This window comes from Streptomyces sp. NA02950, assembly GCF_013364155.1.
In the GTDB taxonomy this organism is placed as follows: domain Bacteria; phylum Actinomycetota; class Actinomycetes; order Streptomycetales; family Streptomycetaceae; genus Streptomyces.
This window is the reverse complement of sequence record NZ_CP054916.1, coordinates 6,840,974-6,898,644: the sequence shown is the minus strand read 5'-3', so window position 1 is coordinate 6,898,644 and position 57,671 is coordinate 6,840,974. Positions and strand designations below refer to the sequence as shown.

Genomic DNA, 57,671 nt, shown 5'->3' with positions numbered 1-57,671 from the left:
CTGTACTTCCCCTTGGACTTGCGGCCGCGGATGATCGCTTCCACCACGTTCTGACCGACGTTCCGCACGGCGGTGAGACCGAAGAGGATCACATCGTCGCCCTGGGCGGTGAAGTTGGCCTCGGACTCGTTGACGTTCGGCGTGAGGACCTTGATGCCCATGCGGCGGCACTCGTTGAGGTAGACCGCCGACTTGTCCTTGTCGTCACGCACCGAGGTGAGCAGTGCCGCCATGTACTCGGCGGGGTAGTTCGCCTTGAGATAGGCGGTCCAGTAGGTGACCAGGCCGTACGCGGAGGAGTGTGCCTTGTTGAACGCGTATCCGGCGAACGGGACCAGCACGTCCCACACGGCCTGGATGGCCTCGTCGGAGTAGCCCTTCTCCCGGGCGCCCTTCTGGAAGTTGACGAACTCCTTCTCCAGCACCTCGGGCTTCTTCTTGCCCATCGCCCGGCGCAGCAGGTCGGCCTGGCCCAGCGAATAGCCGGCGAGCACCTGGGCGGCCTTCTGCACCTGCTCCTGGTAGACGATGAGGCCGTAGGTGATCCCGAGGACCTCCTTGAGCGGCTCCTCCAGCTCGGGGTGGATCGGGGTGATCTCCTGCTGGCCGTTCTTCCGCAGCGCGTAGTTGATGTGCGAGTTCATGCCCATCGGGCCCGGCCGGTAGAGGGCCGAGACGGCGGAGATGTCCTCGAAGTTGTCGGGCTTCATCATGCGCAGCAGGGAGCGCATGGGGCCGCCGTCGAACTGGAAGACGCCGAGGGTGTCACCGCGGCAGAGCAGTTCGAAGGTCTTGGGGTCGTCCAGGGTCAGATCGAGCAGCTTGAGATCGACGCCCTTGTTGGCCCGCACCATCTTCACGGCGTCGTCCATGATGGTGAGGTTCCGCAGGCCGAGGAAGTCCATCTTCAGCAGGCCGAGCGACTCACAGGTGGGGTAGTCCCACTGGGTCACGACCTGGCCGTCGTTCTTGGGCGAGAAGACCGGGACATGGTCGGTCACCGTCTCGCTCGACATGATCACGCCCGCGGCGTGCACACCCATCTGGCGCACCAGGCCCTCGATACCGCGCGCGGTGTCGATGACCTTCTTCACATCCGGCTCGTTCTCGTACATCCCGCGCACCTCGCCCGCCTCGCTGTAGCGGGGGTGCTTCTCGTCGGTGATGCCGGACAGCGGGATGCCCTTGCCGAGGACGTCGGCGGGCATGGCCTTGGTGATCCGGTCGCCCATCGCGTACGGATAGCCGAGCACCCGGGCCGAGTCCTTGATGGCGTTCTTGGCCTTGATCGTGCCGTAGGTGCCGATCTGGGCGACCTTGTCATGGCCGTACTTCTCGGTGACGTACCGGATGACCTCACCGCGCCTGCGCTCGTCGAAGTCGATGTCGACATCGGGCATGGAGACGCGCTCGGGGTTGAGGAACCGCTCGAAGATCAGGCCGTGCTCGACCGGGTCGAGGTCGGTGATGCCCATCGCGTACGAGACGATCGAACCGGCCGCGGAGCCCCGGCCGGGGCCGACCGCGATGCCGTTGTTCTTCGCCCACATGATGAAGTCGGCGACCACGAGGAAGTAGCCGGGGAACCCCATCTGGATGATGACGTCCATCTCGTACTCGGCCAGCTTCTGGCGGTCCTCGGGGACGCCGCCGGGGAAGCGGCGGGCCATCCCCTTCTTGACCTCCTCCTGGAACCAGGTGACCTCGGTGTACCCCTCGGGGACGTCGAACCGCGGCATCAGGTCGCGCTTGTCGAACCAGCCGCTGTTGTCGATCTGCTCGGCCACCAGGAGGGTGTTGCGGCAGCCCTCCTGCCAGGCGTCCGAGGAGTCGATGGCGTACATCTCGTCGGTGGACTTCAGGTAGTAGCCGGTGCCGTCGAACCGGAAGCGGTCGGGGTCGGAGAGGTTCTTACCGGTCTGGACGCACAGCAGCGCGTCGTGCGCCTCGGACTCGCGCGCGTAGGTGTAGTGCGAGTCATTGGTGACCAGTGGCGGGATGCCCAGCTTCTTGCCGACCTCGAGCAGCCCGTCCCGGACCCGGCGCTCGATCTCGATGCCGTGGTCCATCAGCTCCAGGAAATAGCGGTCCTTGCCGAAGATGTCCTGGTACTCGGAGGCGGCCTTGACGGCCTCGTCGAACTGGCCGAGCCGCAGCCTGGTCTGGAGCTCGCCCGAGGGGCAGCCGGTGGAGGCGATCAGCCCCTCCGACCACTGGGCGATGGTCTCCTTGTCCATCCGGGGCCATTTGACGAAATAGCCCTCCATATAGGCGTCCGAGGAGAGCCGGAAGAGATTGTGCAGACCGGTCTTGTTCGCCGCCCAGATGGTCTTGTGGGTGTAACCGCCGGAACCGGAGACGTCATCGCGCTTCTGGTGCGGCTGGCCCCACTGCACCCTCCGCTTGTAGCGGCGCGACTCCGGCGCCACATACGCCTCGATGCCGATGATCGGCGTGACCCCGGCGCCCGTCGCCTGCTGGTAGAAGTCGTACGCCCCGTGGAGGTTGCCGTGGTCGGTCATGGCGATGTGCGTCATGCCCATCTCATTGCACGCGTTGAACATGTCCTTCAGCCGCGCGGCACCGTCCAGCAGCGAGTACTGGGTGTGGACGTGCAGGTGCGTGAAGGGCGGCTTGGTCACGGTGGAAGACCTCCGGAGAACGGTCGATGACGGCAGGGCGAGCCAGCTCCGAAGGTTACCCCTCCGCACTGACAGCGGGCGGGCACTCGCGAGTAGCCTCAGGCGTTGGTCCGGACAAGGCCGTCCCCTCCGCCGGGCGCGCTCCGCGCGCCCCGGGCGGGACGGAAATTACCCTGTCGGTTCCTGTTCGGTTCCACTCAGCCCGGCCCGACCCCAGATGCCCCAGGAGGCGTTCCGCATGTCGACCCAGCAGACCCAGGCGGAGCAGCGCGGCGAGCACATCCTCGCCGTCTTCGACACCGCCTTCGGCGAGCTGCTCGCCGCCGACCCGGCCGCCTTCCGCGTGAAGTTCCGGAAGATGGCCGCCTCGGCGTTCGCGTTCTACCGCGGCACGGCGTGTCTGTTCTACTCGGACGTGGAGCGGGAGCGCGCGGGCGGTCCGTATCTGGACGAGCGCACCAGCCGGGTGTGGATCCACGGCGATCTCCACGCGGAGAACTTCGGCACCTATATGGATGCCAACGGACGGCTGATCTTCAATGTGAACGACTTCGACGAGGCGTATGTCGGCCCCTTCACCTGGGACCTCAAGCGCTTCGCCGCCTCGGTCGCGCTGATCGGCTACACCAAGGCGCTCAGCGACGAGATGATCACCGAGCTGGTGCGGACGTACGCCGCCGCGTACCGCGAGCGCGTGCACGCCCTGGCCACCGGCGCCAAGGACGACGAGGTGCCGCCGTTCACGCTGGAGACCGCCGAGGGCCCGCTGCTGGACGCGCTGCGTGACGCCCGCTCGCTGACCCGCTTCGGGCTGCTGGAATCGATGACCGGGATCCGCGACTTCGAGCGCCGCTTCTCGGCGGGCGGCGGCTCCATCGAGCTGGACGCGGCCACCCGCTACAAGGTCCTGGCCGCCTTCGACGGCTATCTGGAGACGCTGCCGGAGTCCAGCCTGACCCGCCCCGACTCCTACCGCGTCAAGGACGTCGTGGGCCGCCGGGGCATCGGCATCGGCAGCGCCGGGCTCCCGTCGTACAACATCCTCCTGGAGGGCAACAGCGACGCCCTGGAGAACGATGTGGTGATCTACATGAAGCAGGGACAGACCCCGGCGGTCTCCCGGCACATCACCGATGAGCAGGTGCGCTCGTACTTCCAGCACGAGGGCCACCGCACGGTCATCTCCCAGCGTGCCCTCCAGGCCCACGCCGACCCGTGGCTGGGCTGGACCGAGCTGGACGGCGCCGGACAGCTGGTCGCCGAGATCTCCCCGTACGCGGTGGACCTCGACTGGTCCGACATCGACGACCCGACCGAGATCGCGGCGGTCGTCGCCGACCTGGGGCGGGCCACGGCCACCATGCACGCGGCCGCCGACGACCAGAGCGGCCACTCGCTGGTGCCGTTCTCCACCGAGCGCGCCATCGACGCGGTGATCGCCGCCGACGAGGACGGCTTCGCGGAGCTGCTGGTGGACTTCGCGCATTCCTACGGGGCGCGGGCGCGGGCCGACCACCAGATCTTCGTGGACCTGTTCCGCAACGGCCGTATCCCCGGGCTCTGACGGCCGGTCCCCCGACGGGCCGGGCTCCGGCGGCCGCATCCCCGGGGCTCCGGGCGGCTGTTGAGTACCCGTCGTACGGCTGTCGGGCGGGGGCCGCTGCCCCCGCCCGGCGGCTCGCCCTCTATGGTTACTGGGCATGTGGCCTGGACAACAGCCGCCGGGGGGCGAGCCGAACCCGCGGCACAACGCTCAGCAGCAGCCCATCCCGCGGCCGGGGACCCCTCCGCCGGGGACTCCCCCGCAGCCCGGGCCGCCGTCCGCCCAGCCTCCGGGATTTCCGCCCGGCCCTCCCCCGCCGCCTCCGGGCGGCGGAGGCTGGGGCACTCCCCCGCCGCCGCGGGACCGGCAGCGCCGGGCCGCGCTGACCGCGATCATCGGGGTGTCGGCGGCCGCCGCGGTGCTCGCCGCCGTGCTGGTGATCACCGACGACGAACCGGGGGACAGCGCCAAGAACGCCGCGGACCAGGCCCAGCCCTCCCAGCCGGGCGCGGGCGCCCCGACGGGCGGCGCGGACGGCACCGGCGGCAGCGGCGACTCCGGCGATGACGACGCCGACACCGGCGGCTCGGACGGCTCCGGCTCGGACGGCTCCGGCTCTGGCGCCCTGGTCAAGCCCGCGAACACCTCCGGAGCCAACGGCACCACGGTGCTCATCGGCAAGAAGGGCGCCGGGCACACCCTCGATGTCTACACGGATCTGCGCTGCCCGCCCTGTGCCCGGTTCGAGCAGGGCGCCGGGCCCACCCTCCGCAAGGACATCAAGAACGGCACGTACCAGGCGTCGTTCCACTTCGGTACGTTCCTGGACAAGAACCTGAAGGGCAGCGGCTCCAAGAACGCACTCAGCGCACTCGGTGCGGCACTCAACGTGAGCACCGACGCCTTCCTCGACTACAAGGCCGCCCTGCTGTCCGAGGAGCACCACCCCGAGGAGTCCACGGACTCCTTCGCCAGTGACGCCTTCCTGCTGGAGGTGGCCGGTGACGTGCCCGCCCTGAAGGACAGCGCCGCCTTCCGCGGCGCCGTCGGCAAGGGCACCTACGACCGCTGGGCGCAGGAGATGAGCTCCGCCTTCGACCGGTCCGGGGTGAGCCAGACCCCCGCCCTGAAGCTCGACGGCACCGAGCTGACCGGCAGCGGCGGATCGGTCCCGCTCACCGCGACGGAATTCACCGAAGCGGTGAACGACCAGCTCAACGACTGACCGGAAGCCCGGTACCGGCTCTTGATGTCGTCCCTACGGCCGAGCATGGCAAAATCTGAGGTCATGGACGGCACCGGACCGCAGCTGAGGACCGTGCGCGCGGCGCTCTTCACAGCGCTGTGCGTCACGCTGTCCTCGGCGTCCCATGTGCTGCTGTCGCATACACCGCTGCCGCTGACCAGCGTCGTCCTGCTGTCGGTCGCCGTCTTCACCATCGCCTACGCCCTCGCGGGCCGGGAGCGCGGCTTCTGGAGCATCGCCGCCCTGCTCGTCCCGCTGGAGCTGGCCGCCGACACCGTCTTCACCACCGGCCAGGACACCTGCTACGGGCCGTCCGGCGGGCCGGTGGCGGGGTCCCTGCGCTCCATGGGCGTCACCGTGCTCTGCGGCGGCGGTGACGTCGGCACCCCGCTGGCCGGGGTGACCCATCCGGGCGGTGGCACCCCCCTGGCGGCCGCGGTCGGCTCCGCCACGCCCTGGCTGCTGCTGACCGCGCATATCGCGGTGGGGCTGATCGCCTCGGCCTGGCTGCGCCGCGGCGAGGCCGCCGTCGGGCGGCTGCTGCTCTCGGTGGCGGGGTTCGCCTTCCGGCCGCTGCTGCTGGCCGCCGCGGCGGTCACCTCGGCCCCGCGGCCTCTCCGCCCGGCCCCGCGCGTGGTGCGCCCGGCCCGCCCGGCACCCGCGCTCCCTCTCCTGGTGCACTCCGTCGTGCGTCGTGGACCGCCCCGCTCGGCTCTGGTCTGAGCACAGCGATCCACACACCCGTACGCAGTACTGACGCATTCACGACGGAGATCGATCACATATGAGCAACCGCAATAGCCAGCAGAACAAGCAGGCCGCCCGCGAGCGACTGCGCGCCGAGCGCGAGCGCCAGGCGAAGAAGGACCGGATGCGCCGCCAGCTGTTCGTGGGCGGCGCGGTCGTCACGGTCCTGGCGATAGCCGGCGGCATAGGTTATGCCGTCTCCAACATCAACAGCGACAACGCCAGCCAGAAGTGGTCGGCCGCCGCTGAGAAGACCAAGCTGGTGACGCCCGCGAACTCCTCCGGCCCCAACGGCACCACGGTGATCATCGGCAAGAAGAGCGCCAAGAACACCCTGCATGTCTACGAGGACATGCGCTGCCCGGTCTGCTCCCAGTTCGAGCAGCTCACCGGCAAGACCGTCCAGAAGGACATCGAGGACGGCACCTACAAGGCGCAGTTCACGATGGCCGCCTTCCTGGACGACGCCAAGGGCATCGTCGGCACCGGCTCCAAGAACGCCCTGAGCGCGCTGGGCGCGGCTCTCAACGAAAGCCCGGACGCCTTCATGGCGTACAAGTCCGCGCTCTACTCGGCGAAGAACCACCCCGACGAGACCGTCGACGCCTTCTCCGACGACAAGAAGCTGCTCGCCGTCGCGCAGCAGGTCAAGGAGCTCAAGGGCAACAAGGAATTCGAGCGGGCCGTGAAGAAGGGCACCTACGACCACTGGGCCGTCGTGATGTCCAAGACCTACGACGCCGCGGCCAAGAAGGGCATCTCCGGCACCCCGGCCTTCCAGATGAACGGCAAGAAGCTGGAGGTCAAGGACAACCCGCCGATGACTCCCGAGCAGTTCACCCCACTCGTCAAGCAGAACCTGAAGAAGTAGCCCCCGCCCGGCGGGCCTTCACGGGGCCGGTGCGCGCCGACCGCGGCCGCGCACCGGCCCCGCGGTGTCCGTGGGCTGACTACAGGGAGATACGTCGGCGAACTTCCCGCCAGGGTCTGTCCCCAGAGATTACTTACCAGTAATCTCCTCCGCCGTGACCCCCCATGACAACCACCACATATCGCGCCGCGGCGCCGTCACGGCCGTAGCCGCGACCGCCGCCCTGCTGCCCCTCGCCACCGGCTTTCCGGCACACGCCGCGGACGGTCCGGCGTTCCTCCACGGCATCGCCTCCGGTGACCCGCTGCCCGACGGAGTCCTGCTGTGGACCCGGATCACCCCCACTCCGGACGCGGTGCCCGGCTCCGGGCGCGGCCCCGCCGTCGACGTCCGCTGGGAGGTGGCCGCGGACAAGGACTTCCGCTCGGTCGTGGCCCACGGCACCGTCCGCGCGTCGGCCGCCACCGACCACACCGTCAAGGCCGACGTCCGCGGACTCAAGCCCGCCACCGACTACTTCTACCGGTTCAGCGCGGACGGCGGCGCCACCTCACCGGTGGGCCGCACCCGCACCACCCCCGCCCAGGACGCGGCCACCGACGGGGTGCGGTTCGGCGTGGTCTCCTGCGCCAACTGGGAGGCGGGCTACTTCTCGCCGTACCGTCATCTGGCCGGCCGCACCGACCTGGACGCCATCCTCCACCTCGGCGACTACATCTACGAGTACCAGAGCGGCGAGTACCCGGAAGCGAAGTACGTCGTCCGGCCGCACCGGCCCACCCACGAGATCGTCACGCTCGCCGACTACCGCGTCCGGCACGCCACGTACAAGACCGACGCCGACGCGCAGGCGCTGCACGCCGTGCTGCCGGTGATCGCCATCTGGGACGACCACGAGTTCGCCGACAACGCCTGGTCGGGCGGGGCGGAGAACCACACCCCGGGCAGCGAGGGCGCCTGGGCGGCCCGGATGTCCGCCGCCAAGCAGGCGTACTTCGAGTGGATGCCGGTGCGCCCCTCCATCCAGGGCACCACCTACCGACGGCTGCGCTACGGCACCCTGGCCGACCTCCACCTCCTGGACCTGCGCTCGTTCCGCGACCAGCAGGTGTCCACCGGCAGCGGCGAGGCGGACGATCCGGACCGTACGCTCACCGGGCGCGCCCAGCTCGACTGGCTCAAGTCCGGTCTGTCCGGGTCCAGCGCCACCTGGCGGCTGGTCGGCAACTCGGTGATGATCTCGCCGGTGGCCTTCGGCTCCGTCCCGGCCGATCTGCTGGGCCCGCTCGCCGAGCTGCTCGGGCTGCCCAAGGGCGGACTGGCCATCAACACCGACCAGTGGGACGGCTACACGGACGACCGGCGCGAGCTGCTGGCCCATCTGACCGACAACTCCATCAACAACACCGTCTTCCTGACCGGTGACATCCACACGGCGTGGGCCAACGACGTACCGGTGAGGGCCGCCACCTATCCGCTGTCCCGGTCCGCCGCCACCGAGTTCGTGGTCACTTCGGTGACCTCCGACAACATCGACGACATCCTGCATGTGGCACCGCACACGCTGTCCCTGGTGGCGGCCGCGGCCATCAAGGCGGCCAACCGCCATGTGAAGTGGGTGGACATGGACTCCCACGGCTACGGTGTGCTCGACATCACCGCCGAGGCGGCCCAGATGGACTACTACACCGTCTCCGACCGGACCGATCCGCACGCCACGTCGGCCTGGGCCCGGTCGTACCGTACGCGCTCGGGCACCCAGAAGGTCGAGCGCGTCGACAAGCCGGTGGTCTGACCCCGCCCCTGAAGGCTCAGAGTTCGTCGAGGAAGCCGAGAGCCACCCGCCAGGTGGCCTCGGCCGCCTCCTTGTCGTAGTCCGGCAGCTCGGGGTCGGTGTACAGATGCCCGGCCCCGGCGTAGCGGAAGACCTCCACCTCTGCGCCCGCCCGCCGCATCCGCAGGTACCAGGCGCTGAGCCAGTCGTGCGGCTCGAACGCGTCGGGGTCGGCGACATGCAGCTGTACCGGCAGCTCATCGGTGGCCGCGTCGTCGGCGATGTCCGAGGTGCCGTGGAGCAGAAGCAGCCCGCGCGCCCTCTCATCGGCCAGGGCCAGGTTCTGCGCGATGGACGCGCCGAGCGAGAAGCCCGCGTAGACCAGCCGGCGGTCGGAATGGGGCGCCGCGGCGGCGATGGCCCGCTTCAGCAGCTCCTCCCGGCCGATCTCGTCCTTGATGGCCATGCCCTCCTCGACGGTGTCCGCCGTCCGTCCCCGGTACAGGTCGGGCACGATCACCTCGTGCCCGGCCCCGCGCAGCCGGTCGGCCGCCGCGCGCACCGCGGGGCGCAGCCCGTACGCGGAATGGAACAGAACGACCGTCGACGCATCCGCCACCGTTTCACTTCTCCCTCTTGACGTTCGCGTTCCTCCTTGAGGTTCGCGTTCCTCCTATCGTGCCAGCTACGGTCTGGAGGACGCGGATCTGGGAAGACGGGACAGCCAGGACTCCCGAAGGAAGGATGAGGTAGGTGTCCATGGAGGACGTACTGCGTCCGCTCGTCGTCATCGGCGGCTCGCTGGCCATCACGCTGTGCATCGGCTGGGCCGTCGACTGGTTGCTGCGGAGGGCCGATGCCCGGCACCCGGAGACCCCGCTGTGGGGTCTGCTGCGCCGCTGCCGGCTCCCCTTGCAGGTGACCGTGTGCACGGCGCTGCTCAGCAGTTCGTACGACAGGACACAGACGAAGATCGTCAAGGAACACGGCCCGGCCATCGGCCAGCTCCTGGCGCTGGTGCTGATCGCGGCCACCGCCTGGCTGGTGGTGCGGGTCGCGTCGGCCGTGGTGGAGTCCAGTTACTCGCGCTACGCCGCCAGCGCCCATGACGCGGCCCGGGTGCGCCGGGTGCGCACCCAGGTGACGCTGATCCAGCGGGTGGTGACCGCGGTCGTCGGGGTGGTGGCGGTCTCCGCGATGCTGCTGACCTTCCCGGCGATGCGCGCGTTCGGCACCTCGATGCTGGCCTCCGCCGGGCTCGTCGGCATCGTCGCCGGTATCGCGGCCCAGTCGACCCTGGGCAATCTCTTCGCCGGGTTCCAGATCGCCTTCGGCGACATGGTGCGGATAGGCGACACGGTGGTGGTCGACGGCGAATGGGGCACGGTCGAGGAGATCACGCTGACCTTCCTGTCCGTACGGACCTGGGACGAGCGACGGATCACCATGCCGGTCTCGTACTTCACCTCCAAGCCGTTCGAGAACTGGTCGCGCGGCGGCACCCAGAAGACGGCCACGGTCCTGTTCCACCTGGACCACAGCGCGCCCATCGAGGAGATGCGCGACCGAATGCGGGAGATCGTGCAGGGCTCCACCGCCTGGGACGGCAGGGACTGGAACCTCCTGGTCACCGACACCACACCGAGCACCATCGTGGTGCGGGCGCTGGTCACCGCCCGGGACCCGGACGACGCCTGGACGGTCCGCTGCGAGGTGCGCGAGCAGATGATCGCGTTCCTGCGGGAGTCCCATCCGTACGCCCTGCCGCGGATCGCCACCGCCGCCGCGCCGATCACCGCCCCCACCCCGCAGCCCCGGCCCCGCCCGGAGCGCGAGGACCACTTCACCCGCTTCGACGGGGATCTGCGCAAGGACGGCTCGGGCCGCGGCCGGCGCTGAGCCGACCGTGCGGCGGCCGCCTTACAGCTCCCGCCGCATCGCGCGGTGCGGGATGCCGCTGCCCTCGTCGAACTCGGGGCCGAACGCCGCGTACCCCAGCCGCTCGTAGAAGCCGAGCGCATGGGTCTGGGCCTCCAGATAGACCGCGGTGAGCCCGCGGCGGAGCGCCTCGGCCTCGACGGCCCGCACCAGCTCGGCGCCCAGACCCGTGCCGCGGGCCGCCGCCGTCACGGCCAGCCGGCCGAGGGCGGCGGTGGTGGCGCCGTCCACCCCGGCGTGGGCGTACTTCTTGTCGGCGGCGGCGCCGTGCAGAAAGCGGACGGTGCCGACCGGGCGTCCCTCGGGGGCGGTGGCCAGGAGGTGGACGGCGTCGCCGTCGTACGCGTCCATCTCCTCCGCCTCGGGGATCCGCTGTTCACCCACGAAGACCTCGCGGCGGACCGCGAAGCAGCCCGAGAGATCGCCGTCGGTGACGACGCGGATGGCGGGGGCGCTCATGCGCTCTCCGCCCGCACGATGTCCAGGGCCCGCTGGAGGTCGTCGGGGTAGGCGCTCTCGAACTCGGTCCAGCCGCCGTCGGCCGGGTGCTCGAAGCCCAGCCGCACCGCGTGCAGCCACTGCCGGGTCAGCTTCAGCCGCTTGGCGAGCGTCGGGTCCGCGCCGTAGGTGAGGTCGCCGACACAGGGGTGGCGGTGAGCGGCCATGTGCACCCGGATCTGGTGGGTACGGCCGGTCTCCAGCTTGATGTCCAGAAGGCTGGCGGCGCGGAACGCCTCGATCAGGTCGTAGTGGGTGACGCTCGGCTTGCCGTCGCTGGTCACCGCCCACTTGTAGTCGTGCTGCGGATGGCGCCCGATCGGCGCGTCGATGGTGCCGCTCAGCGGGTCCGGGTGTCCCTGCACCAGCGCGTGATAGCGCTTGTCGACGGTGCGCTCCCGGAACTGCTGCTTGAGCAGGGTGTAGGCGCGCTCGGACTTGGCGACGGCCATCAGCCCGGAGGTGCCCACGTCCAGCCGGTGGACGATGCCCTGCCGCTCGGCGGCGCCGGAGGTGGAGATCCGGAACCCGGCGGCGGCCAGGCCGCCGATCACGGTGGGACCGGACCAGCCGGGGCTGGGGTGGGCGGCGACACCGACCGGCTTGACGATCACCACGATGTCGTCGTCGTCATGGACGATCTCCATGCCCTCGACGGGCTCGGCGACGATGTGCACCGGCGGCGCGGCCTGCGGCAGCTCGACCTCGAGCCAGGCACCGCCGGAGACCCGGTCGGACTTACCCGCCACGCTGCCGTCGACCTGCACCTTCCCTGCGGCGGCCAGTTCCGCCGCCTTGGTCCGCGAAAAGCCGAACATCCGGGCGATCGCGGCGTCGACGCGCTCGCCCTCCAGGCCATCGGGTACGGGCAGGGTGCGGATCTCGGGAATCGTACTCACCCGTCGAGTATGCCGGACCGGACGGACCGGTTCGTACGGCAGTCGCATACCGGCGGGCGCATACCGGCGGTCCCACACCGGCCGCACCGGCCCCCGCTCAGTCCTTGTGGACCGTGCCGTCCGGGTCCAGCCCGCGGAAGGACAGGATCACGATGAGGAAGCCGCCGCACACGATGGCCGAGTCCGCGAGGTTGAAGACCGCGAAGTGGGCCGGGGCGATGAAGTCCACCACCGCGCCCTGGAGGTGTCCCGGCGAACGGAAGATGCGGTCGGTGAGATTGCCGAAGGCCCCGCCGAGCAGCATCCCGAGCGCGATCGCCCACGGCAGGCTGTAGAGCTTGCGGGCCAGCCGTGCGATCACCACGATCACCGCGGCCGCGATCACCGTGAAGACGATGGTCATCGCCTCGCCGAAGCCGAAGGCCGCGCCCCGGTTCCGGATCACCTCGAGCCGCAGCAGGGTGCCGATCAGCTCCACCGGCGCACGGTGCTCCAGCTTGGCGACCACCGCCAGCTTGCTGACCAGATCGAGCAGGTACGCGAAGGCGGCGACGGCGAGGAGCACCCCGATCCGCCGCTTGCCCCTGGCTCCGGCGTCCGCCGTACCGGCGCTGGTCCCGGCGCCCTCCTCGGCCTTCCCCGCGTCTGGCGTACCGATGGCCTGCTCCGCCTCTGTCACGTGAGTCCCTCAACCTCGTCCGGGCCAGTCTCCCCCTGGCTGAGGACGAGGGTACGGCACACACGTGCGGGCGGTCAGCGGCGCTCCTGGCGCTGCTTGCACTCCACGCACAGCGTGGCCCGGGGAAACGCCTGCATCCGAGCCTTCCCGATGGCGTTGCCGCAGTTCTCGCAGAGCCCGTACGTCCCGGTGTCCAGCCGCTCGAGGGCGCGCTCGGTCTGGTGCAGCATCTCGCGGGCGTTCCCGGCGAGGGCCATCTCGTGCTCACGGGTGATGTTCTTGGTGCCGGTGTCGGCCTGGTCGTCGCCCGCGCCATCCCCGGAGTCGCGCATCAGTCCGGTGATCGCCTCCTCCGAGGCGAGGATCTCGGTGCGCAGCCGGCCCGCCTCGGTCAGCAGCCCGGTGCGCGCCTCGGTCACCTCCTCCGCCGACCAGGGGTCCTCGCCGGGGCGTACCGCGAGCTCGCTGGGGTCGGCCGGGGCGCCCGCGGCACGGGCCTTGGGCACGGGGGGCGCGGTCGTCGTCGCCTTTTTCGCGCTCGGCGCACCGCCCGGGGACTTCTTCGCAACCACTTTCCTGGCTCCCGTCTTCTTCGCGGGCACCGCCTTCTTGGCCGGTGCGGCCTTCTTGGCTGTGGCCTTCTTCGTCGGTGCGCTCTTCTTGGCAGCCTTCGCGGTCGCCTCGGCCGTGGACTTCGTCGCCGCCGCGGTCTTCTTCGCGGCCTTCTTGCCCGACGCGCTCTTCTTGGCGGGCGCGGCCTGCGTCTTGGCGGGCGCGGCCTGCGTCGCCTTCGCCGTGCTCTTCTGCACGGCGGTCTTCCTAGCCACCATGGCCGCGGCCCCTTCACATATTGTGATCTTGCTCGCGAATCGTTCCGGAACGATAAATCGACTCCGGGCACGCGGCAACGGGGCACGCCGCCCGATTCGCCCGGCTTGCCCGTGCGACAAACCGGTCTCCACCGTTGTGCCCCACTCCGCGCCCGGTGAATCCGGCCGCCGACCGGTACCGGAGAGTGACCCCGCCGCTCCCCCGGACTCCAGCACCCGGCGTATCGGCATTCGGGTCATCCCCGGGCGCCCGGTACCTCACTCGGCGCAGCGGGGCGGCGACGGGGAGCCGGGGCGGGCCCACGAGAGGGCGGCGTGGAAATCGGTCGGCCGCGGTCCGTCCGGCCCCGTACACTGGGCGCAGCGAAAGGCGTGGATGGGGACGAGTAGCGTCGTACGCGGCCATGAGCGACCCGGGGACGGTGAGAGCCCGGGGGCGAGCGCGATGCGAAGGATCACCCCGGAGCCGCCGGAAGAACCCCCGCCCAGGGCCAGTAGAACCGGCATCGCGACCCCAATGAGGGGGCTGGGAGCGCAGTGCTCCCGGCCAAGGAGGGTGGTACCGCGGGAGCACACGGCTCTCGTCCCTCCGGACGGAACGACGAGCGTGTGTCCGCCGGAGGATTCCCGATGACGCTGTACCGCCAGGTGCCCGCCCAGGTCGACCTGCCCGCCCTCGAGCACGCCGTGCTCGACTTCTGGCGGGAGAACAAGATCTTCGCCCGCACCCTCGCGCAGTCCGAGGGCCGGCCGGAGTGGGTCTTCTACGAGGGCCCGCCCACCGCCAACGGCATGCCGGGCGCCCACCACATCGAGGCCCGCGTCTTCAAGGACGTCTTCCCGCGCTTCCGCACCATGCGCGGCTACCACGTCGGCCGCAAGGCGGGCTGGGACTGCCACGGTCTGCCGGTGGAGCTCGCGGTCGAGAAGGAGATGGGCTTCAACGGCAAGAAGGACATCGAGGCGTTCGGCATCGCCGAGTTCAACGCCAAGTGCCGGGAGTCGGTGACCCGGCACACCGACGCCTTCGCCGAGCTGACCCAGCGCATGGGCTACTGGGTCGACCTGGACGACGCGTACCGCACGATGGACCCGGAGTACGTCGAGTCGGTGTGGTGGTCGCTCAAGGAGATCTTCTCCAAGGGGCTGCTGGTCCAGGACCACCGCGTCGCCCCCTGGTGCCCGCGCTGCGGCACCGGTCTGTCCGACCACGAGCTGGCGCAGGGCTACGAGACGATCGTGGACCCCTCGGTCTACGTCCGCTTCCCGCTGACCTCCGGCCCCCTGGCGGGCGAGGCGGCACTGCTCGCCTGGACGACCACGCCCTTCTCCCTGGTGGCCAACTTCGCGGTGGCCGCCCACCCCGAGGTGACCTATGTGGTCGCCACGGACGGCGAGGAGAACCTGGTCGTCGCCGAGGCGATGGTCGAGAAGGCGCTCGGCGAGGGGTGGCGGACCACGGGCCAGACCTTCACCGGCGCGGAGATGGAGCGCTGGACGTATCAGCGCCCCTTCGAGCTGGTGGAGATCCCCGGCGCGCACTTCGTCGTCAACGCCGACTACGTCACCACGGAGGACGGCACCGGCCTGGTCCACCAGGCCCCCTATGGTGAGGACGACTTCAGGACCTGCCGCGCCTACGGGCTGCCGGTGGTGAACCCGGTCCGCGCGGACGGCACCTTCGAGGAGGAGCTGGACCTGGTCGGCGGCCAGTTCTTCAAGAAGGCCGACGAGTCGCTGGTGGCCGACCTGGAGGCGCGCGGCCTGCTGTTCAAGCACCTGGCGTACGAGCACAGCTATCCGCACTGCTGGCGCTGCCACACCCCGCTGATCTACTACCCCCAGCCGTCCTGGTACATCCGCACCACCGCGGTCAAGGACGCGCTGCTGCGGGAGAACGAGCGGACCAACTGGTACCCCGACTCGGTCAAGCACGGTCGCTTCGGGGATTGGCTCAACAACAACATCGACTGGGCGCTGTCGCGCAACCGCTATTGGGGCACCCCGCTGCCCATCTGGCGCTGCGCCGAGGACCACCTCACCTGTGTGGGCTCGCTCGCCGAGCTCTCCGAGCTGACCGGCAGCGACCAGTCCGGACTGGACCCGCACCGTCCGTACATCGACGAGATCACCTTCACCTGCACCGCGGAGGGCTGCTCGCTCACCGCCGAGCGCGTCCCCGAGGTGATCGACGCCTGGTACGACTCGGGGTCGATGCCCTTCGCGCAGTGGGGCTACCCGTACCGCAACAAGGAGCTGTTCGAGAAGCGCTACCCGGCGCAGTTCATCTCCGAGGCCATCGACCAGACCCGCGGCTGGTTCTACACGCTGATGGCGGTCGGCACCCTGGTCTTCGACAGGTCCTCGTACGAGAACGTGGTCTGCCTCGGTCACATCCTGGCCGAGGACGGCCGGAAGATGTCCAAGCACCTGGGCAACATCCTCCAGCCGATCCCGCTCATGGACCAGCACGGCGCCGACGCGGTCCGCTGGTTCATGGCCGCGGGCGGCTCGCCCTGGGCCGCCCGCCGGGTGGGCCACGGCACCATCCAGGAGGTCGTCCGCAAGACGCTGCTGACCTACTGGAACACGGTCGCCTTCCAGGCCCTGTACGCCCGCACCTCCGGCTGGGCGCCCGGTGCGGACGACCCGGCCCCGGCCGACCGCCCGCTGCTCGACCGCTGGCTGCTGGGCGAGCTGGGCACCTTGACCGAGCAGGTCACCCAGGCCTTGGAGGCCTACGACACCCAGCGCGCCGGAAAGCTGCTGTCGTCCTTCGTGGACGACCTGTCGAACTGGTACGTGCGCCGCTCGCGCCGCCGCTTCTGGCAGGGCGACGCCGCCGCGCTGCGCACCCTCCACGAGGTCATCGAGACGGTCACCCGGCTGATGGCTCCGCTGGTGCCCTTCATCACCGAGCGGGTCTGGCAGGACCTGGTGGTACCGGTGGATCCGGAGGCCCCGGCCTCCGTCCATCTGGCGAGCTGGCCGGAGGCCGACCAGGCCATGATCGACCCGGCGCTCTCGGCCCGGATGGCGCTGGTCCGGCGGCTGGTCGAGCTCGGTCGGGCGACCCGGGCCGAATCCGGGGTGAAGACCCGCCAGCCGCTGTCCCGCGCGCTGGTCGCGGCGTCCGGCTTCGAGCGACTCTCCATCGAACTGCGAGCCCAGATCGAGGAGGAGCTGAACGTCTCCTCGCTCGCCTCGCTGAGCGAGGTCGGTGGCTCGCTGGTGGACACCACGGCGAAGGCCAACTTCCGTGCGCTGGGAAAGCGCTTCGGCAAGGGCACCCAGCCGGTCGCCAAGGCCATCGCCGAGGCGGACGCGGCGGCGCTGTCGGCGGCCCTGCGCGAGGGCACGGCCTCGGTGGTGGTGGACGGTGAGACCGTCGCGCTCTCCCCGGACGAGGTGATCATCACCGAAACGCCGCGCGAGGGCTGGTCGGTGGCCTCCGACGCGGGCGCCACCGTCGCCCTCGACCTGGAGATCACTCCGGAGCTGCGCCGCGCCGGACTCGCCCGCGACGCCATCCGGCTGATCCAGGAGGCCCGCAAGAACAGCGGTCTGGACGTGGCCGACCGGATCGCGCTGCGCTGGGAGTCGGTGGACGAGGAGCTTCGCCGGGCGCTCACCGACCACGCGGGTCTGATCGCGGACGAGGTCCTCGCCACGGACTTCGCCTCGGGCGAGGGCGACTCCGGTTACGGTGAGCCCTTCACCGACGAGCCGCTCGGGCTGACGTTCCGCCTTCGCAAGGCGTAACCGCTCCGCGGGCCTCACATCGCCGGACGGGCCGTTCCACCCCGTCCGGCTCTGTCGGCCCGGCGATTGATACGGCCGAGGGCGGAGCCACGGTCCCCGGCCGAGGCCGCCCTGGGCGAGCGCAACCCATAATGGAGCAACCCGTACGGCGAGCAACCGGGTCCGCGAGAGCGGCGCCGGCTTAGGCGCACAAAGCAGTCCGGGCCCCGGGAGAAAGCTCCCGGAGCCCGGCCCTGTGATTGCCGAACGCTCCCCGCGGTGGCGAAACCGCGTCAGATGGAACGCGTCAGTTGTCGTCCTCGTCGATCAGGAAACCCCGCATCGGGCTGGGCGCCTGCTGCATCGGCTGCGGACTCTGCGGCCGCACCGGTGCCATCGGCTGGGTCATCGCGGGCGACATCTGCTGCTGGCCGCCGTAGGAGGGAGCACCGCCGTTCTGCCCGTGACCGCCGCCCATGGACTGGTTGCCGCCCATGGTGTGGCCGCCCATCGTGCCGGCACCGGCCGAGGCCATGGAGCCGCTCATCGAGGGGGACGGCGGCAGCGAGGCGGTCGCCGGGGTGCGCGGCGGGGCCAGCGAGTCGTCGGCCTGGTTCTCCAGCTGGCGCAGCTGGCTCTCCAGGTACGACTTCAGCCGCGTGCGGTACTCGCGCTCGAAGCCGCGCAGGTCCTCGACCTTGCGCTCCAGCGTGGCGCGAGCGGACTCCAGGGAGCCCATCGCGACACGGTGCTTCTCCTGCGCGTCCCGCTCCAGGGCGTCGGCCTTGGCGCGGGCGTCCCGCTCCAGGCCCTCGGCGCGGCTACGGGCCTCACCGACGATCTTGTTGGCCTCGGAACGGGCCTCCGCGATCGCCTGGTCGGCGGTCTGCTGCGCGAGCGAGAGCACGCGCGCGGCGCTGTCGCCGCCCGGGCCCTGGCCCGGCTGCGGCAGCTGGGGGCCGCCGGGACCACCGGGGCCGCCCATCGGGCCACCCATGGGACCGCCGGGGCCCATGGGACCGTTCTGACCCATCGGGCCGTTCTGGCCCATCGGGCCGGGTCCGCCCTGCTGCATCGGCCCGGGGCCGTTCTGGCCCATCGGGCCGGCCGGCAGCTGCGGGGCGCCGCCCGGAAGTTGGGGCGGGCCACCCATCTGCTGCTGGCCGGGCGGCACCGGCTGCGGTCCGGATATGGCGGCGGGGACAGGGGCGCCGGGCCTCTCCTGCTGTTCTGGAGGCTTGCGCATGCCTTGTTGCTGCTGGCTCTGCGCGGCGGCGCGGGTGGCTGCCGCCAGCTTGGCCCGCAGGTCCTCGTTCTCCCGCAACAGCCGGGTCAGTTCGGCTTCGACCTCATCGAGGAAGGCATCGACCTCGTCCTCGTCATAGCCTTCTCGGAGGCGGACGGTCGTGAACTGCTTGTTCCGCACGTCCTCGGGGGTCAACGGCATCTCTACTTCACCTCAACGTAGTCGTCGGCAATCGGCAAGACCGTATCGTTCACACGCTGCTCGCAAAATTGCTCACGACGGTGATCAGGATCCAGACGATGATCATCAGCACGAAGAAGGACAGGTCGAGCGCCACACCCCCGAGACGCAGCGGTGGAATAAACCGCCGCAAGAGCTTGAGTGGCGGATCGGTCACAGTGTAGGTGGCCTCGAGGATGACCACCATCGCCCGACCGGGTTGCCACGAGCGTGCGAACTGGAAGACGTAGTCCATCACCAGCCGGAAGATCAGCACGATCAGGAAGCAGTACAGCGCGATGTAGACCACCTGTAGTGCGATGCCCATCCCGCGCGTCCCTCTCCCCTGGCTCGTACTCGGCCTCGCGGCCTCGGATGACTCGATGTTGCCGTGTTGCGTCTCAGCTCTGGTTGAAGAACCCGCCCTCTGCGATACGGGCCTTGTCCTCCGCCGTGACATCGACGTTAGCAGGCGACAACAGGAACACCTTCTGCGTCACTCGTTCAATGCTCCCATGGAGACCGAACACGAGTCCGGCGGCAAAGTCGACAAGTCGCTTTGCGTCCGTGTCGTCCATCTCCGTCAGATTCATGATCACCGGAGTGCCCTCGCGGAAGTGTTCCCCGATGGTACGGGCCTCGTTGTAGGTCCGCGGGTGCAGTGTGGTGATGCGGTAGGGCTCCCGCTCGGACACGACCTTGGGCATGATCACCGGTGCGTTCTTCTCCAAGTTCTGACGTTCAGGTGTGATGGATGCCACGGGGGCGATTCGCGCGGGTCGTCCGGTTTCCACCGCGAGCGGAGCAGGTTCACGCTGTGCGGGGGGATGGACGACTCGCACAGATTCGCCCCTTTCCGGGCGAGGTTCGGCCTCCACCACCTGGTGCCGCCGACGGTCCCGCTCGGGCTCCGGCTCGGGCTCGAAATCGTCATCGGGGTCGAACCCCCGGCCGTCGTACCCATCGTCCTCCACGAGGCCGAGGTAGACCGCCATCTTGCGCATCGCGCCGGCCATTCTCTGCGTCCTCCGCTCTGTGGTGGATCGGCTCCGCCACCGGATGCCATGGATCCACGTGGCCTGCCCGCCTTTTGACGGGAATGACCATATTTTCTGCTGTGGTCCGACTTCTTCGCGACGTTACCGGAGCGTGGGGCGGACTCCGAGTACCGCGGTGCCGACGCGCACATGTGTCGCCCCCGCCGCCACCGCTTCCTCCAGGTCCGAGCTCATGCCCGCGGAGACCATGTTCGCAGCCGGATGGGCCGCGCGCAGGCGGGATGAGATTTCCATCAGCCGGTCGAACGCCGCCCGCGGCCGCCCCTCGTAGGGCCCGGCCAGCGGCGCGACGGTCATCAGACCGTCCAGTCGCAGTCCCTCGGCCGCGATCACGGACTCGGCCAGCGACTCCACTCCGTCCGGTCCGACCCCTCCCCGCGCTCCCCGCTCACCGGAGTCCGCGTCGAGGGCGACCTGAATCAGGACACCCATCTCCCGGGCGGCGCGCACCGCCGCACCGGAGAGAGCGTCAACCAATCGCTTGCGATCGACAGATTGCACCACATCGGCATAACTGGAAACGGAACGTACCTTGTTGGTCTGCAATTGCCCGACAAAGTGCCAGATCAAGGGCAGATCTGCACATTCGGCCGCTTTGGGCGCCGCCTCCTGGTCGCGGTTCTCGGCGACATGCCGTACGCCCAGTTCCGCCAGCAAACGGACATCGCTCGCCGGATAGGTCTTGGTGACCACGATCAGGGTCACCTCTTCACGCTTACGACCGGCGGCGGCGCAGGCCGCGGAGATACGTTCCTCCACCTGGGCCAGGTTCGCCGCCAATTCCGTTTTGCGATCCGTCACAGCTCAGCCGTCCAACCACACATAGCTCGCGAGCCTCCCGGTGGTGTGCTCGCGCCGGTAGGAGAAGTGGTCCACCGATTCCAGCGTGCAGATGTGAGATTGTCCATCCATCTCGACACCGGCGCGGGCGAGTTGGGCCCGGACCCCAGCGGCCACATCGACCGCCGGGGTGCCCCGGCCGGTCTCGGCCCACGCCTCGGGAACCGTCTCCGCGACCTCGGCGCGCATCGCCGCGGGCACCTCGTAGCAGCGTCCGCAGACCGAGGGGCCGGTACGGGCGATGATCCGGGCGGGGTCGGCGCCCCGCGCCGTCATCGCCTCGACCACCGCCGGGACCACCCCGGCGACCAGCCCCGGCCGCCCGGCGTGGGCGGCCCCGGCCACTCCCGCCACCGGGTCGGCCAGCAGCACCGGGGTGCAGTCGGCGGTGAGGACGGCGAGGGCGAGCCCCCGACGCATCGTCACCACCGCGTCCACCGCGGGGATCTCGTCGTCGCCGGTCCACGGCCCGTCGACCAGGGCGACGTCCCGGCCGTGCACCTGGTTCATCCAGACCACCGCGGCCGGGTCCAGGCCCAGCGCCTTGGCGGCCAGCTCGCGGTTGGTCCGTACGGTCTCGGGGTCGTCGCCGACCGCGCCGCCGAGGTTGAGCTCGTTATACGGAGCGGCGCTCACCCCGCCCCACCGGTCGGTGAAGGCGAAGTGGGCGCCGCTCGCGTCGTGCTGTTGCGCTATCACTGCGGGATCGCTTCAGGGTCGATGGGGAGCCATCTCACCGGGCTCACTTCAGGAAGTCCGGAACGTCCAGCTCCTCGGCCTGGCTCTCCGGGTAGGGACGGGCCGGGGGGACCTGGGGGGTGGAGACCGGAGGGGCCGGGACCTCGGCGACGGGGGCGGGGTCCGCCGGGGCGGGCTCCTCCTCGCGCGGGGTGACGCTGCCGAGTCCGCCGAAGGACGGTCGGCCGGGCTCCTGGGTGGACGGGCGGCCCGACGAGCCGCTCGCCCCCTCCTCGCGGCCACCGCCGTTGTACGACCCGAGCACCTTGTCGCGGTTCTTCGCGGGCGGCTGGCCGCCGTCGAAACCGGCGGCGATCACGGTGACCCGGACCTCGTCGCCCAGCGCGTCGTCGATCACGGCGCCGAAGATGATGTTGGCCTCGGGGTGGGCGGCCTCGCTCACCAGCTGGGCGGCCTCGTTGATCTCGAACAGTCCGAGGTCGGAGCCGCCGGAGATGGAGAGCAGCACGCCCCGGGCGCCGTCGATGGACGCCTCCAGCAGCGGCGAGGAGATGGCCATCTCGGCCGCGGCCACCGCGCGGTCGTCGCCGCGGGCCGAGCCGATACCCATGAGCGCCGAGCCCGCCTCGGACATCACGGACTTGACGTCGGCGAAGTCGAGGTTGATCAGGCCCGGGGTGGTGATCAGGTCGGTGATGCCCTGGACGCCCGACAGCAGCACCTGGTCCGCGGACTTGAACGCGTCCAGCACGCTCACCTGACGGTCCGAAATGGACAGCAGGCGGTCGTTCGGGATCACGATCAGGGTGTCGACCTCGTCGCGCAGCCCGGCGATGCCGTCCTCGGCCTGGTTGGCGCGGCGGCGGCCCTCGAAGGTGAAGGGACGGGTGACCACACCGATCGTCAGCGCGCCCAGCGACCGGGCGATGTTGGCGACCACGGGGGCGCCGCCGGTGCCGGTGCCACCGCCCTCGCCCGCCGTCACGAAGACCATGTCGGCCCCCTTGAGGACCTCCTCGATCTCCTCGCGATGGTCTTCGGCGGCCTTGCGGCCGACCTCGGGGTTGGCGCCCGCGCCGAGTCCGCGGGTGAGCTCGCGGCCGACGTCCAGCTTGACGTCCGCGTCGCTCATCAGGAGGGCCTGCGCATCGGTGTTGATCGCGATGAACTCGACGCCCTTGAGCCCGACCTCGATCATCCGGTTGATGGCATTCACGCCACCGCCGCCGATGCCGACGACCTTGATGACTGCGAGGTAGTTCTGCGGTGCTGCCACGTCGAAGGCCTCTCGCCTCGAGTTACGTGTCGCCACCCCGCCGTTGCCGCGGTGCGCCGACTGATGCCGAATGGGACGGTTCCGATTGCCGACCCCAACCCTAACGCTGAAGTTTAGGGTTACCAGTACCTCTGTTTCCCGGACTCTTCGGAACAGGACACTAAGTCGACAAGTGGCGCGCGTTCAATGAACACGCCGAACCTCCCGCTTTTCTTTTCACCCTATGTGATCACCCAGTGGGCTAGCCAACCAGGGTGCTGGCCAGGGTCTATCAGGTCAACTGCGAGACACCGCGGGGGCACTCGGCGCACTGACGTCGAAGTGGTCCGCGTCCGGACGCGCTTTCATGAGCGCGGTGAGGGTCCGTGCCTTCGCCGCCCCGCGCTCTTCGCTGCCCCAGGCGACCGTACGCCCTCGGGTGAGGACCACCGTGATCGAGTCGTACGAGCGGACCCGCAGGGAACGGGTGTCCCGGCGGACCGCCGCGGGGAGTTGGGTGACCACCCGGACCGCCTCCCGGCGCAGCCTGGCGGCGCCGAAATGGCGTGAACTCGGCGACCGGTCCGGCTCCATTTCCAGCAGCGGAACACCCTTCGGACGCTTGACCGAGGTAGCGAACCGTACGCCGTGGGCGTCCACTTCGCGGAACTTCCCGCCCTCTTCGACAATCGCTTCGGCCTTGCGTTCCGTCACATCCAGACTGACGGTGTGCGGCCATGACCGGGATACACGCACTTTCGCTATCCGCGGCAGCCGGTCCCGCAGCCGCTCTTCGATCGCGGCGGTGTCCAAAGTCACCAGCGGGGTGTCCAGCGGTACGTCCGCGGCCGCACGGATCTCACCGGAGGTGAGCACATGGGTGCCGGTGACCGTCACCCGCTCGGCGCGCAGCCAGCTCGAGCCGTACAACACCCAGACGGTCCCGGCGCCCAGCAGGACCAGGGTCACCGCGATCACCAGCAGGGTGCGGCGGCGGGGCAGCCGCACCCTGCGGCGCGCGGTGAAGACGCTCGGGGGCGGGCCGGACGGTGACGTCCGTCGTGAACCGCTCCTGGCGGTCGTCGGTCCGGCCACGCTCCCTGCCTTCTCACGCCTGGCGGCGTGCCGCGATTGCCTCGTACACCATGCCGACCAGCAGCTCGTCGGCGTCCCTGCGGCCGAATTCGGCGGCGCGCCGGGACATGTCGTACAGCCGGTGCGGGTCGCCGAGCACCGGGAGCACGTGGTTCTGCACCCACTCCGGGGTCAGCTCGGCGTCGTCGACCAGCAGTCCGCCGCCCGCCTTGACCACCGGCTGGGCGTTGAGCCGCTGCTCGCCGTTGCCGATGGGCAGGGGCACATAGGCGGCCGGGAGCCCGACGGCGGACAGCTCGGCGACGGTCATCGCGCCCGCGCGGCAGAGCATCATGTCGGCCGCGGCGTACGCGAGGTCCATCCGGTCCACGTACGGTACCGGGATATAGGGCGGCATTCCGGGCATGTTGTCCACATGCGGCATTTCGTTTTTCGGGCCGACCGCGTGCAGCACCTGGATCCCGGCGCGCTGGAGGAACGGGGCGACCGTCTGTACCACCTCGTTGAGCCTGCGGGCGCCCTGTGAACCGCCGGAGACCAGCAGCGTCGGCAGGTTGGGGTCGAGCCCGAAGGCCGCGCGCGCCTCGGGCCGGACCGCGGCCCGGTCCAGGGTGGCGATCGAGCGGCGCAGCGGGATGCCGACGTAGTGGGCGTTGCGGAGCTTGCTGTCCGGGGTGGAGACCGCGACGTACTTGGCGTAGCGGGAGCCGATCTTGTTGGCGAGGCCGGGCCGCGCGTTGGCCTCGTGGACCACGATCGGCACCCCGAGGCGCTTGGCGGCCAGATAGCCGGGCAGCGCCACATAGCCGCCGAAGCCGACCACGCAGTCGGCCTTGGTGCGCTCCAGGATCTGCTCGGCGGCCTTGATGGTGCCGCGCAGCCGCCCGGGGACGGTGATCAGCTCGGGCGTGGGCTTGCGCGGCAGCGGTACGGCCGGGATCAGCCCGAGTTCATAGCCGCGCTCGGGCACGAGCCGGGTCTCCAGACCCCGCTCCGTGCCGAGCGCCGTGATCCCCACGGTCGGATCCTGCCTGCGCAGGGCGTCCGCGAGGGCGAGCGCGGGCTCGATGTGGCCGGCGGTCCCCCCACCGGCGAGTACGACATGCACCGAAATTCACCGCTCTCCGGACGGCCGCTTCTTGACGGGCCGTCTCATCGTCTTCCGTCTCACCCGAGCCAGCTTCTTCCGCAAAGCAGGCTGCCGCATGGCCAGCGCCGCTCTCGCGGCGGGCTCGGCCCGTGCGAAGGCGATCAGCAGACCGACGGCGAACATGGTCGGCAGCAGGGCGGACCCTCCGTAGGAGAACAGCGGGAGCGGAACCCCGGCGATCGGCAGCAGACCGAGCACCGCGCCGATATTGATCACGGCCTGGGCCGTGATCCAGGTGGTCACGCCTCCCGCGGCGTACCTCACGAAGGGGTCCTCCGTGCGTCCGGCCACGCGGATACCCGCATAGCCTAGAGCCGCGAAGAGGACGAGGACCGACAGCGTCCCCGCCAGGCCGAGTTCCTCCCCGGTAATGGCGAAGATGAAGTCGGTATGCGGTTCAGGTAGTTCGCCCCATTTCTCCATGGATGCACCGAGTCCGGAACCGAACCAGCCGCCGTTGGCGAGGGCGTAGATCCCGTGCACCGCCTGCCAGCACTGATCATGGTCTCCGGGTTCGGTGGCGCCGATACAGGCGAGCCGGGACATCCGGTTGGCGCTGGTCCTGATGAGCAGCACCCCGACCACCCCGGCGAACGTCAGCACGCCCACGAACAGCCGGGTGGGGGCACCGGCCAGCCAGAGCAGGCCGAACAGGATCGCGGTGAGAATGATCGCGGTGCCCATGTCACCGCCCAGCATGATCAGGCCGAGCAGCATCCCCGCGGCGGGCACCAGCGGCACCAGCAGGTGCTTCCACTGGGCCAGCAACCGCTTGTCCTGTTTGCGGGCCAGCAGATCGGCTCCCCAGAGCACCAGCGCCAGCTTGGCGAACTCACTGGGCTGGAGGAGGAACGGACCTCCGAAGGAGATCCAGTTCCGGTTGCCGTTGACCGAGATGCCCATCCCGGGCACCTGGACCAGGCACATCAGAAAGACCGAGACCGCCAGCAGCGGATAGGCGAAGGCGCGGTGCAGCTTGATCGGCGTCCGCACCGCCAGCAACATCAGCGAGCCGCCCAGGGCCGCCGCGAAGAGCTGTTTGCGGAAGAAGTACGACGGGGCCAGACCGGACTGCAATGCCTTGATCTGCGAGGCCGAGTAGACCATCACCAGACCCAGCACCGTGATCAGCAGTGCGCCGCCGAGGACCAGGTAGTAGGCGGTGAGCGGGCGGTCCCAGGCCCGCCGGGTGCGCTGCTGCGCGCGGCGCAGCGACGCCAGCACCGAGGTGCGGGTGGGGCGGCGGGGCAGCCTGGGGCCGCCGCCGCGCGGGCGCACGAGGACCGCCGCCCGCCCTCCGGCGCGCACGGCCGCCCGTACGCGCGGCGCCGCGCCGGCGCGGGACACGGTGCGGCCCCCGCGCGGTGCGCTCGGCCGGGACCGCGGGGCGGCGGGCTGGTCAGGCGTCATCTCGTATCCCCTCCGGATTCCCCGCGCGAGCGGCCCACACGCGGGGACCGGCGGACTACCGGTCGTCCGGGACCCGGCCGGAGGCCAGGTCGTGGACCGCCGCGGCGAAGGCGTCGCCCCGCTTGTTGTAGTTGACGAACATGTCCATCGAGGCGCAGGCCGGTGCCATCAGGACGGTATCGCCCGGCCGGGCGAGCCGGGCCGCTTCGCGCACAGCCGCCGCCATCGCCCCAGTGTCGGTCCGCTCGAGGTCCACGACCGGGACATCCGCTGCGTGTCGCGCGAGCGCTTCGCGGATCAGCGCACGGTCGGCGCCGAGCAGCACCACCCCGCGCAGCCGCTTGGCGGCCGTCACCACCAGCTCGTCGAAGGTGGCGCCCTTGGCGAGGCCGCCCGCGATCCACACGATGTTCTCGTAGGCACCCAACGACGCCTCGGCGGCATGGGTGTTGGTGGCCTTGGAGTCGTCGACGTAGGCGACCCCGCCGACGTCCGCGACATGCTCCACCCGGTGCGGGTCCGGGCGGAAGGTTCGCAGGCCCTCCCGGACGGCTGTGGGCGGCACCCCGTAGGCGCGGGCCAGGGCCGCGGCGGCCAGCGCGTTGGCGATGTTGTGGGGCGCCGGCGGGTTCACGTCGGAGACCTCGGCGAGCTCCTGCGCCTGCTTCTGCCGGTTCGCCACGAAGGCCCGGTCGACGAGGATGTTCTCGACGACGCCGAGCTGGGAGGGGCCGGGGGTGCCGAGGGTGAAGCCGATCGCCCGGCAGCCCTCCTCGACATCGGCCGCGCGCACCAGGTCCTCGGTGGCCGGGTCGGCCACGTTGTAGACGCACGCCACCTGGTTGCCCTCGTAGATCCGGCCCTTGTCGGCCGCGTACGCCGCCATGGAGCCGTGCCAGTCGAGGTGGTCGGGGGCGAGGTTGAGCACCGCCCCGGAGTGGGCGCGCAGCGAGGGCGCCCAGTGCAGCTGGTAGCTGGAGAGCTCGACCGCCAGCACGTCGTACGGCTCGTCGCCCAGCACGATGTCCAGCAGCGAGACACCGATGTTGCCGACGGCCGCGGTGCGCAGCCCGGCGGCCTCCAGGATGCACGCCAGCATCCGCACCGTAGTGGTCTTGCCGTTGGTGCCGGTGACCGCGAGCCAGGGCGGCGCGTCCGCCCGGCGCAGCCGCCACGCCAGCTCCACATCGCCCCAGACCGGGACCCCGGCCTCCGCGGCGGCCAGGAACAGCGGGCTGGTGGGCTTCCAGCCGGGCGTGGTGACGATCAGCTCGGTGCCCTCGGGGAGGCCCGCGGCGGAGCCGCCGTCGGATGCCGTGCCATAGCCGAGCCGGACGGTGATGCCCAGCGGCTCCAGCTCGGCGGCCTGGGCGCGCTGCGGCTCGCCGTCGCTGCCGTTGACCACGGTGACGGTGGCCCCGAGGCCCCGCAGCGCACGCGCCGCGGGGACCCCCGAGACGCCGAGCCCGGCGACCGTGACCCGCCGCCCGGCGAGGTCGGTCACATCGGGGCCGGTGGCGGGGGACGTCACTGGGCCCGCCAGCCCGCGTAGAAGATGCCGAGTCCGACGATCACGCACATGCCCTGGATGATCCAGAATCGGACCACCACAAGGACTTCGCTCCACCCCTTGAGTTCGAAGTGGTGCTGGAGCGGGGCCATCCGGAAAACCCGCTTCCCGGTCATCCGGAAGGAGCCGACCTGGATGACCACGGACATGGTGATCAGGACGAACAGACCGCCGAGGAGGGCCAGCAGCAGTTCCGTACGGGAGCAGATGGCCAGGCCCGCCAGCGCGCCGCCGAGGGCGAGCGAGCCGGTGTCGCCCATGAAGATCTTGGCGGGTGAGGTGTTCCACCACAGGAAACCGAAGCAGGCGCCCATCAGCGCGGAGGCCACGACCGCGAGATCGAGGGGGTCACGGACCTCGAAACAGGACGCGGGGTTGGTGAGGGTCTGCGCATTGGCGCAGGACTCCTGGTACTGCCAGACGCCGATGAAGGTGTAGGCGCCGAAAACCATCACCGAGGCGCCGGTGGCCAGACCGTCCAGACCGTCGGTGAGGTTCACACCGTTCGACATCGCAAGGATCATGAACAGCGCCCAGATCGCGAAGATCACCGGGCCGAAGGACCAGCCGAAGTCCTGGACGAAGGAGAGCCGGTCGGAGGCCGGGGTCTGCTGGCGCGCGTCCGCGAAGTTCAGCGAGAGGATCGCGAAGGCGATACCGACGATCAGCTGTCCGGCCATCTTCGCCTTGGCCCGCAGGCCCAGGCTCCGCTGCTTGACGATCTTGATGTAGTCGTCCAGGAAGCCGACCAGGCCCATGCCCGCGAACAGGAAGAGCACCAGCACACCGGAGAAGGTCGGCTGACTGCCGGTGATCACCTTGGTCACGGCGTACGCGATCAGCGTGGCCAGGATGAAGGCGATACCACCCATGGTCGGGGTACCGCGCTTGGAGCCGTGTGTCCGGGGGCCGTCGTCCCGGATGTACTGGCCGTAGCCCTTGCGGGCCAGCAGCTTGATCAGCACCGGTGTGCCGATCAGGGTCAGGAAGAGCCCGATGGCTCCCGCGAAGAGGATCTGCCTCATGCCCATCGGCCGGCGACCTCACCCTCACCCTCGAGCAACGCCTGCGCGAGCTTCTCCAGGCCGACCGACCTGGACGCCTTCACCAACACGACGTCCCCCGGTCGCAGCTCGCTGCGCAGCAGATCGACCGCTGCCCGCACGTCGGACACGTGCACCGACTCCTCACCCCACGAACCCTCGTTCTTGGCGCCCATGTCCAGCCAGGCGGCCTCCTGGCCGCCGACCGCCACGAGCTTGCTGACGTTGAGCCGGACGGCCAGCCGCCCGACCGCGTCGTGCTCGGCGAGCGACTCCTCGCCCAGCTCGGCCATCCGGCCCAGCACCGCCCACGTACGACGCCCCGGTGTAGCGGCGCCCATGGCGACCAGCGCCCGCAGCGCGGCTCTCATGGACTCGGGGTTCGCGTTGTAGGCGTCGTTGACGACCGTCACGCCGTCCGAGCGCTCGGTGACCTCCATCCGCCAGCGGGAGAGCTGCCCCGCCTCGGAGAGCGCCACGGCGATCTCGTCGACGGACATGCCCAACTCGTGGGCGACGGCGGCCGCGGCGAGCGCGTTCGACACGTGGTGCTCACCGTACAGGCGCATGGTCACTTCGCTGCACCCGGTAGGGGTGTGAAGCGTGAAGGCGGGCCGGCCACCGTCGGCGAGCCGGACATTTACGGCGCGTACGTCGGCGCCCTCGGCCTCCCCGAACAGGACCGTGCGGGCCGCGGTACGGGACGCCATGGCGCGCACCAGGGGGTCGTCGGCGTTGAGCACCGCCACTCCGCCGTCCTCGGCGGCGGGCAGCGCCTCGACCAGTTCGCCCTTGGCCTCGGCGATGGCCTCCCGGCCGCCGAACTCCCCGATGTGGGCGGTGCCGACATTGAGGACGAGGCCGATCCGGGGCGGGGTGAGGTCCGTCAGGTACCGGATGTGGCCCTTGCCGCGGGCGCCCATCTCCAGCACCAGGTGCTGGGTGCTCCCGTCGGCGGTCAGCGCGGTCAGCGGCAGCCCGATCTCGTTGTTCAACGAACCCGGCGTCCACACGGTGGGGCCGTGGCGCTGGAGCGCTTGCGCGATGAGGTCCTTGGTGCTGGTCTTGCCCGCGGAGCCGGTGAGCGCCACCACGGAGGTGCCCAGGCGCTCCACGACGGCGCGCGCGAGCGCCCCCAGCGCGGCGACGACGTCGGGCACGACGATCGTGGGGACGGCGCCGTCGGCTGTGGAGACCGGGCGGGTGGCCAGGACCGCGACCGCGCCCGCCTCGACCGCGCCGGGCGCGAAGTCGTGGCCGTCCACGCGCTCTCCGACGAGCGCGGCGAAGAGGCTGCCGGGCCGCACCTCACGGGAGTCGATCACGACCGGGCCCGTGACCTTCAGATCAGGGTCCGGTATGTCGTGCGGCTGTCCACCGACGAGGCCGGCGATCTCGGTGAGGGACAGTGCGATCACTGATCACCTCCGGCCGTGCGGGAGAGCTGCCTGGAGGGGGCTGGTGCGCGCATGGCGGTCTGTCATCCCTGGTTGTCTTGATGGGTGTCGCAGTGCTGTCCGTTCGCCCCGGGGCGTACGGATTCGCGCTGTTTGGCCCGTTCGCTCAGCTCGATGGCTTCGCGGAGGACCTGGCGGTCGTCGAAGGCGCGGACCACTCCGGCGATGTCCTGGCCCAGTTCATGTCCCTTGCCCGCGACGATGACGGTGTCACCGGGTTCGGCCCGGGCCACGGCGGCCGCGATGGCGTTCGCCCGGTCCTCTTCGACCAGTACGTCGCCGCGCTCGTGCGCGGGCACCTCGGCGGCGCCCGCGAGCATGGCGGCGAGGATCGCGAGGGGGTCCTCGGAGCGGGGGTTGTCGGAGGTCAGCACGGCGGTGTCGGCGAATCGGGCCACCGCGGCGCCCATGGGCCCGCGCTTGAGCTTGTCGCGGTCGCCTCCGCAGCCGAGGACGGCGTGCAGCCTGCCGTCGGTGACCCGGCGCAGGGCGCGCAGCACCGACTCCACGGCGTCGGTCTTGTGGGCGTAGTCGACCACGGCGAGGTACGGCTGGCCCGCGTCCACGCGCTCGAGCCGCCCCGGCACCCCGGGGACGGCGGCCACACCGTCGGCGGCCGTCTGCGGGTCGACCCCGGCGACGACGAGGGCCACGACGGCGGCGAGCGCGTTGGCCACGTTGAAGGGACCGGGGAGGGGCGCCGCGGCCCGTACGGACTCGCCGTTCGGGCCGAGCGCGGTGAAGGTCGAGCCGAGCGGGCCGACCTCGACGCCGTCGGCGCGCCAGTCGGCATCGGGGTGGCCCTCGGCGGAGAAGGTGGTGACCGGGACCTCGGCCTGCTCCACCAGCCGCTTGCCGTACTCGTCGTCGTAGTTGATCACCGCGGCCCGGCTGCGGGCCTTGGTGAACAGCTGCGCCTTGGCCTGGAAGTAGTCCTCCATCCCGGAGTGGAACTCCATGTGCTCCGGGCTGAGGTTGTTGAAGACGGCGACGTCGAAGACACAGCCGTCGACCCGGCCGAGGACCAGGGCATGGCTGGAGACCTCCATGACGACCGAGCGGACGTCGCGTTCGCGCATCACCGCGAACAGGGCCTGGAGGTCGGTCGCTTCCGGGGTGGTGCGCTCGGACTTGATCCGCTCGTCGCCGATCCGCGTCTCGACGGTGCCGATGAGACCTGTGAGGCCGCCGCCGTCCTTCGCGGCGGCGCGGAGGCCGCCTTCGATGAGGTACGCGGTGGTGGTCTTGCCGGAGGTGCCGGTGATGCCCAGCTGCAACAGGGCGCGGCCCGGCTCGCCGTAGATCGTGACGGCCAGCGCGCCCATCCGGCCGCGCGGATTGTCCACGACCAGCACCGGCAGACCGGTGGCGGCGGCGCGCTCGGCGCCCGCCGGGTCGGTCAGCACGGCCACGGCGCCGAGATCGGCGGCCTGGGCGGCGAAGTCCGCGCCGTGCAGACGGGCGCCGGACAGGGCGGCGTACACATCGCCGGGACGTACGGCGCGCGAGTCATGGGTGATCCCGGTGACCGCGGCATCGGCCGGCGCTTCGGGGACAGCGACGCCCAGCTGATCTGCCAGCTCCGCCAGGGGGACCGGGCGGACCTGGAAGGGGCGGGGCGCTCCTGGATATTCCACAGAAACGTCCTTCTGAGGGGTTTGCGACTGATCAGCGTGGGGCACGGCGGTGAGCGTACCCGGGACACCCGGTCCCCCGCGAAATGAGGCGCCGAACCGGGGCCGTACCGGACCATGGTTCCCGGGCTCCGGCGTGATCGTCGTCACGACTGGATCCGCTCACTGACCCGGGCTGTAGCTCACGGGGAGCCGCTTGACCTGCGTCCCGGTCGGGGCCGCCTGGAGGCTCTTGAGCCCGAACTCCATCACCTTCTTGAAGACCGGGCCGCAGACCTGGCCGCCGAAGTAGCTGCCCTTGGTCGGGTTCTGCACGGCGCAGTAGACGGTCAGCCGCGGCTTGTCGGCGGGGGCGAATCCGGCGAACGAGGCGGTGTAGCCCCGGTAGCGCCCGGTTCTGGGGTCCACGCGGTTGGAGGTGCCGGTCTTGCCCGCCACCCGGTAGCCGGGGATCTTGGCCCTGGTGCCGGTGCCCTCCTCGTCGTCGACGACCGACTCGAGCATCCGGGACAGCGTCTTCGCGGTCTCCTTGCCCACCACCCGGGTCTTCTTCGGCTTGGACCCGGCGGTGTATTCGCCGTCGGGGCCCTTGGAGCCGCGGACCAGGGTGGGGGCGATCCGCTCGCCGCCGTTGGCGATCGTGGAATACACCGAGGCCGCCTGGACGGCGTTGAGCGACAGCCCCTGGCCGAACGGGATCGTGTACTGCTGCGAGGCGCTCCACTTCTCCGGTTCGGCCAGGATGCCCCGGGTCTCGCCGGGGAGGCCGAGCCCGCTGGGCTGCCCGATCCCGAACTTCCGCAGATAGGAATAGAGAATCCGGTTCTTCTGCCGATGGGTCTTGGCGAGCTGCTCGGTGGCGAGGATGGTGCCGATGTTGCTGGACTTGGCGAACACGCCGTTCAGCGTCAGGTACCAGGTGGGGTGGTCGATGTCGTCGGCGAAGGCCCGGTCGGCGCGCGCCAGCCGGTTCGGGACCTCCACATGGGTGTCCCAGCGCGCCACGCCCTCCTCTATGACGGCAGCCATCGACATCAGCTTGCTGACGCTGCCCGGCTCGTAGGCGTCCGAGACCGCCGCGTTGCCTAGGGCACTCGCGTCCTGCCGGGAGATGTCGTTGGGGTCGAACCCGGGGGCGTTGGCCAGCGCCAGGATCTCGCCGGTGCGGGTGTCCTGGACGACGACGTAACCTCGGTCGGCCCCGGACTTCGACACCTGGGCGGCGATGGCGCTCTGGGCCGACCACTGGAGGTCCCGGTCGATGGTCAGTTCCACATCGCTGCCGGGCACCGCGGGCTGCTCCTTGACGTCGCCGGTGGGCACCTGGTGGCCGCCGGACTGCGCGTAGACGCGTTTGCCGTCCTGGCCCGCCAGCTTCTCGTTCAGCTCCTGTTCCAGGCCCGCGGCGCCCCGGCCGTCGGCTCCCACGAAGCCCAGCAGCCCGGCGGCGAGGTCCCCGTTGGGATAGATCCGCTTGCTGTGGGCCTCCCGGTTGACCCCGGCCAGCACATTGGTGCCCTTGCCCTTCTCGGCCGCCTCGTCCAGGGCGTTCTTCAGGTCCTTGATCTGCTTCCAGACCTGCGGGCTCTGCTGCCGGGCCAGGACCACGTACTTCGACTTCGGGTTGTCGGTGAGCTTCTTCTCCAGGTCCGCGCGGTCCTTGCCGAGGATCGGCGCGAGCAGGGAGGCCGCCCGCCGGGGCGCGTCCTTCGTCTTGGCCGTCTTGGGCGTCAGCAGGTCGGGCGCGGCGGTGATGTCGTACGCGTCCACGGTGGTGGCCAGGTCGACGCCGTCACGGTCGGTGATGGAGCCGCGCTCGGCGGCCAGCGTCACCGGGATGTAGCGGTTGACATTGGCCTTGGCGGCGTACGCGTCGGCGTCGACGGCCTGCACCTGGAGCAGCCGCACGACGAAGACCAGCATCACGAGGGTGAGGCCGAGGCTGATCAGCCGCAGCCGGGGGCGCGGGCTGCCGAGCCGCAGCTGCTGCGGTGCCCCGGGGCGGGGGCGGCGGACCGGGCGGCGGCCGGACGGCCCCGGACGGTCGCCGGGGCGGTGGGACCTCCCCTGGCGCGGGCGGCGCTCGGCGTGCGCATCCGCCGGACCGGGCACCCGGCGGCGGCGCGGGTCCTGGGGCGCGGTCACGCGGCGGCCGCCCTCGTCGGCTCCGCGGGGCGGGGGCGGTGCGCCGGCGGGCGGGGCCTGGCGCAGGCAAGGGATCGCGTCACCGTGTCACCTACTGGGGAGCCGGGGTGGAGTTCGCGGAGGCGGCGGCCGTGGCGGCCGTGGCGGATGGAATAGCTGGAATGATCGGAATGGATGGAATGGATGGAATGGTCGAGTTGACCGGGTTGACCGGGTTGGCCGTGTTGGTCGGGGTCGGCGGGGAGGGGGCCGGGTCCAGCGCGGGCGGCGCCCAGATGCCGGTGGTGCCGAGTGTGGTGGGCTGGGCCGTGGCGGGGGCGGGCACACCACTCACGGTGCCGTCCGGCTTGAGGAACGCCGGGCTGCCGCCCGGCACCATGCCCAGCTCACGGGCGCGCCGCTCCAGGGCGCCGGGGGCGGAGAGCCGGTCCACGTCCTGCTCGAGCGCCTGCCGGTCGTCGGTGAGCTCGTCGGTCTGCTTCTCCAGTCTGCTGACCTCGAACGAGCCTTGATTGAGGGAGGAGTTCAGTACCAGCAGGCCGATCAGGCCGGAGCCGAGCAGGACGACAACAAGCAGCACGAAGGGCGCACGCCGGGCCGTCGTGGCCCCCGGCACCGGTCGCCTCTTCGGCGCCGTTCCGGACCCGGCTCCGCTCATAGCCACTCCCCGTTTTCGCGCCTCGTCCGGCCGCCACCGCTCATGGCACCTCCCGGTTCGCTTCTCCGCCCGCACGGCGCAGCAACACGCCTCTCGTCGCCCTCCGCGGCCCGGCTGCCGCACACGCGCCGCTCACCGTGCCTCCTCGCGGATCCGCTCCGCGCCGCGCAGGCGGGCGGGGGCCGCGCGGCGGTTCTCCGCGATCTCCTCCTCGGTGGGCAGCTCCGCACCGCGGGTGAGCAGCTTCAGCCGGGGCTGGTAGCGCTCGGGGACGACCGGGAGTCCCGGTGGGGCGGTGTTGCTCGCACCCGCCGCGAACACCTGCTTGACCAAGCGGTCCTCGAGCGAGTGGTACGACAGCACGGCGATCCGGCCGCCGACCGCGAGCGTCCCGACGGCCGCCGGAATGGCCCGCTCCAGGATCGCCAGCTCACCGTTGACCTCGATGCGCAGCGCCTGGAAGGTGCGCTTGGCGGGGTTGCCGCCGGTGCGCTTGGCGGCCTGCGGCAGCGCGTCCCGGATCAGCTCCACGAGCCGCGCGCTGTTGGTGAACGGCTCCTTCGCGCGCTCCCGCACCACCGCGTCCACGATCTTCTTGGCGAACTTCTCCTCGCCGTAGCTGCGCAGGATGCGCACCAGGTCGCCCGGCGGGTAGGTGTTGAGCACCTCGGCTGCGCTGACGCCGGTCGTCTGGTCCATCCGCATGTCCAGCGGGGCGTCCTGCGCGTAGGCGAAGCCGCGCTCGGCCTCGTCCAGCTGCATGGACGACACGCCGAGGTCGAAGAGGACCCCCTGGACGCGCGGTACGCCGAGCCGGTCGAGCACCTCGGGCAGCTCGTCGTAGACGGCGTGCACGAGCGTCGCCCGATCACCGAAGGGGGCCAGCCGTTCACCGGCGAGCCGGAGGGCTTCCGGGTCGCGGTCCAGGCCGATGAGCCGGGCCGCCGGGAAACTGCTCAGCAGCGCCTCGCTGTGGCCGCCGAGGCCCAGGGTGCAGTCGACCACAACCGCGCCGGGCTGGGCGAGAGCGGGGGCCAGCATGTCCAGGCAGCGCTGGAGCATGACGGGAACGTGGAGAGCGTTGCTGCTCATTGCGCTGCTCGTGCGCCCTTCTGAGGGTCGGGCGAGGAGGGTACGCACCTCCGGGTCCCCGCCCGCTCTGAAGGGGAAGCGGCCTACTGGCGCCGGGGAAGTGACGTCAGGCGACCGGAGCGGGAGGAGGCCGAGGGGTACGTACGCACCGCGCTCACGCGAAAATCCGGAATCCAAGGGGAGCGTCACGCCTCCCACTTCGCGTCACTTTAGTCCACTCGTCCCTTCGGTCAACCAACCGGTCAGCGCGTCCCGCCACCGGTTGCGCACAGGGTCCGCGACCGGGCACCGGGAGGGGGCGCGGGGGTGTGGATCGCATCACAATCACTCCTTCGGCGCACCCGATGCCCTCGTTTGCGCCACCTAAAGAACAGACAAAATCCCCAGGTGCACTTAACGTCTTGACCATGTCGATATCTGCGCCGCAGCCGCCTCAGCAGTCCGCCGACCGCGACGCCCACCCGGGAGGTACGGTCACCGACCGCCTTGTCGAAGCCAACCGCCGGTACGCCGACACCTTCGAGGACCCCGGCATGGACGCCCGCCCCGTGCGGCGCGTCGCCGTGGTCGCCTGCATGGACGCACGCCTCGATCTGCACGAGGCGCTCGGCCTGGAACTGGGCGACTGCCACACCATCCGGAACGCGGGCGGTGTGGTGACCGATGACGTCATCCGTTCCCTGACCATCAGCCAGCGTGCGCTGGGCACCCGCAGCGTGGTGCTCATCCACCACACCGGCTGCGGTCTGCTGAGCCTGACCGAGGACTTCCGGCACGACCTGGAGAACGAGGTGGGCCAGCGGCCGTCCTGGGCGGTCGAGGCGTTCAAGGACCTCGACGGCGATGTACGCCAGTCGATGCAACGGGTGCGCACGTCCCCGTTCCTGCTCCACACCGATGACGTCCGCGGCTTCGTGTTCGACGTCAAGACGGGTCTGCTGCGGGAGATCGAGCCGCGCGACTGAGAGGGATTGTCCTCCCGAACTCGTGCAGAGGTGACAAATAGCCCCGGGTTATCCACAGCCGAGTGACGCGAGACCGCGAAGACCGCAAGAATGCGTATGTGACATCACCCCCCGCAACCCCGCGGGGGGATCGATGCCAGCGTGTGCGGTGGGCCGGTCCGTTTCCGAGGGCAACGGCCCTGAGAACGGGCCGAGGAGGGCCGGGTGACGACCTATGACGAGCGAGCGAGCCTCAGCGATCTGACCACCACAGCGGATCGGGTCCGCCGGTCGGTGGAGGGTGTGATCGAGGGCAAGCCCGAGGTCGTGCGGCTTTCGCTGACCGTGCTGCTCGCCGAGGGGCATCTGCTGATCGAGGATGTCCCGGGCGTGGGCAAGACCATGCTCGCCAAGGCGCTGGCACGGTCCATCGACTGCTCGGTACGGAGGATCCAGTTCACACCGGATCTGCTGCCGTCGGACATCACCGGCGTAAGCATCTTCGATCAGCAGCGCAAGGAGTTCGAATTCAAGCCGGGCGCGATCTTTTCGCAGATCGTGATCGGTGACGAGATCAACCGCGCCTCCCCCAAGACGCAGTCGGCGCTGCTGGAGTCGATGGAGGAGCGCCAGGTCACCATCGACGGGAAGAGCTACGAGCTGCCCAGCCCCTTCATGGTGGTGGCCACGCAGAACCCGGTCGAGATGGAGGGCACCTATCCGCTGCCCGAGGCGCAGCGCGACCGCTTCATGGCGCGGGTGTCCATCGGCTATCCCAGCCCGCAGGCCGAGCTGGAGATGCTGGACATCCACGGCGGTGTCTCCCCGCTCGACGATCTGCAACCGGTCGCCCACGCCCATGACATCGTCAAGCTGGTCGAGGCGGTGCGCTCGGTGCATGTGGCCGAGCCGGTGCGGCGGTATGCGGTGGAGCTGGTGTCCGCCACCCGCAACCACCCCGATCTGCGGCTGGGTGCCTCGCCCCGCGCCACCCTGCATCTGCTGCGGGCCGCCAAGGCGGCGGCCGCGCTGGCCGGGCGGGACTACGCACTGCCGGACGATGTGCAGGCGCTGGTGGTGGCGGTGCTGGCGCACCGGCTGCTGCCGACCGCACAGGCCCAGCTGAACCGCCGCACCTCGGAGCAGGTGGTCACGGAGATCGTGCAGCGCATCGCGGTGCCCACGGCCGCCCAGCGCGGCGCGGGCCCGGTGCCGCCCTCGGGTCCCGTGCCACCGGTGCCGCCCATGCCGCCGGCCGGTTACGGCCAGCAGCAGCCGGGCGCGCGGAGGCTGTGATGACGGCAGGGGGTACGGACGCGGATCCCGACGGCTCCGGGGAGGACGACAAGGGAGCGCTGCGGACCGCCCTCGCCGGGCTGACGACCCGTGGCCGCTCCTTCCTGGCCGCCGGCATCGCCGCCGCGGTGTGCAGCTATGTCCTGGGGCAGGCGGATCTGCTGCGGGTGGGGCTGCTGCTGGCCTCACTGCCCCTGGTGTGCGTGGTCGTGGTCTACCGCACCCGGTACCGGGTGGCGGGCAGTCGACGGCTGTCGCCCGCCCGGGTCCCGGCGGGCTCCGAGGCCCGGGTGCATCTGCGGATCGACAATGTCTCGCGGCTGCCCACCGGGCTGCTGATGCTCCAGGACCGCGTTCCGTATGTGCTGGGTCCGCGCCCCCGCTTCGTGCTGGACCGGGTGGAGCCGGGCGGGCGCCGCGAGGTGTCCTACCGGGTCCGATCGGATCTGCGCGGCCGCTATCCGCTGGGTCCGCTCCAGCTCCGGCTGAACGACCCGTTCGGGATGTGCGAGCTGACCCGCGCCTTCAGTGCCTACGACACACTCACCGTGGTGCCGCGGGTCGAGCCGCTGCCCGCGGTGCGGCTCACGGGCGAGAACGCCGGATACGGGGACGGGCGCCACCGCGCGCTGGCGCTGGCCGGTGAGGACGATGTGATCCCGCGCGACTACCGGCACGGCGACGATCTGCGCCGGGTCCACTGGCGCTCCACCGCGCGCTACGGCGAGCTGATGGTCCGCCGGGAGGAGCAGCCGCGGCGCGCCCACTGCACGGTGCTGCTGGACACCCGGTACCAGGCCCACCAGGGCTCGGGGCCGGATTCGGGCTTCGAGTGGGCGGTCTCCGGTGCGGCCTCGGCCGCGGTGCATCTGCTGGAGCGCGGCTATGCGGTGCGGCTGCTGACCGACACCGGGAGCTCGGTGCCCGGCCCGGACGGCGGAGGCGGCTTCACCGGTTCCACCCATGACTCGGCGGAGACGGCCGGACTGATGCTGGACACCCTCGCGGTGGTGGACCACTCCGACGGGGCCGGGCTCGCGGCCGCCTATGACGTGCTGCGCGGCGGCGGTGAAGGGCTGCTGGTGGCCTTCTTCGGGGATCTGGACGAGGAGCAGGCGGCGCTGGCCGCCCGGATGCGGCGGCGCACCACCGCGGCGATGGCCTTTGTGCTGGACGGCGCGGCGTGGGCGCGCGGGGTGCCGGGCGCGGGGCAGCATCTGCTGGAGGATCGGCTGCGGCGGCTTCGGGAGGCGGGCTGGACGGCCCTTCCGGTGAGCCCCGGTGCCTCGCTGGCGCAGCTGTGGCGGCAGGCCGACACCCTGGGTGGCACGTCCGGGGCCGACGCCGGACCGTCGGCGGTGGGCGGTATGACAGGGAGCTGGGCATGAGTGACGCAGGCGCGGCCGCGTACCCGGGCAGCCGCCCCGGCGCGGCACGGGCGACGGCGGCACGGGCGACGGAGGGGGGCGCGGCATGAGCGGGAGCGTTCGGCTCGCGATATGCGCGACCCTCGCCACGGTGGCGGCCGGCTGTGCGCTGCTGCCCTTGGTGGACGCGTCCGGATGGCTGGTACAGGCGGTACTGCTGCTGACGGTCCAGAGCGCCGTGGGCGTGGCCGCCCGCCGGGTGCCGCTGGCCCGTCCACTGACCGTGGCGGCGCAGGCCCTGACCACGCTGGTGCTGCTCACGCTGGTCTTCGCACGGAGCCAGGCGCTCGGCGGACTGCTGCCGAGCCCGCAAGGCCTCCATGAGTTCGCGCTGCTGCTGCGCGCGGGCGCGGACGATGTCGGGCGGTATGCGATCCCGGCGCCGCTCACCGACGGCATCCGGCTGATGCTGGTCGGCGGGGTGCTGGTGATCGGCCTGGTGGTCGACGCTCTGGCGGTGACGTACCGCAGCGCCGCTCCGGCCGGGCTGCCGCTGCTGGCGCTGTACTCGGTCGCCGCCGGGCTGTCCGACGCCAGTGGCGACTGGCTGTGGTTCGTGGTGGCCTCGGCCGGTTATCTGGTGCTGCTGCTGGCCGAGGGCCGGGACCGGCTGTCGGCATGGGGCCGGGTGTTCAGCGGCGGGGCCCGCCATCCCGGGGGTGTCCCGCCGTCGGGGCTGGCCGGGGCCGGTGGCGGCCAGGCGCTCGCCCCGGTCCGCAACGGCCGCCGGATCGGTGTGCTGGCGCTGGGCATCGCGCTGGCGGTGCCCGCGGCGCTGCCCTCGCTGGACGGCGGACTGCTGGACCAGAAGACCGGCGGCAGTGGCGCGGGCGGCGGAGGCGGCACCATCTCGGCGGTGAATCCGCTGGTGTCGCTCCAGGACAGCCTGAACCAGCCGGAGAACAAGGAGGTGCTGCGGTACCGCACCTCCTCGCAGACCACCCAGGACCTCTATCTGCGGATCGTCGCGCTGGACAAGTTCGACGGCACCACATGGAAGTCCTCGGAGCGGCATGTCACGGATGTGCCGGACCAGATGCCGTCGCCTGCCGGTCTCGGCCCCTCGGTGCGGGTCTCCTCCATCGACACCTCCATCAAGGCCGCCGACTGGTACGCGCAGAACTGGCTGCCCCTCCCCTACCCCGCGTCCCGGATCGAGATCGACGGACGCTGGCGCTATGAGCCGGAGGGCCGCACGCTCGTCGGCGACCGCGGTCAGACCACCCGTGGCGCGCGCTACCGGGTCACCAGCCTGCTGGTGGAGCCCACGTCCGAGCAGCTGGCCGCGGCCCCGACACCGCCCAAGCGGCTGCTGCGCGAGTACACACAGGTGCCGGGCTCGCTGCCGTCCGTGGTCTCGCGTACGGCGCGGCAGGTGACGTCGGGGGCGGACAACGCGTACCAGAAGGCGGTGAAGCTCCAGGACTGGTTCGCGGTGAACGGCGGGTTCCGTTACGACACCCAGGTGCAGTCCGGCAGCGGCTCGGCCGCCATCGTCCGCTTCCTGAAGCAAAAGGAAGGCTTCTGCGTCCACTTCTCCTTCTCGATGGCCGCGATGGCCCGGACGCTGGGCATCCCGGCCCGGGTCGCCGTCGGCTTCACCCCCGGCACCACCCAGGCGGACGGCTCGGTGTCGGTCGGTCTGAAGGACGCGCACGCCTGGCCCGAGCTGTATTTCGAGGGCGTCGGCTGGACCCGCTTCGAGCCCACCCCGAGCCGTGGCACCCAGCCCGACTACACGATGGAGCAGACGCCCACGGACGAGCCGGGCGACGAGCCCTCGGCCGAGCCCAGCGCCTCCTCCGAGCCGTCGGCCGCGCCGACCGCCTCGGACACCTGCCCCCCGCAGATGAAGAAGGAGGGCGCCTGCGGCGGCCCCGCGGCCCAGCAGCCGGACAGCGGCTCCTCGGGCGGCGGCTGGTCCGGCTCCAAGATCACCAGCTGGAGTTCGCTGGCGGTGCTGCTGGCGGTGGTTCCCCTGCTGCCGATGCTGTGGCGGCGCCGGGTCCGGTCGCGCAGACTGGGCGGCTCCGACGGCCGCACCGAGCAGCACGCGTCCGACCGTGCGCTCGCGGCCTGGCGCGAACTGGTCGATTCGGCCTGGGACTTCGGCGTAGTACCGGACGACTCGCAGACCTCGCGGAACGCGGTGGCCCGGATCGTGCGGATCACCGGGATCGAGGGCGAGGCGGCGGAGGCGGCACACCGCGTGGCCACGGCGGTGGAGCAGGTGCTCTACGCCCCGCGTCCGCGCCCGAGCGCGGGCGTCGCGGACGATGTCCGCCAGGTGCTGGCCGGTCTCCGGTCCCGCGCCACCCGCTGGGAGCGCCTGCGGGCCCTCCTGCTCCCGCGCTCCGGTGCCCGCCTGGTCTGGGCGGCCTCGGACCGCCGGTCCCGGCTGGTCAACCGCTGGGGCACCCCCCGCTGGTCCCGCTGGGCCGCCCAGCTCCGCACTCCCCGCGACCAGCAAGGCTGACCCGCAGCGCGGGCCCCGGCCCACCGAATGGGCCGGGCCGGGGCCCGCGCCCTGGCAGCACGGCGGGTCGGGAGCCCCCCGGCCCAGCTGTCGGTGAGGCACGGCGACCCGGCTGGGACTGCGCCGGAGCCAGGCCCATGGGCTCAACCCGCAGTGCGGTTGTGGGGTCCCGGTACCGGGCCGCTCCCGTACGCGGGGCGGGCGTCTGCCGGGCCGGGGCCCGGCAGACGCCCCGGTCGGCCAGCAGCCGAGGAGCGGGGTCCGACCTCTGCCGGTCAACGGCGGAACGGCCGAGCGAGCCCGGTCCAGGCTGTCCCCGTACCGGGGAACGGCCCGACCTGCCTTGGGCCGAGCTCCGGGCCCCGTCCACCTCAGGCAGCTCTGACACCGGCGTTGGCGGCGAGGGGCGGTGAGGGTCGGCCCAGCCAACGGCAAGGGCTGTCGAAGCCCCAGCGGGCAAGGGGCAGCCAGGCGGGCGGCTCGGCCGGCCCCGTGCCGGTCCCGGCCCGGAGGATCTGAGGGGCCGCTCCCGGACCGGAGGGCCGGAGCGGCCGGTCCCGGCCTGGAAGGCCAGGGCCGCGGGAGACGCGCCGCACGGCCGGGGCCCCGGGGAGAGGGGCCGGTCCCCCGGGCCGCAGGGCAGACCCCGGCGGGCGGGCCGGAGGGCCGGGGGCCCTGGTAACGCGCCGCAGGACCGGGGGCCCGGGGGCGGGGCCGGGGGCCCGGGCTCAGGGGCGGGGCACCGCATGAGGAGGGGCGGCCACCGGATGGTGGCCGCCCCTCGGCGTCTCAGTGGTGCTCAGTGGCCCTGTTCATCGCGGCGGCGCTGCCACCGCTCCTCGATGCGGTCCATCATCGAACGGCGTTGACGGCTCTGGCGGCGGGGGGCCGCCGCACCGGCGCGCTGCGCCTCACCGGGCTTGGGCGCCTTGCGCCATCCCGTCACCGCGAGCACCGCACAGCCCAGCATGATCAGGAATCCCACCACGCTGATCCACGTCTTCGGGAGGATCACTCCGACCATCAGGAGCGCGATGCCCAGCAGAAAACCCGCGACCGCCAGGTAGACCCGTCGCCGGGTGTACGTGCGCAGGCCGCTTCCCTCAAGCGCTGTCGCGAACTTGGGATCTTCGGCGTACAGCGCTCGCTCCATTTGCTCGAGCATGCGCTGCTCGTGCTCCGAGAGCGGCACGGAGTCCTCCTACTCGTCGGTCGCGGGGGGCGACCGGGTGCGACCCTTTCAGGATAGGCAGGGAATCGCCCCCGTGAAACCCGCCCCTCAGCCCCAATTCGCCCACCGTTCCATGAGTAGCGAAAGTTGACGCTGAGACGTCCATTCCCCTCCCGCCGATTCGCCATGCCGGACGGTGTACCCCGATCATACGGGGCCGCGGGGCCGATCGGGGGGCCTGTGGCCTACTGCACCTGCTCCGTCCCTCCGGCGGCGGTGCGGGGCGGCGGTGCAGGTGGGAGGGCTGGTCACGCTCCGTCGGTCGCGCCCCGGCGCTCGTGACCCGGGTCAGTCACGCTCGGCGAGCACATGGAGCTGGGTCGCGACGGAGTGGAAGGCGGGCAGTTCGGCGGCGGCCGCCTCCAGCTGCAACAGCGCGTCCAGCGCCCCGGGCTCGGTGTCCACCAGCACCCCGGGCACCAGATCGGCGAAGACCCGCACCCCGTGCACCGCGCCGACCTCCAGCCCGGCCCCCGCCACCAGCTCGGTCAGCTGGTCGGCGGTGAAGCGGCGCGGCATCGGGTCCCCGGCGCCCCAGCGGCCCTCGGGGTCGGCAAGCGCTTGCCGGGCCTCGGTGAAATGTCCGGCCAGCGCGCGGGCCAGCACGGCACCGCCCAGGCCCGCGGCGAGGACGCTCAGCGTCCCGGCCGGGCGCAGCGCGGCAACCGCGTTCCGCAGGCCCTCGGCGGGGTCGTCCACGTACTCCAGCACCCCATGGCACAGGACCGCGTCGTAGCCGCCCCGCTCGACGACGTCGAACAGACCGTGGGCATCGCCCTGCACACCGCGCACCCGCTCGGCGACCCCGGCCTCCGCGGCCCGCCGCTCCAGCGCGAACAGTGCGTTCGGGCTCGGGTCGACCACCGTGACGCGGTGGCCGAGACGGGCGACCGGGACGGCGAAATTGCCGCTGCCGCCGCCGGTGTCCAGCACGTCCAGCGCCCCGTCCCGGCCGGTGGCCTTGGCCCGCCGGTCCAGGGCGTCTTTCAGGACCTCCCACACCACGGCGGTACGGAGGGACGCTCGCGGGCGCTGCGGGTCTGACACGGCGGGTGGCTCCTCGGCGCGGTGCCGCCACCGCCCGGGGCGATGACGACGACTTACTGACGTCGGCCCCAGCCTATTGCCTCCGGAGCCCCGGACGCCCACAGGCGCCGGGCGCATCCCGCTCCCCGCCCCGGCAGATCCCCCAACGCCCCCGCCGCCTCCACCAACAGCGGCCCGCGGGCCCCTCGCGCACCGCCCGGCGGACCCGTATGCCCGGTGGACCCCGCGCGCCCGGCGGTCACCGCCCCGGTGGCGTCTGCTGGGGCAGCACGGGCTGGAGCTGGAGCATCCGCTCCACCAGCCGCAGGAACATGGCCGCGTCGCGCAGCAGATCGTCGGCGTCCCGGCGGGTGGCCGCGCCCTGTATGCCCGCCTCGGCACGGGCCCGGCGCTCCGCGCCCGCGGCGAACAGCGCGCACCACTCGGTGAATTCGGGAGCGACTTCAGGCAGCACCTCCCAGGCGCTGCGGATACGGGCCCGGCGGCGGGCGGAGGACTCGGGCCGACCGCGCACCGCAAGCACGGCCGCTGCCGTGCGCAGGGCGGCCAGATGGGCGGTGGCGTAGCGCTCGTTGGCCGTCTCGAGCCCGGCGGCCTCCTCCAGGCCCTGGTGGGCCTGGCCGAGCAGGTCGAGGGCCGCGGGCGGGGCCGTCGCGCGGCGCAGCACAGGGTGGACATCGCTCGCGGGGCCGGTCAACGAAGGGGCAGGGGCGGCGGCACGGTGCCGGCGCGCTGCGGCGGTACTGGCCATGACGAACCTCCTGTCGTCGCGTGGCGGCCGGTCATGTGGTAGAGCGACCGCCGTATGGGCCCATCGTGGGGCACACCACTGACAATCGGCCCTGACCTGCGCACATGACCCCGGTGCGGCATCCGGGGCGAGTTGCCCTTATGCTTTTGCACTGACCAGTCAGTTCAATTTTATGTATCCCAGGACTCGCGAGGGGGAGTGGTTCTCGTGGAGGACACCCCGGACCGGAAGACCGGGGCGGCGGTGACGGCCGCGGGGCTCGGTGCCAAGGGCTCACGCGGCTGGGCGTTCCGCGATGTCGGCCTCAGCGCCGAACCCGGCGCACTGATAGCGGTCGAGGGCCCCTCCGGCTCCGGCCGCAGCTGTCTGCTCCTCACACTCACCGGGCGGATGCGCCCCGCCGCGGGGCAGGGCAGCATCGCCGGCTTCCGTGTTCCCCAACAGATGGCGCGTATACGCAGAATCAGCGCACTCGCCCAAGTGCCCGGGGTCAGCGAACTGGATCCGGTGCTCACCGTCGCCGAGCACCTGCGGGAACGCGCCCTGTTGCAACGCCGGTTCGGTGACGCGCCGCGCGGGCTGCTGCGACCCCGCCGCGAACGGGCCGCCGCCTCCCGGGCCGCGATCGACGACGCCGTACGGACCGCGGGGCTCGACCTCGACACCCTGCCCAAGGGGCCGCGCACGGCCGTACGGGACCTGGAGCGGCTGGAGGCGCTGCGCCTCTCGATCGCCCTCGCGCTGATCTCCCGGCCGCGGCTGCTGGCCGTCGACGACACCGACATGAAGCTCTCGGACACCGAACGCGACCAGGCGTGGGCGCTGCTGCGGGAGATCGCGGAGGGCGGTACCACCGTCCTCGCGGTGTGCAGCCAGGCCCCGGAGGACGCCGTTGTCGTCCCGACCCGCCCCGCCGAGGCGAGCGGCCACAACACGGCCCCGCACAAGGACCACCCGGACGAGACCACGACCGGCGACGAGGGCACGAACGAGAACGAGGAGGGGCCGGAGGATGCGCTCGCTGAAACTCGCCGCGCTTGAACTGAAGCGCTTCGGCAGGGGAAAGATGCCCCGGGCGGCGCTCGCCGCCCTGCTGCTGCTCCCCCTGCTCTACGGCGCCCTCTATCTGTGGTCGTTCTGGGACCCCTACGGCAAGCTGGAGAAGATCCCGGTCGCGCTGGTCAACGCCGACGACGGCGCCACCGTGAAGGGCAAGAGCCTGCACGCCGGTGACGACATCACCGAGAAGCTGCTCGACAGCAAGACCTTCGACTGGCAGCCCACCAGCGCCGCCGACGCCCGCGACGGCGTGGCGAACGGCCGGTACTACCTCTCGCTGACCGTGCCCCCGGACTTCAGCAAGGAGATCGCCTCCAGCTCCGGGAAGTCCCCGGAGACCGGCGCCCTCCGGGTGCACACCAACGACGCCAACAACTACATCGTCGGCCAGATCTCCCGCTCGGTCTTCAGCGAGGTGCGCGCCGCGGCCTCCACCAAGGCGTCCCGCGGCTTCTACGACAACATCTTCATCTCCTTCTCCGACATCCACGGCAAGACGGAGAAGGCCGCCAAGGGCGCCGACACGCTGGGCAACGGCATCTCCAAGGCGAAGAAGGGCACGGGCGAGCTCGCCAAGGGCCTCACCAAGGCCAAGAAGGGCAGCAAGGACCTCACGTCCGGGCTCGGCAAGCTCAACAAGGGCGCGGACAAACTGGAGAAGGGTTCGGGCAAGGTCGCCGCGGGCACCCAGACCCTCTCCGACAAGGTCAACGACGTCTCGGTCAAGGTCGGTCCCTTCCTGAAGAAGAACGGCAAGGAGATCGGCAGGGTCTCCCGGCTGGTCGCCGATGCCGCCCAGAAGGCGTCCGACCACCTCGACACCCTCCCGGAGACGACCTCCAGCGCGGCCACCAAGGCCCGTAAGGCATCCGACGACCTGGCCGCCGACTACCGGACGCGCTGCGAGGGCGTGGTGACCCTCGATCCGGACTGTCCGGCGCTGAAGAAGTCGGTGGCCGCCGCCGACACCGCCGCCGATGTGGCCGAGCAGGTCAACAAGCTGGTCCAGGACAACACCGATCAGCTCGACCTCCTCGGCACCCGGCTGGACGATCTGAACAAGAAGGCCACCTGGCTCGCCGACAACGCCCCGCACCTCGGCAAGGACCTCGACTCCGCCGTACGGAAGATCAACGCGCTCAACTCCGGGGCGCACAAGGTCGCCACGGGCGCCGACACGCTCCACACCGGCCTGTCCACCGCCAAGACCGGCGCGTCCGATCTCGACAGCGGCGTCGGCAAGCTGCACACCGGCGCGAACACGCTCAACGGCGGGATGTACAAGCTGGTCGACGGCTCCGGCAAGCTCTCCGGCGGGCTGCACGACGGCGCCGCGAAGATCCCCGACTACAACAAGCACGACCGGGACGCGCGCACCGAGGTGATGTCGGACCCGGTCCAGCTCGTCAACCAGGCGATGCACAAGGCACCCAACTACGGCACGGGTTTCGCCCCGTACTTCATCCCGCTCTCCCTCTGGGTGGGCGCGATGGTGGCCTACATGCTGATCCAGCCGCTCAACGGACGCGCCCTCGCCGCGGGCGCCTCCTCCTGGCGGGTGGCGTTCGCGGGCTGGCTGCCGGTCGCCGCGATCGGGGTGTTCCAGACGTTGGCGCTGATGGCCGTACTGCACTGGGCGGTCGGCCTCCAGATGGTGCGCGCGGCGGGCACCATCGGCTTTCTGATGCTGGTGACGGCGTGCTTCGCGGCGATCGTGCAGTGGCTCAACGCCCGCTTCGGACCGGCCGGGAGAATCCTCGTCCTGGCGCTGCTGATGCTCCAGCTGACCTCGGCGGGCGGTACCTATCCGGTGCAGACCAGCCCCCGTTTCTTCAACGCGATCCACCCCTTCCTGCCGATGAGCTACGTCGTGGACGGACTGCGCCGCCTCATCACCGGAGGCGGGCTCGGCCCGGTCTGGCTGGCGTGCGCGGTGCTGGCCGGCTACACCGTGGCCGCCCTCGCCCTCACCGCCTGGTCGGCCCGGCGCAAGCAGGTGTGGTCGGTCGACCGGCTGCACCCGGAGCTGAGCCTGTGAGCGGGACCACGTGGGCAGCGGGCACAATCGGCGCCATGGACAGCAGCAACACACGCCGCCAGGCCACCCGTCAGAAACTCTTCGAGGCAGCGGTCACCCTCATCGCGGAACAGGGCTTCTCCTCCACCACCGTGGACGAGATCGCCGAGCGGGCGGGGGTGGCCAAGGGCACGGTCTACTACAACTTCGCGAGCAAGACCGTGCTCTTCGAAGAGCTGCTGCGGCACGGCGTCGAGCTGCTCGCCACCTCGCTCCAGCTCGCCTCCGACGAGAACGCCGAACGCGGCGGCAGCCATGTGGACGGGCTGGACGCGATGGTCCGCGCCGGGCTCGGCTTCATCTCCCGCTATCCGGCGCTCACCCAGCTGTACGTGGCCGAGCTGTGGCGCACCAACCGCGCCTGGCAGTCCACCCTGATGATGGTCCGGCAGCGCGCCATAGCGGTGATCGAGGCCGAGCTGCGGGACGGCGTGGCCACGGGCGAGCTGAGTGAGGACCTCGACATCCCGCTGACCGCCTCGGCGCTGTTCGGGATGGTCCTGGTGGCCGCGCTCGACTGGCAGTCGTACCAGCCCGAACGGTCGCTGGACGATGTGCACGCGGCGCTCTCGCTGCTGCTCCAGGGGCGCGTGGGCGGCGGGGCGATGGCCAAGGGCACCCCGGCCTCCGGCTAGCGGCGGCGGGAACCGGGTGGCTCCGGGGAGACACGCGGGCACGGCATAGAGCCCGTCGGCAGAAGGCCCGGCACAGCAGAAGGCGCTGTCCCGGCGCGGTTTCGACCCCCATCGGTCCCGCGCCGGAACAGCGCCTCCCCCCGTAACTCCCCCGTAGAAGCCACCGTGGCAGCGGTGGCTCCCCCGTACGCCCCCGGTATGTCCGGGCCCCACGCCGTTCCGCCGCCCCGTGTCGGCGGTCCGGCGCGCGGCCCTTCCGTGTGCTCCACTCTTCCGTCCGGACGGCGTCCGCCCCATCCGCGCGGCTACTCATCTCCCGGTCTGAGTACGCGTACTCAGACCCCCCGCGCTCCTCCCCACGGACCTGCCCCCGGCCGCCGTCCGCGGCTGTCGGTGGCGGCGGATAAAGTCGCGGTCATGGCACGGATTGCGGTGATCGGCGCGGGGATGGGCGCCATGGCGACGGCGGCCCGGCTGGCCGTCGCGGGCCACCGGGTGGTGGTGTACGAGCGCGGCCGGACCCACGGCGGCGGGGTGGGGCGCCTGTCGCGGGACGGCTTCTCCTTCGACACCGGCCCGGGGCTGCTCCGGCTGCCCGCGGTCTACCGGGATCTGTTCGTGAAGACCGGCAAGGAGACGCTGGAGCAGAGCGTCGAGCTCATCCAGGTCGATCCTGCCGCCCGCCATCTCTTCCCCGACGGCACCGAGGTGCTGCTGCCCAACGCCTCGCACGGCGGGGTGAGCCAGGCCCTGGACGGCGCCTTCGGCGCGGGCGCGGGCGAGCGCTGGAGCGATCTGGTCAACCGGGCCCGTGACGTGTGGGACGCCACCCGCAGACCGCTGCTCGAGGAGCCGCTGCGCTCCGACTGGCAGGTCCTGGGCCGCGATCCGTATCCGGCCGCCCCGGTGCGGCGCGGCTGGTTCGGCGGCCGCCGCCCGCCCACGCTCACCGATGTAGCGCGGCGCGAGCTGAGGGATCCGAGGGCGGTGGCCCTGCTGGAGAGCCATGCCCTGGCCCATGGCCTCGATCCGCGTTCCGCCCCCGCCGCGGCCACCGTGCTGCCCTATATCGAGCAGACCTTCGGCACCTGGTACGTGCGCGGCGGGATGCGCGCGCTGGCCGACGCGCTGTACGAGCGTTGCCGTGCGCGCCGCGTCGAGTTCCGGTTCGGCGCCGAAATCTCCGCCATCGTCGAGAAGGACGGCCGCGCGGCGGGCCTGGAGCTGGCCGACGGCACCGCCGTCGAGGCGGACGCGGTGGTCGCGGCCGTCGACCCCGCGCTGCTGCCCCCGCTGCTCGGCGGGCGGCGCCCCTGGCACGACGGCGACGTCACCCCCGACCTGGGCCCCGGGAACGCCACCCCGGGCCGTCTCACCGTCCATCTGGCGCTGCGCGGCGCCCGCCCCGAGGGCACCGCGCACCGGACCGTGGTCCACGCCCCGGACCGGGCCGCGGAGTTGGCCGGTGTCTTCGGCGACGGCCACAGCATGCGCCGCCCCTGTGTGCGCCCCACCGTGACCGTGCTCCGGCCGGACGACCCCACCGTGTGCCCGGACGCGGACCACGAGGCCGTCACGCTCACCGCCGTGGTCGCCCCGCACGGCCCGGTGGACTGGGCCGACCGCGAGGCCGCCGAGGACGACGCGGACGGGCTGATGACCGCGGCCAAGACGGTGATCCCGGACCTGGCGGACCGGGTGCTGTGGCGCGAGGTCCGTACGCCCGTCGACACCGCCGCGGACACCGGCGCCCGCGGCGGCGCGGTCCCCGCCCCGGCCCTCGCGGGCGCCGAAGGCCGCCTGCTGCGCCCGGCCAACCTCACCCGGCTGCCGGGCCTGTACCTGGCGGGCGGCTGGTCCCACCCCGGCGGTGGCCTGGCCCACGCCGGAATGTCGGGCGCACTGGTGGCCGGCCTGATCGTCGAAGGCGAGGACTTCCGCGGCTCCCAGTAGCGGGGCGCACGGACCGAACGGAGCCGGGCCGGGCAGTGCGGTCATCGCGGAGCGGCAGCCCGCTCCGCGCCGGGCTCATCGGCGGTACTGCTCGTAGCCCCACTACCGGTCCGGGTACGGCTGGTCGGCCGGAGGCCAGGCCTTGCGTCACGCCGCCGCAGGGGCGCGGCATCGGGCAGGACGGGCCCCTGGGCGCGGCAGCGCCGGGGACGCCCCGGGGCGGGGCGGCCCCGCGCCGGGCTCAGTAGCGGTACGGCTCGCGTAGCCCCGCTGCCGGTACGGATACGGCCGCTCGGCCGAGGGCTGGGCCGCGCCGCTCGAGCGCCGCCCGGACGCGGTCGGGCCGCCGCGGTCGGCGTCCGGCGGAACACGCGACGGGACGGGCGCGGCAGCGCCGGCACGTGCCCGGGCGGGGCGGCCCGTCGTCGGGGTCAGTAGCGGTACTGCTCGTCGTAGCCCTGCTGGAAGCCCTGCTGCGGGTAGGGGTACGGCTGGTCGGCCGGGGGCCGGGCCTCGCCGTCGCGCTGCTGGGGCACCCAGGTGCCGCCGGGCTGCATCGCGTCGCCGCCGGGGGCGTACTGCGCCTGCTCGGGGTACGAGCCGGCCGCCGCCCAGTGGTCGCCGCCGAGCGGGTCGGCGGCGTACGGGTCCTGCTGCCCGTAGGCGGCGTACGGATCGGGGTACTGCTGCTGGCCGTACGGCTGCTGCTGGGCGTACGGATCGGCCTGGGGCTGCGGCTGGGGCTGCGGCTGGGCGCCACCGTACGGGTCGCCGTACGCCGCGTACGCCTCGTTGCCGTAGTCGTACTGCCCCTGCTGCCCCGCCTGACCCGCGTCGGCATACACGTCCTGGCCGTAGGCGTAGCCGTGGCCCTGGCTGTTGTCCTGCGAGCCGTAGCCGCCGTAGGTCTCGTACGCGCTGTAGCCGCCGTCCGCGCCCCCGCCGTACGCGGACGCCCCGGCGGGTGCGGAGGGCATGAAGGGCGAGCTGTCGTCGTAGACGCCGTACTCACCGGTGTCGTCGGGCATCGGCTCGGGCCGGTACATGGGCGGTTCGGCCGGGGCGCTCGGGACCGCCTCGAGCTCCGAGACCTCAAGGATCGGTTCCGCCTCCGGCTCGGGCGGCCCGGCGCGCTCCTCGTCCCGGCCCCCGCCGAGCCCCGGCAGTCCGCCGCGCAGCGCCCATCCGGCCTCGAAGCCGCGCCGGAAGGAGAGCGTCACATAGGTCTGGCCGATCGCGAACGCGACCGCGCCGATCCCGATCACCAGCACGGACGGGACCAGCACCCCGGCGACGACGCCGAGGAAACCGACGAAGGCCAGCAGCCGCCAGCGCAGCCGCGCCTTGTACTGCAGCAGCACCTCTCCCAGCAGCCACAGCGCGACGACGCCGAAAGCGATGTAGAGGACCGTCCAGCCCATGCCCGCCCCTCTCAGTGCGGCTGCCCGTCGGCTGCCGTCACGAGGACCGCTGATGCAGTCCCAGATTCTCGTAGATTTCCAGCGTCGCCGTGGAGTGGTTCAGGGTGATGAAGTGCAGCCCGGGGATCTCCTCGGCCATCAACCGCGCACACAGCTCGGTGGCGTAGTCGATCCCGATCGAGCGTACAGCGGCCGCGTCGTCCTTCACCGCCAGGATCCTCTCCGCGAGCTCGGGCGGGAACGCGGCATTGCTGAGCTTGGCGAACCGCTCGATCTGCCGCACGTTCGTGACCGGCATGATCTCAGGGATGATGGGCGTCGTACAGCCCGCTGCCGCCACCCGGTCGCGCAGCCGCAGATAGTCCTCCGGGAAGAAGAACATCTGCGTGATCGCGAAATCGGCGCCCGCGCGGCACTTGTTCACGAAGTGACGGATGTCGGTGTCCCAGTCCGTGGAGCGGGGGTGCATCTCGGGGAAGGCGGCGACGCCCACGCAGAAGTCGCCCGACTCCTTGATCAGCCGGACCAGCTCGGCGGCGTAGCCCAGGCCCTCGGGGTGCCGGATCCACTCCCCCATCGGGTCGCCCGGTGGGTCACCGCGCAGCGCGAGCATGTTCCGGATCCCGGCGTCGGCGTACTGGCCGATGATGTTGCGCAGCTCGGCCCGGGAGTGGTCGATCGCGGTCAGATGGGCGACGGGGGTCAGGGTGGTGTCGGTCGCGATGCGCTCGGTGGCGCGCACCGTGCCCTCGCGGGAGGAGCCGCCGGCGCCGTACGTCACGGAGACGAAGGTCGGCGAGACGGCCTCCAGTCGGCGGATGGCGTTCCACAGCGTGTGCTCGCCCTTCGCCGTTTTGGGGGCGAAGAACTCGAAGGAATACGACTGCTCGCCCGACGCGAGCAGATCACGCACGGTGCGCGCGCGATCGGTCCTGGTGGAAGCGGTGCCTAGGGCCATATTGGGAAGGTTAGCCAGCGGGGTGGACCGCGCCCACCCGAGAGGACGATATTTACCTTTTGCCGGGGTCGCGTCCCGCAGTGCGGACACCCGGCACGCCCTCCCCTCACCGGGGACTACGCGGCGCGGACCCGCTTGGCCAGGCTCGCCGCCGCCTCCGCCGGGTCGTCGGCGGCCGTGATCGCCCGGACCACCACGATCCGCCGCGCCCCCGCCTCCAGCACCTCGTCCAGGTTGGACGCGTCGATACCGCCGATGGCGAACCAGGGGCGGGAGGGGCGCAGCGCGGCCGTGTGGCGCACCAGGGACAGCCCCGGGGCGGGGCGGCCGGGCTTGGTGGGGGTGGGCCAGCAGGGGCCGGTGCAGAAGTAGTCGACGCCGGGCTGGGCGACCGCCGCGTCCACCTCCGCCTCCGCATGGGTGGAGCGCCCGATCAGCACGTCTCGGCCGAGGATCGCGCGGGCCGCCGGAACGGGAAGGTCTCCCTGGCCCAGATGGAGGACATCGGAGTCGATGGCGTGGGCGACGTCCGCGCGGTCGTTGACCGCCAGCAGCTTGCCGTGGCGGCGGCACGCCTCGGCGAAGACGGCCAGGTGGTCCAGCTCCTCGGCGGCCTCCATGCCCTTGTCCCGGAGCTGGACGATGTCCACCCCGGAGGCCAGTACGGCGTCCAGGAACTCCGGCAGGTCGCCCTGGCGCTTCCGGGCGTCGGTGCACAGATACAGCCGCGCGTCGGCCAGCCGCTCGCGAGCGGACGAGCCGGCGGACAGGCTTCCGTGCGAGCCGGCGGACGGGCTGGTGGCGGTCATGGTGCGGCGGTCCCCCCGGGTCGGCGGCGTACGGGCTGGGGACGATGACCCCGCCCGTACGCCGAGGTGGTGGTGCGTGGTGCGTGAATGCGTAGTGCGGTCAGACGGCCAGGGCCTGTGCCCGGCGCTTCACTTCCGTGCCGCGATTCTCGCGCAGGGCCCGCGCCGGGGTGCCGGGCAGGCTGGGGTCGGGGGTGAAAAGCCACTCCAGCATCTCTTCATCGCTGAAGCCGTCGTCCTTCAGAAGCGTCAAGGTCCCCACGAGGCCCTTGACGACCTTGCCGTCACCGATGAACTCCTCGGGCACCTGGAGCACCCGGTTCTCGCCACGGCGTACCGCGATCAGCTGGCCCTCCTTGACAAGCTGCCGGACGCGGGTCACCTCGACACCGAGCTTCTCGGCGGCGTCGGGGAGGGTGAGCCAGGCGGGGACGAGAGCATCGATCTTTGCGTCAATCTCGGTCACGGAACAAGCCTGCCATCTGGGACTGACAGTGGATAGCCGGGTGTCCGCCGCGCGGGCCGCCCCGACCCGACCGCCGGGCCCCCGCCGCCGGGTCCGCCCGCGTCGGCCCGGCGGTCGGGAACGGTCAGGAAACGGCGGACTTCAGCGGCACCGAGGGGTCCATGGCCCGTACCCGGTCCAGCCGGGCGCCGCGCTCGATCAGCCTGCGGCCCTGGGCCAGATCGCGCGGACGGCCGACGGCCAGCAGAGCGACCAGGGCCCCCTCCCGCAGCCAGCAGACCGCCCAGGACGCCCCGGCCGGATCACCCCGCCACACCAGTTCGTCGGCCTCCGAGTGGTGCCCCGCGTACTGGACGAACCGCCCGAACTGCTCGGACCAGAAGTACGGCACCGGGTCGTAGACCGCGACCGCGGTGTGCGCGGCCGTCCGGCTGCCCACGACGTTGGCGGCCACCGTGCGCGGCCCCTGGAGCGCGTTGTCCCAGTGGTGCACCAGCAGCCGGGTGCCGTAGCGCGCGGAGGGGAAGGACGCGCAGTCGCCGACCGCGTAGACGTCCGGCACCGAGGTGCGCAGCCGCTCGTCGGCGGCCACGGACCGGTCGTCCGCCAGGTTCACGCCGGAGCCCGCCAGCCAGTCCGTGGCGGGCCGCGCGCCGATGCCGACGACCACCGCGCCCGCCCGCAGCCGGGTGCCGTCACCGAGCAGCAGCCCGCTCTCGTCCACCGCGTCCACCCGGGCGCCGGTGACCAGGGTGGCGCCGTAGTCCGCGTACCAGTCGGCCATGGGGGCGGCGACCTCGGCCGGGAGGGCGCCCGCCAGCGGCCGGTCGGCGGCCTCGACGACGGTCACCGCGCAGCCCGCCTCCCGGGCGGCGGTGACGAACTCCGCGCCGATCCAGCCCGCCCCCACGACCACGATCTCGTGCTGCCGGGCGAGCACCGGGCGCAGCCGCTCGGCGTCGTCCAGGGTGCGCAGCAGATGGACACCGGGGACGCCCTCGCTGCCGGGCAGGGCGATCGGCTCGGCACCGGTGGCGAGCACCACGACGTCGTACGGCACCGGCCCGGACTCGGTCTCCAGCCGCCGGTCGCCGCTGCTCAGCGCGGAGACCGTGACACCGAGCCGCAGCTCGATGCCGAGCGCCTGGAAGTCCACGTCGAACGCCGACCCTTCGGCCTTGCCGAGCAGCACGGCCTTGGACAGCGGCGGCCGGTCGTACGGCTGGTGGGGCTCCGCGCCCAGCAGCAGGATCTCCCCGGCCCAGCCCTCTTCGCGCAGCGCGACGGCGGTCTGCACTCCCGCCATGCCCGCGCCGACGATCACCACACGCTGTCCGCTGCCCACTGTGGACGTCGACCTCGTCGTCTCATCGCTCACACGATCACTGTATGGCGGTGTGCGGGACGGACCGCAGAGCGCGGGGCGAGATCTCCCATTCACGATCGGTGAAAGGCATACGGCAGGTTGTTGCCGTGATTCCCGGCTCGCCCGGTTCGCCCTTCCGGGCCGTTCGAGGCTCGTACTAGTGTGGCGCCACAGAGCACTCGCGGGAGTTCGGACGCACCGGGCTGAGAGGGAGGCTGGGGCGGCCTCCGACCGTATGAACCTGATCCGGGTCATACCGGCGAAGGGAGGGGCAGCAAGCCCATGCGCACATCGGGGACCCATGCGAGCACCAAGGGAACGCGGAGCTACGACGCCCTCGTGATCGGGGGCGGCATCATCGGGCTGGTCACGGCCTGGCGGGCGGCCCAGCGCGGGCTGCGGACCGCGCTGGCGGACCCGGCGCCCGGCGGCGGGGCGGCCATGGTGGCGGCCGGGATGCTGGGATCCGTCGGGGAGTTCCGGTACGGCGAGCACGCGCTGCTCGATCTCAATCTCGCGTCCGCGGCCCGCTATCCGGAGTTCGTGGCGGAGGTGGAGGAGGCGGGCGGCCAGGAGGTCGGCTACCGCGACTGCGGCACGCTCATGGTGGCGCTCGACGCCGACGACCGCGCCCATCTGCGCGACCTCCATGAGCAGCACCAGCGCTACGGGCTGGACGTGGAGTGGCTGACCGGGCGCGAATGCCGCCGTCTGGAACCGATGCTGGCACCGGGCGTCCGCGGCGGGATGCGCGTCGACGGCGATCACCAGGTGGATCCGCGGCGGCTGGCGGCGGCGCTGCTGCGCGCCTGCGAGCGGGCCGGTGTGGTCGTCCACCGCGTCCTCGCCGAGCGGCTGACGGTCGCCGGGGACCGCGCCACGGGCGCGGAGCTGGCCGACGGTACCCGGATCCGCGCCGGGCAGACCGTGCTGGCCGCCGGAAGCCTCAGCGCCCGGCTGGCGGGGTTGCCCCAGGAGGTGCTGCCGCCGGTGCGCCCGGTCAAGGGCCAGGTGCTGCGGCTGACCGTGCCCGCCGCCTACCGGCCGTTCCTGTCCCGGGTGGTACGGGCCGTGGTGCGCGGCACGGACGTCTATCTCGTCCCGCGCCTCAACGGCGAGCTGGTGATCGGCGCGACCTCCGAGGAGCGCGGCTGGGACACCACGGTCACCGCGAGCGGGGTGTACGAGCTGCTGCGCGACGCCCATGAGTTGCTCCCCGGCATCACCGAACTGCCGCTCGTCGAGACCTGTGCCGGGCTGCGCCCCGGCTCCCCCGACAACGGCCCCTTCCTCGGGCCGACGTCGCTGCCGGGGCTCCAGATGGCCACCGGCCACTTCCGCAACGGCGTCCTTCTCACCCCGATCACGGGCGATGTCATGGCCGAGGCGCTGACCGGCGGAGAACTCCCGCCGGTGGCCCGCGCGTTCACCCCGCACCGGCTCGACGGCACCGCACGGCCCTCGATCAACGCACTCCAGGAGCAGCCCGCATGACCGTCTCCGTAAACGGGGAGCCCCGCGAGATCGTCGAGGGCACCACCCTCGACCGGCTGGTGGCCACCCTCACCCAGGCGCCCTCGGGCGTCGCCGCGGCCGTCAACGAGACCGTGGTACCGCGCGGCCAGTGGCCGGTGACGGCCCTGGGCGAGGGCGACCGTGTCGAGGTCCTCACCGCGGTCCAGGGAGGCTGACCGATGGCTCCCACCACGACGGACACGACGACGGACACGACCACGCACACCACGCACACCACGACGCCCGGGGCCGGAGGCACGG

General features: G+C 71.6%; 48 protein-coding genes and 1 riboswitch (2 of these 49 running past the window's edge). Of the genes, 18 read left to right on the top strand and 30 right to left on the bottom strand.

Annotation, left to right across the window (positions count from 1 at the left end; genetic code table 11):
- On the bottom strand, positions 1–2,642 hold the 5' portion of the coding sequence (gene dnaE / locus HUT19_RS30305) for a DNA polymerase III subunit alpha (RefSeq protein WP_176183493.1). 901 nt of this gene lie to the left of the window's left edge; only the first 2,642 of its 3,543 coding nucleotides appear in the window; the start codon lies at positions 2,640–2,642; its stop codon lies off the left edge, out of view.
- Between the two features lie 238 nt (positions 2,643–2,880).
- Between dnaE and HUT19_RS30300 the strand changes: the two genes are divergently transcribed.
- From HUT19_RS30300 to HUT19_RS30280, 5 genes are all read left to right on the top strand, one after another.
- On the top strand, positions 2,881–4,206 hold the full coding sequence (locus HUT19_RS30300; RefSeq protein WP_176183492.1) for a DUF2252 domain-containing protein: 1,326 nt from the start codon (positions 2,881–2,883) through the stop codon (positions 4,204–4,206).
- Between the two features lie 379 nt (positions 4,207–4,585).
- Positions 4,586–5,410 (top strand): thioredoxin domain-containing protein, encoded by an 825-nt coding sequence (locus HUT19_RS30295; RefSeq protein ID WP_176183491.1) that lies wholly within the window; start codon positions 4,586–4,588, stop codon positions 5,408–5,410.
- Between the two features lie 63 nt (positions 5,411–5,473).
- Positions 5,474–6,154 carry a hypothetical protein gene (locus HUT19_RS30290; RefSeq protein WP_176183490.1) on the top strand — a complete coding sequence of 227 codons (681 nt, stop codon included), beginning with the start codon at positions 5,474–5,476 and terminating at the stop codon, positions 6,152–6,154.
- Positions 6,155–6,215: 61 nt separating this feature from the next.
- Positions 6,216–7,049, top strand: coding sequence for a thioredoxin domain-containing protein (locus HUT19_RS30285; RefSeq protein ID WP_176183489.1), 834 nt, complete (start codon positions 6,216–6,218; stop codon positions 7,047–7,049).
- Positions 7,050–7,203: 154 nt separating this feature from the next.
- Positions 7,204–8,844: an alkaline phosphatase gene (locus HUT19_RS30280; RefSeq protein WP_176183488.1), complete on the top strand. Its 1,641-nt coding sequence runs from the start codon at positions 7,204–7,206 to the stop codon at positions 8,842–8,844.
- 16 nt (positions 8,845–8,860) lie between these two features.
- Here HUT19_RS30280 and HUT19_RS30275 read toward each other — a convergent pair whose 3' ends face one another.
- Positions 8,861–9,442 carry a dienelactone hydrolase family protein gene (locus tag HUT19_RS30275; RefSeq protein ID WP_176183487.1) on the bottom strand — a complete coding sequence of 194 codons (582 nt, stop codon included), beginning with the start codon at positions 9,440–9,442 and terminating at the stop codon, positions 8,861–8,863.
- 140 nt (positions 9,443–9,582) lie between these two features.
- On the opposite strand from HUT19_RS30275, the gene HUT19_RS30270 reads away from it, so the two are divergent.
- Positions 9,583–10,722 (top strand): mechanosensitive ion channel family protein, encoded by a 1,140-nt coding sequence (locus HUT19_RS30270; protein ID WP_176187480.1) that lies wholly within the window; start codon positions 9,583–9,585, stop codon positions 10,720–10,722.
- Between the two features lie 21 nt (positions 10,723–10,743).
- On the opposite strand, the gene HUT19_RS30265 is transcribed toward HUT19_RS30270, so the two are convergent.
- The 4 genes from HUT19_RS30265 to HUT19_RS30250 all read right to left on the bottom strand — a co-directional run bounded on the left by HUT19_RS30265 (position 10,744) and on the right by HUT19_RS30250 (position 13,667).
- The gene (locus HUT19_RS30265) at positions 10,744–11,220 is read right to left on the bottom strand and encodes a GNAT family N-acetyltransferase (protein WP_176183486.1); all 477 of its coding nucleotides are present in this window, start codon (positions 11,218–11,220) and stop codon (positions 10,744–10,746) included.
- Positions 11,217–12,158 (bottom strand): RluA family pseudouridine synthase, encoded by a 942-nt coding sequence (locus tag HUT19_RS30260; RefSeq protein WP_176183485.1) that lies wholly within the window; start codon positions 12,156–12,158, stop codon positions 11,217–11,219. The genes HUT19_RS30265 and HUT19_RS30260 overlap by 4 nt, the downstream gene beginning before the upstream one ends.
- 97 nt (positions 12,159–12,255) lie before the next feature.
- Entirely contained in the window at positions 12,256–12,837 is a 582-nt protein-coding gene (locus HUT19_RS30255; RefSeq protein ID WP_176183484.1) for a signal peptidase II, read from the bottom strand.
- Positions 12,838–12,911: 74 nt separating this feature from the next.
- On the bottom strand, positions 12,912–13,667 hold the full coding sequence (locus HUT19_RS30250; RefSeq protein WP_176183483.1) for a TraR/DksA C4-type zinc finger protein: 756 nt from the start codon (positions 13,665–13,667) through the stop codon (positions 12,912–12,914).
- A gap of 630 nt (positions 13,668–14,297) precedes the next feature.
- Here HUT19_RS30250 and ileS point away from each other — a divergent pair.
- The gene (gene ileS / locus HUT19_RS30245; RefSeq protein WP_176183482.1) at positions 14,298–17,429 is read left to right on the top strand and encodes an isoleucine--tRNA ligase; all 3,132 of its coding nucleotides are present in this window, start codon (positions 14,298–14,300) and stop codon (positions 17,427–17,429) included.
- A 286-nt stretch (positions 17,430–17,715) separates the two neighbouring features.
- On the opposite strand, the gene HUT19_RS30240 is transcribed toward ileS, so the two are convergent.
- From HUT19_RS30240 to rsmH, 16 genes are all read right to left on the bottom strand, one after another.
- A complete protein-coding gene (locus HUT19_RS30240) occupies positions 17,716–18,855 on the bottom strand; it encodes a DivIVA domain-containing protein (RefSeq protein ID WP_176183481.1) in 1,140 nt (379 codons plus the stop codon).
- Between the two features lie 49 nt (positions 18,856–18,904).
- Positions 18,905–19,201 carry a YggT family protein gene (locus tag HUT19_RS30235; protein ID WP_176183480.1) on the bottom strand — a complete coding sequence of 99 codons (297 nt, stop codon included), beginning with the start codon at positions 19,199–19,201 and terminating at the stop codon, positions 18,905–18,907.
- A gap of 73 nt (positions 19,202–19,274) precedes the next feature.
- Positions 19,275–19,889: a cell division protein SepF gene (locus HUT19_RS30230; protein ID WP_176183479.1), complete on the bottom strand. Its 615-nt coding sequence runs from the start codon at positions 19,887–19,889 to the stop codon at positions 19,275–19,277.
- A gap of 123 nt (positions 19,890–20,012) precedes the next feature.
- On the bottom strand, positions 20,013–20,732 hold the full coding sequence (locus tag HUT19_RS30225; RefSeq protein ID WP_176183478.1) for a YggS family pyridoxal phosphate-dependent enzyme: 720 nt from the start codon (positions 20,730–20,732) through the stop codon (positions 20,013–20,015).
- A 3-nt stretch (positions 20,733–20,735) separates the two neighbouring features.
- Complete coding sequence (gene pgeF / locus HUT19_RS30220; RefSeq protein WP_176183477.1) at positions 20,736–21,470, bottom strand: peptidoglycan editing factor PgeF; 735 nt, start codon at positions 21,468–21,470, stop codon at positions 20,736–20,738.
- A 43-nt stretch (positions 21,471–21,513) separates the two neighbouring features.
- On the bottom strand, positions 21,514–22,746 hold the full coding sequence (ftsZ, locus tag HUT19_RS30215; RefSeq protein ID WP_176183476.1) for a cell division protein FtsZ: 1,233 nt from the start codon (positions 22,744–22,746) through the stop codon (positions 21,514–21,516).
- 276 nt (positions 22,747–23,022) lie between these two features.
- Complete coding sequence (locus HUT19_RS30210; RefSeq protein WP_176183475.1) at positions 23,023–23,820, bottom strand: cell division protein FtsQ/DivIB; 798 nt, start codon at positions 23,818–23,820, stop codon at positions 23,023–23,025.
- Between the two features lie 13 nt (positions 23,821–23,833).
- The gene (gene murG / locus HUT19_RS30205) at positions 23,834–24,928 is read right to left on the bottom strand and encodes an undecaprenyldiphospho-muramoylpentapeptide beta-N-acetylglucosaminyltransferase (protein WP_176183474.1); all 1,095 of its coding nucleotides are present in this window, start codon (positions 24,926–24,928) and stop codon (positions 23,834–23,836) included.
- A 6-nt stretch (positions 24,929–24,934) separates the two neighbouring features.
- Positions 24,935–26,380, bottom strand: coding sequence for a putative lipid II flippase FtsW (gene ftsW / locus HUT19_RS30200; RefSeq protein WP_254885865.1), 1,446 nt, complete (start codon positions 26,378–26,380; stop codon positions 24,935–24,937).
- Positions 26,381–26,435: 55 nt separating this feature from the next.
- A complete protein-coding gene (murD, locus tag HUT19_RS30195; RefSeq protein ID WP_176183473.1) occupies positions 26,436–27,911 on the bottom strand; it encodes a UDP-N-acetylmuramoyl-L-alanine--D-glutamate ligase in 1,476 nt (491 codons plus the stop codon).
- A complete protein-coding gene (gene mraY, locus HUT19_RS30190) occupies positions 27,908–28,975 on the bottom strand; it encodes a phospho-N-acetylmuramoyl-pentapeptide-transferase (protein ID WP_176187476.1) in 1,068 nt (355 codons plus the stop codon). Before mraY ends, murD begins: the two co-directional genes overlap by 4 nt.
- Entirely contained in the window at positions 28,972–30,411 is a 1,440-nt protein-coding gene (murF, locus tag HUT19_RS30185) for a UDP-N-acetylmuramoyl-tripeptide--D-alanyl-D-alanine ligase (protein ID WP_176183472.1), read from the bottom strand. Before murF ends, mraY begins: the two co-directional genes overlap by 4 nt.
- A gap of 62 nt (positions 30,412–30,473) precedes the next feature.
- Positions 30,474–32,234, bottom strand: coding sequence for a UDP-N-acetylmuramoyl-L-alanyl-D-glutamate--2,6-diaminopimelate ligase (locus HUT19_RS30180; RefSeq protein ID WP_176183471.1), 1,761 nt, complete (start codon positions 32,232–32,234; stop codon positions 30,474–30,476).
- Positions 32,235–32,246: 12 nt separating this feature from the next.
- Positions 32,247–34,229, bottom strand: coding sequence for a penicillin-binding protein 2 (locus HUT19_RS30175; protein WP_176183470.1), 1,983 nt, complete (start codon positions 34,227–34,229; stop codon positions 32,247–32,249).
- 91 nt (positions 34,230–34,320) lie between these two features.
- On the bottom strand, positions 34,321–34,887 hold the full coding sequence (locus HUT19_RS30170) for a septum formation initiator family protein (protein ID WP_176183469.1): 567 nt from the start codon (positions 34,885–34,887) through the stop codon (positions 34,321–34,323).
- Between the two features lie 132 nt (positions 34,888–35,019).
- Positions 35,020–35,979 carry a 16S rRNA (cytosine(1402)-N(4))-methyltransferase RsmH gene (rsmH, locus tag HUT19_RS30165; protein WP_176183468.1) on the bottom strand — a complete coding sequence of 320 codons (960 nt, stop codon included), beginning with the start codon at positions 35,977–35,979 and terminating at the stop codon, positions 35,020–35,022.
- 407 nt (positions 35,980–36,386) lie between these two features.
- Between rsmH and HUT19_RS30160 the strand changes: the two genes are divergently transcribed.
- The 4 genes from HUT19_RS30160 (at position 36,387) to HUT19_RS30145 (ending at position 42,122) form a co-directional block, all read left to right on the top strand.
- Positions 36,387–36,944: a carbonic anhydrase gene (locus HUT19_RS30160; RefSeq protein ID WP_176183467.1), complete on the top strand. Its 558-nt coding sequence runs from the start codon at positions 36,387–36,389 to the stop codon at positions 36,942–36,944.
- Positions 36,945–37,148: 204 nt separating this feature from the next.
- Complete coding sequence (locus tag HUT19_RS30155; protein WP_176183466.1) at positions 37,149–38,219, top strand: MoxR family ATPase; 1,071 nt, start codon at positions 37,149–37,151, stop codon at positions 38,217–38,219.
- On the top strand, positions 38,219–39,607 hold the full coding sequence (locus tag HUT19_RS30150; RefSeq protein WP_176183465.1) for a DUF58 domain-containing protein: 1,389 nt from the start codon (positions 38,219–38,221) through the stop codon (positions 39,605–39,607). The genes HUT19_RS30155 and HUT19_RS30150 overlap by 1 nt, the downstream gene beginning before the upstream one ends.
- A gap of 85 nt (positions 39,608–39,692) precedes the next feature.
- Positions 39,693–42,122 carry a DUF3488 and transglutaminase-like domain-containing protein gene (locus HUT19_RS30145; protein ID WP_176183464.1) on the top strand — a complete coding sequence of 810 codons (2,430 nt, stop codon included), beginning with the start codon at positions 39,693–39,695 and terminating at the stop codon, positions 42,120–42,122.
- Between the two features lie 799 nt (positions 42,123–42,921).
- On the opposite strand, the gene HUT19_RS30140 is transcribed toward HUT19_RS30145, so the two are convergent.
- The 3 genes from HUT19_RS30140 to HUT19_RS30130 form a co-directional block, all read right to left on the bottom strand.
- Complete coding sequence (locus HUT19_RS30140; RefSeq protein ID WP_176183463.1) at positions 42,922–43,314, bottom strand: DUF3040 domain-containing protein; 393 nt, start codon at positions 43,312–43,314, stop codon at positions 42,922–42,924.
- Positions 43,315–43,641: 327 nt separating this feature from the next.
- Positions 43,642–44,400: a methyltransferase gene (locus HUT19_RS30135; protein WP_176183462.1), complete on the bottom strand. Its 759-nt coding sequence runs from the start codon at positions 44,398–44,400 to the stop codon at positions 43,642–43,644.
- A gap of 238 nt (positions 44,401–44,638) precedes the next feature.
- Positions 44,639–45,151, bottom strand: coding sequence for an SAV_6107 family HEPN domain-containing protein (locus HUT19_RS30130; protein ID WP_176183461.1), 513 nt, complete (start codon positions 45,149–45,151; stop codon positions 44,639–44,641).
- Between the two features lie 207 nt (positions 45,152–45,358).
- On the opposite strand from HUT19_RS30130, the gene HUT19_RS30125 reads away from it, so the two are divergent.
- From HUT19_RS30125 to HUT19_RS30110, 4 genes are all read left to right on the top strand, one after another.
- On the top strand, positions 45,359–46,192 hold the full coding sequence (locus HUT19_RS30125; RefSeq protein ID WP_254885864.1) for an ATP-binding cassette domain-containing protein: 834 nt from the start codon (positions 45,359–45,361) through the stop codon (positions 46,190–46,192).
- On the top strand, positions 46,164–48,248 hold the full coding sequence (locus HUT19_RS30120) for a YhgE/Pip family protein (RefSeq protein WP_176183459.1): 2,085 nt from the start codon (positions 46,164–46,166) through the stop codon (positions 48,246–48,248). The genes HUT19_RS30125 and HUT19_RS30120 overlap by 29 nt, the downstream gene beginning before the upstream one ends.
- 35 nt (positions 48,249–48,283) lie before the next feature.
- Positions 48,284–48,922 carry a TetR/AcrR family transcriptional regulator gene (locus tag HUT19_RS30115; RefSeq protein ID WP_176183458.1) on the top strand — a complete coding sequence of 213 codons (639 nt, stop codon included), beginning with the start codon at positions 48,284–48,286 and terminating at the stop codon, positions 48,920–48,922.
- 417 nt (positions 48,923–49,339) lie between these two features.
- Entirely contained in the window at positions 49,340–50,875 is a 1,536-nt protein-coding gene (locus HUT19_RS30110; protein ID WP_176183457.1) for an NAD(P)/FAD-dependent oxidoreductase, read from the top strand.
- Positions 50,876–51,306: 431 nt separating this feature from the next.
- Here the strand turns inward: HUT19_RS30110 and HUT19_RS30105 are convergent, their stop codons facing one another.
- The 5 genes from HUT19_RS30105 to HUT19_RS30085 form a co-directional block, all read right to left on the bottom strand.
- On the bottom strand, positions 51,307–52,296 hold the full coding sequence (locus HUT19_RS30105) for a hypothetical protein (protein WP_176183456.1): 990 nt from the start codon (positions 52,294–52,296) through the stop codon (positions 51,307–51,309).
- 37 nt (positions 52,297–52,333) lie between these two features.
- Complete coding sequence (gene metF, locus HUT19_RS30100) at positions 52,334–53,254, bottom strand: methylenetetrahydrofolate reductase [NAD(P)H] (RefSeq protein WP_176183455.1); 921 nt, start codon at positions 53,252–53,254, stop codon at positions 52,334–52,336.
- Between the two features lie 116 nt (positions 53,255–53,370).
- The gene (thiE, locus tag HUT19_RS30095; protein WP_176183454.1) at positions 53,371–54,063 is read right to left on the bottom strand and encodes a thiamine phosphate synthase; all 693 of its coding nucleotides are present in this window, start codon (positions 54,061–54,063) and stop codon (positions 53,371–53,373) included.
- A 100-nt stretch (positions 54,064–54,163) separates the two neighbouring features.
- Positions 54,164–54,529 (bottom strand): Rv2175c family DNA-binding protein, encoded by a 366-nt coding sequence (locus tag HUT19_RS30090; RefSeq protein ID WP_176183453.1) that lies wholly within the window; start codon positions 54,527–54,529, stop codon positions 54,164–54,166.
- A 124-nt stretch (positions 54,530–54,653) separates the two neighbouring features.
- Positions 54,654–55,835 (bottom strand): NAD(P)/FAD-dependent oxidoreductase, encoded by a 1,182-nt coding sequence (locus HUT19_RS30085; RefSeq protein WP_254886242.1) that lies wholly within the window; start codon positions 55,833–55,835, stop codon positions 54,654–54,656.
- Between the two features lie 231 nt (positions 55,836–56,066).
- Positions 56,067–56,180, top strand: a riboswitch (TPP riboswitch).
- Between HUT19_RS30085 and thiO the strand changes: the two genes are divergently transcribed.
- The 3 genes from thiO to HUT19_RS30070 all read left to right on the top strand — a co-directional run.
- Positions 56,178–57,389 carry a glycine oxidase ThiO gene (gene thiO, locus HUT19_RS30080; RefSeq protein ID WP_176183452.1) on the top strand — a complete coding sequence of 404 codons (1,212 nt, stop codon included), beginning with the start codon at positions 56,178–56,180 and terminating at the stop codon, positions 57,387–57,389. (Overlaps the previous riboswitch by 3 nt.)
- Positions 57,386–57,586, top strand: a complete 201-nt coding sequence (gene thiS, locus HUT19_RS30075) for a sulfur carrier protein ThiS (RefSeq protein ID WP_176183451.1) — start codon at positions 57,386–57,388, stop codon at positions 57,584–57,586. Before thiO ends, thiS begins: the two co-directional genes overlap by 4 nt.
- 3 nt (positions 57,587–57,589) lie before the next feature.
- A protein-coding gene (locus HUT19_RS30070) for a thiazole synthase (protein WP_176183450.1) crosses the window boundary here: on the top strand, positions 57,590–57,671 show its 5' portion. 803 nt of this gene lie beyond the right edge of the window; only the first 82 of its 885 coding nucleotides appear in the window; it begins with the start codon at positions 57,590–57,592; its stop codon lies off the right edge, out of view.

What these genes read in the sequence shown, in the direction of transcription:
- HUT19_RS30300 (WP_176183492.1), top strand. Translation starts at nt 2,881, where the DNA reads ATGTCGACCCAGCAGACCCAGGCGGAGCAGCGCGGCGAGCACATCCTC.
- HUT19_RS30290 (WP_176183490.1), top strand. Translation starts at nt 5,474, where the DNA reads ATGGACGGCACCGGACCGCAGCTGAGGACCGTGCGCGCGGCGCTCTTC.
- HUT19_RS30285 (WP_176183489.1), top strand. Translation starts at nt 6,216, where the DNA reads ATGAGCAACCGCAATAGCCAGCAGAACAAGCAGGCCGCCCGCGAGCGA.
- HUT19_RS30270 (WP_176187480.1), top strand. Translation starts at nt 9,583, where the DNA reads ATGGAGGACGTACTGCGTCCGCTCGTCGTCATCGGCGGCTCGCTGGCC.
- HUT19_RS30265 (WP_176183486.1), bottom strand. Translation starts at nt 11,220, where the DNA reads ATGAGCGCCCCCGCCATCCGCGTCGTCACCGACGGCGATCTCTCGGGC.
- HUT19_RS30250 (WP_176183483.1), bottom strand. Translation starts at nt 13,667, where the DNA reads ATGGTGGCTAGGAAGACCGCCGTGCAGAAGAGCACGGCGAAGGCGACG.
- ileS (WP_176183482.1), top strand. Translation starts at nt 14,298, where the DNA reads ATGACGCTGTACCGCCAGGTGCCCGCCCAGGTCGACCTGCCCGCCCTC.
- HUT19_RS30240 (WP_176183481.1), bottom strand. Translation starts at nt 18,855, where the DNA reads ATGCCGTTGACCCCCGAGGACGTGCGGAACAAGCAGTTCACGACCGTC.
- HUT19_RS30235 (WP_176183480.1), bottom strand. Translation starts at nt 19,201, where the DNA reads ATGGGCATCGCACTACAGGTGGTCTACATCGCGCTGTACTGCTTCCTG.
- HUT19_RS30230 (WP_176183479.1), bottom strand. Translation starts at nt 19,889, where the DNA reads ATGGCCGGCGCGATGCGCAAGATGGCGGTCTACCTCGGCCTCGTGGAG.
- ftsW (WP_254885865.1), bottom strand. Translation starts at nt 26,380, where the DNA reads ATGACGCCTGACCAGCCCGCCGCCCCGCGGTCCCGGCCGAGCGCACCG.
- mraY (WP_176187476.1), bottom strand. Translation starts at nt 28,975, where the DNA reads ATGAGGCAGATCCTCTTCGCGGGAGCCATCGGGCTCTTCCTGACCCTG.
- HUT19_RS30170 (WP_176183469.1), bottom strand. Translation starts at nt 34,887, where the DNA reads ATGAGCGGAGCCGGGTCCGGAACGGCGCCGAAGAGGCGACCGGTGCCG.
- rsmH (WP_176183468.1), bottom strand. Translation starts at nt 35,979, where the DNA reads ATGAGCAGCAACGCTCTCCACGTTCCCGTCATGCTCCAGCGCTGCCTG.
- HUT19_RS30160 (WP_176183467.1), top strand. Translation starts at nt 36,387, where the DNA reads ATGTCGATATCTGCGCCGCAGCCGCCTCAGCAGTCCGCCGACCGCGAC.
- HUT19_RS30150 (WP_176183465.1), top strand. Translation starts at nt 38,219, where the DNA reads ATGACGGCAGGGGGTACGGACGCGGATCCCGACGGCTCCGGGGAGGAC.
- HUT19_RS30145 (WP_176183464.1), top strand. Translation starts at nt 39,693, where the DNA reads ATGAGCGGGAGCGTTCGGCTCGCGATATGCGCGACCCTCGCCACGGTG.
- HUT19_RS30130 (WP_176183461.1), bottom strand. Translation starts at nt 45,151, where the DNA reads ATGGCCAGTACCGCCGCAGCGCGCCGGCACCGTGCCGCCGCCCCTGCC.
- HUT19_RS30120 (WP_176183459.1), top strand. Translation starts at nt 46,164, where the DNA reads ATGCGCTCGCTGAAACTCGCCGCGCTTGAACTGAAGCGCTTCGGCAGG.
- HUT19_RS30115 (WP_176183458.1), top strand. Translation starts at nt 48,284, where the DNA reads ATGGACAGCAGCAACACACGCCGCCAGGCCACCCGTCAGAAACTCTTC.
- HUT19_RS30110 (WP_176183457.1), top strand. Translation starts at nt 49,340, where the DNA reads ATGGCACGGATTGCGGTGATCGGCGCGGGGATGGGCGCCATGGCGACG.
- HUT19_RS30105 (WP_176183456.1), bottom strand. Translation starts at nt 52,296, where the DNA reads ATGGGCTGGACGGTCCTCTACATCGCTTTCGGCGTCGTCGCGCTGTGG.
- metF (WP_176183455.1), bottom strand. Translation starts at nt 53,254, where the DNA reads ATGGCCCTAGGCACCGCTTCCACCAGGACCGATCGCGCGCGCACCGTG.
- thiE (WP_176183454.1), bottom strand. Translation starts at nt 54,063, where the DNA reads ATGACCGCCACCAGCCCGTCCGCCGGCTCGCACGGAAGCCTGTCCGCC.
- HUT19_RS30085 (WP_254886242.1), bottom strand. Translation starts at nt 55,835, where the DNA reads ATGGCGGGAGTGCAGACCGCCGTCGCGCTGCGCGAAGAGGGCTGGGCC.
- thiO (WP_176183452.1), top strand. Translation starts at nt 56,178, where the DNA reads ATGCGCACATCGGGGACCCATGCGAGCACCAAGGGAACGCGGAGCTAC.
- thiS (WP_176183451.1), top strand. Translation starts at nt 57,386, where the DNA reads ATGACCGTCTCCGTAAACGGGGAGCCCCGCGAGATCGTCGAGGGCACC.